40 protein-coding genes and 1 tRNA gene are annotated in these 46350 nt (G+C 34.0%); 19 read left to right on the forward strand and 22 right to left on the reverse strand.

The window, feature by feature from the left end:
• Nucleotides 1–110: 110 nt before the first annotated feature.
• Both AC9UEH_RS04290 and mce read right to left on the reverse strand, forming a co-directional pair.
• Nucleotides 111–184, reverse strand: a tRNA-Ile gene (locus AC9UEH_RS04290).
• Nucleotides 185–259: 75 nt separating this feature from the next.
• Nucleotides 260–664, reverse strand: a complete 405-nt coding sequence (gene mce, locus AC9UEH_RS04295) for a methylmalonyl-CoA epimerase (protein ID WP_509528784.1) — start codon at nucleotides 662–664, stop codon at nucleotides 260–262.
• A 142-nt stretch (nucleotides 665–806) separates the two neighbouring features.
• On the opposite strand from mce, the gene rbfA reads away from it, so the two are divergent.
• Both rbfA and AC9UEH_RS04305 read left to right on the forward strand, forming a co-directional pair.
• Nucleotides 807–1199 (forward strand): 30S ribosome-binding factor RbfA, encoded by a 393-nt coding sequence (gene rbfA, locus AC9UEH_RS04300; RefSeq protein WP_509528786.1) that lies wholly within the window; start codon nucleotides 807–809, stop codon nucleotides 1197–1199.
• A gap of 1 nt (nucleotide 1200) precedes the next feature.
• Complete coding sequence (locus AC9UEH_RS04305; RefSeq protein WP_509528788.1) at nucleotides 1201–2400, forward strand: ABC transporter permease; 1200 nt, start codon at nucleotides 1201–1203, stop codon at nucleotides 2398–2400.
• Nucleotides 2401–2697: 297 nt separating this feature from the next.
• Here the strand turns inward: AC9UEH_RS04305 and dusB are convergent, their stop codons facing one another.
• The 3 genes from dusB to AC9UEH_RS04320 are packed head-to-tail and all read right to left on the reverse strand — an operon-like array spanning nucleotide 2698 to nucleotide 4300.
• Complete coding sequence (dusB, locus tag AC9UEH_RS04310; protein ID WP_509528790.1) at nucleotides 2698–3690, reverse strand: tRNA dihydrouridine synthase DusB; 993 nt, start codon at nucleotides 3688–3690, stop codon at nucleotides 2698–2700.
• Nucleotides 3691–3725: 35 nt separating this feature from the next.
• Nucleotides 3726–4070 carry a DUF5615 family PIN-like protein gene (locus AC9UEH_RS04315; protein WP_509528793.1) on the reverse strand — a complete coding sequence of 115 codons (345 nt, stop codon included), beginning with the start codon at nucleotides 4068–4070 and terminating at the stop codon, nucleotides 3726–3728.
• Entirely contained in the window at nucleotides 4070–4300 is a 231-nt protein-coding gene (locus tag AC9UEH_RS04320) for a DUF433 domain-containing protein (RefSeq protein WP_509528795.1), read from the reverse strand. The genes AC9UEH_RS04315 and AC9UEH_RS04320 overlap by 1 nt, the downstream gene beginning before the upstream one ends.
• Before the next feature lie 536 nt (nucleotides 4301–4836).
• On the opposite strand from AC9UEH_RS04320, the gene lepA reads away from it, so the two are divergent.
• Both lepA and AC9UEH_RS04330 read left to right on the forward strand, forming a co-directional pair.
• Entirely contained in the window at nucleotides 4837–6633 is a 1797-nt protein-coding gene (lepA, locus tag AC9UEH_RS04325; RefSeq protein ID WP_509528798.1) for a translation elongation factor 4, read from the forward strand.
• A 159-nt stretch (nucleotides 6634–6792) separates the two neighbouring features.
• Nucleotides 6793–10854 (forward strand): T9SS type B sorting domain-containing protein, encoded by a 4062-nt coding sequence (locus tag AC9UEH_RS04330; protein ID WP_509528800.1) that lies wholly within the window; start codon nucleotides 6793–6795, stop codon nucleotides 10852–10854.
• 1 nt (nucleotide 10855) lies between these two features.
• Here the strand turns inward: AC9UEH_RS04330 and AC9UEH_RS04335 are convergent, their stop codons facing one another.
• The 6 genes from AC9UEH_RS04335 to AC9UEH_RS04360 all read right to left on the reverse strand — a co-directional run bounded on the left by AC9UEH_RS04335 (nucleotide 10856) and on the right by AC9UEH_RS04360 (nucleotide 15928).
• Nucleotides 10856–11296 carry a LexA family protein gene (locus tag AC9UEH_RS04335; RefSeq protein WP_509528803.1) on the reverse strand — a complete coding sequence of 147 codons (441 nt, stop codon included), beginning with the start codon at nucleotides 11294–11296 and terminating at the stop codon, nucleotides 10856–10858.
• Entirely contained in the window at nucleotides 11287–12561 is a 1275-nt protein-coding gene (locus AC9UEH_RS04340; protein ID WP_509528805.1) for a Y-family DNA polymerase, read from the reverse strand. Before AC9UEH_RS04340 ends, AC9UEH_RS04335 begins: the two co-directional genes overlap by 10 nt.
• A gap of 97 nt (nucleotides 12562–12658) precedes the next feature.
• Nucleotides 12659–12781, reverse strand: coding sequence for a FeoB-associated Cys-rich membrane protein (locus AC9UEH_RS04345; protein WP_509528808.1), 123 nt, complete (start codon nucleotides 12779–12781; stop codon nucleotides 12659–12661).
• Between the two features lie 6 nt (nucleotides 12782–12787).
• Complete coding sequence (gene feoB, locus AC9UEH_RS04350; RefSeq protein WP_509528810.1) at nucleotides 12788–14887, reverse strand: ferrous iron transport protein B; 2100 nt, start codon at nucleotides 14885–14887, stop codon at nucleotides 12788–12790.
• Nucleotides 14884–15126, reverse strand: coding sequence for a FeoA family protein (locus tag AC9UEH_RS04355; RefSeq protein WP_509528812.1), 243 nt, complete (start codon nucleotides 15124–15126; stop codon nucleotides 14884–14886). The genes feoB and AC9UEH_RS04355 overlap by 4 nt, the downstream gene beginning before the upstream one ends.
• A gap of 136 nt (nucleotides 15127–15262) precedes the next feature.
• A complete protein-coding gene (locus AC9UEH_RS04360) occupies nucleotides 15263–15928 on the reverse strand; it encodes an SCO family protein (RefSeq protein ID WP_509528814.1) in 666 nt (221 codons plus the stop codon).
• 162 nt (nucleotides 15929–16090) lie between these two features.
• Here AC9UEH_RS04360 and AC9UEH_RS04365 point away from each other — a divergent pair, with 162 nt between their 5' ends.
• Nucleotides 16091–18157 (forward strand): M13 family metallopeptidase, encoded by a 2067-nt coding sequence (locus AC9UEH_RS04365; RefSeq protein WP_509528816.1) that lies wholly within the window; start codon nucleotides 16091–16093, stop codon nucleotides 18155–18157.
• A 63-nt stretch (nucleotides 18158–18220) separates the two neighbouring features.
• Here AC9UEH_RS04365 and AC9UEH_RS04370 read toward each other — a convergent pair whose 3' ends face one another.
• From AC9UEH_RS04370 to AC9UEH_RS04390, 5 genes are all read right to left on the reverse strand, one after another.
• Nucleotides 18221–19144, reverse strand: coding sequence for a DMT family transporter (locus AC9UEH_RS04370; protein ID WP_509528818.1), 924 nt, complete (start codon nucleotides 19142–19144; stop codon nucleotides 18221–18223).
• A gap of 2 nt (nucleotides 19145–19146) precedes the next feature.
• Nucleotides 19147–19950, reverse strand: a complete 804-nt coding sequence (locus AC9UEH_RS04375) for an SDR family oxidoreductase (protein ID WP_509528820.1) — start codon at nucleotides 19948–19950, stop codon at nucleotides 19147–19149.
• Between the two features lie 327 nt (nucleotides 19951–20277).
• On the reverse strand, nucleotides 20278–22668 hold the full coding sequence (locus tag AC9UEH_RS04380) for a M28 family peptidase (RefSeq protein ID WP_509528822.1): 2391 nt from the start codon (nucleotides 22666–22668) through the stop codon (nucleotides 20278–20280).
• Between the two features lie 17 nt (nucleotides 22669–22685).
• A complete protein-coding gene (locus AC9UEH_RS04385) occupies nucleotides 22686–23036 on the reverse strand; it encodes a hypothetical protein (protein ID WP_509528825.1) in 351 nt (116 codons plus the stop codon).
• A 167-nt stretch (nucleotides 23037–23203) separates the two neighbouring features.
• Entirely contained in the window at nucleotides 23204–23920 is a 717-nt protein-coding gene (locus tag AC9UEH_RS04390; protein WP_509528827.1) for a carboxypeptidase-like regulatory domain-containing protein, read from the reverse strand.
• Nucleotides 23921–24135: 215 nt separating this feature from the next.
• Between AC9UEH_RS04390 and AC9UEH_RS04395 the strand changes: the two genes are divergently transcribed.
• On the forward strand, nucleotides 24136–24468 hold the full coding sequence (locus AC9UEH_RS04395; protein WP_509528830.1) for a single-stranded DNA-binding protein: 333 nt from the start codon (nucleotides 24136–24138) through the stop codon (nucleotides 24466–24468).
• Between the two features lie 141 nt (nucleotides 24469–24609).
• Here the strand turns inward: AC9UEH_RS04395 and AC9UEH_RS04400 are convergent, their stop codons facing one another.
• Complete coding sequence (locus AC9UEH_RS04400; RefSeq protein WP_509528832.1) at nucleotides 24610–25296, reverse strand: HAD family hydrolase; 687 nt, start codon at nucleotides 25294–25296, stop codon at nucleotides 24610–24612.
• Nucleotides 25297–25379: 83 nt separating this feature from the next.
• A complete protein-coding gene (gene metG / locus AC9UEH_RS04405) occupies nucleotides 25380–27479 on the reverse strand; it encodes a methionine--tRNA ligase (RefSeq protein ID WP_509528835.1) in 2100 nt (699 codons plus the stop codon).
• A gap of 187 nt (nucleotides 27480–27666) precedes the next feature.
• Between metG and dgt the strand changes: the two genes are divergently transcribed.
• Nucleotides 27667–29010, forward strand: a complete 1344-nt coding sequence (gene dgt / locus AC9UEH_RS04410; protein ID WP_509528837.1) for a dGTP triphosphohydrolase — start codon at nucleotides 27667–27669, stop codon at nucleotides 29008–29010.
• A gap of 83 nt (nucleotides 29011–29093) precedes the next feature.
• Nucleotides 29094–32393: a PA domain-containing protein gene (locus AC9UEH_RS04415; RefSeq protein ID WP_509528840.1), complete on the forward strand. Its 3300-nt coding sequence runs from the start codon at nucleotides 29094–29096 to the stop codon at nucleotides 32391–32393.
• A 55-nt stretch (nucleotides 32394–32448) separates the two neighbouring features.
• On the opposite strand, the gene AC9UEH_RS04420 is transcribed toward AC9UEH_RS04415, so the two are convergent.
• Nucleotides 32449–34212 (reverse strand): 1-deoxy-D-xylulose-5-phosphate synthase, encoded by a 1764-nt coding sequence (locus tag AC9UEH_RS04420; RefSeq protein ID WP_509528843.1) that lies wholly within the window; start codon nucleotides 34210–34212, stop codon nucleotides 32449–32451.
• A 74-nt stretch (nucleotides 34213–34286) separates the two neighbouring features.
• Between AC9UEH_RS04420 and AC9UEH_RS04425 the strand changes: the two genes are divergently transcribed.
• Complete coding sequence (locus AC9UEH_RS04425; protein WP_509528845.1) at nucleotides 34287–34730, forward strand: nucleoside deaminase; 444 nt, start codon at nucleotides 34287–34289, stop codon at nucleotides 34728–34730.
• Between the two features lie 176 nt (nucleotides 34731–34906).
• Here the strand turns inward: AC9UEH_RS04425 and AC9UEH_RS04430 are convergent, their stop codons facing one another.
• Nucleotides 34907–36451 (reverse strand): Rne/Rng family ribonuclease, encoded by a 1545-nt coding sequence (locus tag AC9UEH_RS04430; protein WP_509528848.1) that lies wholly within the window; start codon nucleotides 36449–36451, stop codon nucleotides 34907–34909.
• A gap of 390 nt (nucleotides 36452–36841) precedes the next feature.
• Entirely contained in the window at nucleotides 36842–37132 is a 291-nt protein-coding gene (locus AC9UEH_RS04435; RefSeq protein WP_509528851.1) for an HU family DNA-binding protein, read from the reverse strand.
• A gap of 132 nt (nucleotides 37133–37264) precedes the next feature.
• Here AC9UEH_RS04435 and mutY point away from each other — a divergent pair, with 132 nt between their 5' ends.
• From mutY to gldD, 4 genes are read left to right on the forward strand one after another with little or no spacing between them, the layout of a single operon-like run.
• The gene (mutY, locus tag AC9UEH_RS04440; RefSeq protein WP_509528854.1) at nucleotides 37265–38314 is read left to right on the forward strand and encodes an A/G-specific adenine glycosylase; all 1050 of its coding nucleotides are present in this window, start codon (nucleotides 37265–37267) and stop codon (nucleotides 38312–38314) included.
• A 41-nt stretch (nucleotides 38315–38355) separates the two neighbouring features.
• A complete protein-coding gene (locus AC9UEH_RS04445) occupies nucleotides 38356–38766 on the forward strand; it encodes a single-stranded DNA-binding protein (protein WP_509528856.1) in 411 nt (136 codons plus the stop codon).
• A gap of 23 nt (nucleotides 38767–38789) precedes the next feature.
• Nucleotides 38790–40091, forward strand: a complete 1302-nt coding sequence (locus tag AC9UEH_RS04450) for a gliding motility-associated protein GldE (protein WP_509528858.1) — start codon at nucleotides 38790–38792, stop codon at nucleotides 40089–40091.
• A gap of 6 nt (nucleotides 40092–40097) precedes the next feature.
• On the forward strand, nucleotides 40098–40664 hold the full coding sequence (gene gldD / locus AC9UEH_RS04455; RefSeq protein ID WP_509528860.1) for a gliding motility lipoprotein GldD: 567 nt from the start codon (nucleotides 40098–40100) through the stop codon (nucleotides 40662–40664).
• Nucleotides 40665–40672: 8 nt separating this feature from the next.
• On the opposite strand, the gene AC9UEH_RS04460 is transcribed toward gldD, so the two are convergent.
• Nucleotides 40673–41260 (reverse strand): riboflavin synthase, encoded by a 588-nt coding sequence (locus AC9UEH_RS04460; protein ID WP_509528862.1) that lies wholly within the window; start codon nucleotides 41258–41260, stop codon nucleotides 40673–40675.
• Nucleotides 41261–41318: 58 nt separating this feature from the next.
• On the opposite strand from AC9UEH_RS04460, the gene pdxA reads away from it, so the two are divergent.
• The 6 genes from pdxA (at nucleotide 41319) to accC (ending at nucleotide 46288) form a co-directional block, all read left to right on the forward strand.
• Nucleotides 41319–42362, forward strand: coding sequence for a 4-hydroxythreonine-4-phosphate dehydrogenase PdxA (pdxA, locus tag AC9UEH_RS04465; protein WP_509528865.1), 1044 nt, complete (start codon nucleotides 41319–41321; stop codon nucleotides 42360–42362).
• 90 nt (nucleotides 42363–42452) lie between these two features.
• Nucleotides 42453–42998 (forward strand): YceD family protein, encoded by a 546-nt coding sequence (locus AC9UEH_RS04470; protein WP_509528867.1) that lies wholly within the window; start codon nucleotides 42453–42455, stop codon nucleotides 42996–42998.
• A gap of 9 nt (nucleotides 42999–43007) precedes the next feature.
• The gene (gene rpmF / locus AC9UEH_RS04475) at nucleotides 43008–43202 is read left to right on the forward strand and encodes a 50S ribosomal protein L32 (RefSeq protein ID WP_324216800.1); all 195 of its coding nucleotides are present in this window, start codon (nucleotides 43008–43010) and stop codon (nucleotides 43200–43202) included.
• Between the two features lie 161 nt (nucleotides 43203–43363).
• Nucleotides 43364–44362 carry a beta-ketoacyl-ACP synthase III gene (locus AC9UEH_RS04480; protein ID WP_509528870.1) on the forward strand — a complete coding sequence of 333 codons (999 nt, stop codon included), beginning with the start codon at nucleotides 43364–43366 and terminating at the stop codon, nucleotides 44360–44362.
• A gap of 22 nt (nucleotides 44363–44384) precedes the next feature.
• Entirely contained in the window at nucleotides 44385–44852 is a 468-nt protein-coding gene (gene accB, locus AC9UEH_RS04485) for an acetyl-CoA carboxylase biotin carboxyl carrier protein (RefSeq protein WP_509528873.1), read from the forward strand.
• A gap of 89 nt (nucleotides 44853–44941) precedes the next feature.
• On the forward strand, nucleotides 44942–46288 hold the full coding sequence (accC, locus tag AC9UEH_RS04490; protein ID WP_509528875.1) for an acetyl-CoA carboxylase biotin carboxylase subunit: 1347 nt from the start codon (nucleotides 44942–44944) through the stop codon (nucleotides 46286–46288).
• Nucleotides 46289–46350 lie beyond the last annotated feature (62 nt).

Genomic DNA, 46350 nt, shown 5'->3' on the forward strand with positions numbered 1-46350 from the left:
CTTCATTTTCCAAAAAATTTGTGGTCCCACTTGGAATCGAACCAAGCACCTACTGTCCCGAAAGCTTTCGGGAGAGTCAGATGCTCAACCTTCATTTTCCAAAAAATTTGTGGTCCCACTTGGAATCGAACCAAGCACCTACTGATTATGAGTCAGTTGCTCTAACCGAATGAGCTATAGGACCTTTAATAATTTAAACAAAGCAACTATTCAAATTTTAGAACTGCAAAACTACTGTATTTATTTCCAATTATCAAAATTAATCCTTGATTTCTTGACACAATTCTATCAAAACACCATTGGTACTTTTAGGATGCAAAAAAGCAACTAATTTATTGTCAGCACCTTTTTTAGGAACTTCATTCAAAACGATGAATCCTTCTGCTTTTAATCGGGCAATTTCCGAAACGATGTCTTCAACATCAAAGGCAATGTGGTGAATTCCCTCGCCCTTTTTTTCGATGAATTTCGCAATAGGACTTTCTGGATTTGTCGCTTCTAAAAGCTCGATTTTGTTTGGTCCATTCATAAAAAAGGAAGTATTTACTCCCTCACTCGCCACTACTTCTGATTTATACGCTGGAGCGCCAAAAAGTTTCTCAAACACTAAATTTGAAACTTCAAGACTTTTAACAGCAATTCCTATATGTTCTATTTTTCTCATTTTATAGTTGATTTTTAATCGATTTTAGATGAATCGAAAATAAATAGTAAAATTAGTGCTTTTATTGCCAAACAAAGATAAAAAATTGTATCGCTTTGCGACTTTGAAACGTTGGAACTCAAAAAAATTGTATTTTTGCAGCATGGAAACAAATAGACAGAAAAAAATAGGCGGTGTAATCCAAAAAGACTTGGTAGATATTTTGCAAGGTGAAATACGAAAAAATGGAATTTCTAATTTAATTATTTCCGTTTCCAAAGTAATTGTAACAACAGATTTATCCGTCGCAACGGTGCATCTAAGTATTTTCCCTCAAGAAAAAGCAGCAGAAACATTGGTGGCTATTCGGTCCAATACCAAATTAATCAAACACGATTTATCGCAAAGAGTAAAACTTCAATTGCGAAAAGTGCCAAATTTGACTTTCTTTATCGACGATTCTTTGGATTATATTGAGAAAATTGACAATGCATTGGCATCAAAAGAAAATCCAATTGAAAATCGGGAACTTTTAGAAAAACGAAGAAAAACATAATTTGAACTTCCCTTTTTACATAGCCAAACGCTACCTGAAAAGTGCCAATAAAAACAATGCAATTAACATTATTAATGGCATTGCTTCCCTTGGGATTATTGTTAGTTCGATGGTTTTGTTTGTGGTTTTATCTATTTTTAGTGGCTTGGTAAATTTTAGTTTATCATTTAGCAACGACTTTGACCCCGACTTAAAAATCAGTAGCACTTTAGGTAAATCCTATACTATTTCCCCGCAACAAGAAAAAGAAATCAAGACTATTGATGGCGTTGCCTCTTTTAGTAAAATAGTTGAGGAGCGGGTGCTTTTTATGTTTGACGGAAAAGAACAATTTACCTATTTGAAAGGCGTCGACGCTTCTTTTACGAATGTCAGTAATGTCAAGAAAAGTCTTTTTAACGGACAATGGCTAAGTCCAAAAACATCGCAAGTTGTAGTAGGTTATGGCATTTCCCAAAAATTATCTTTAGGGATATTTGATTTCAATAACGCATTTGAAGTATTTGCGCCAAAACCTGGCAAAGGAAACATCGAAAATCCAGAAGATGCTTTTACTAAAATAGGATTAATTCCTGTTGGTATTTATGCCGTTAGCGAAGAATTGGACTCTAAATATGTATTTTCAGATATTGAAGTGGCAAGAGAATTACTCGGTTTTCAGCCCAATCAAATTACTACTTTAGAACTAAAACTGAACCCCAATGCTGACGAAAATCGAGTCAAGGAACAACTACAAACACTATTTAACCATAAAATTACCATTAAAAATAGAACGCAATTAAATGATGCGTTGTATAAAATGTTGAACACCGAAAATACCGCCATTTATTTGTTATTTACACTCGTAATAATTCTGACATTATTCACACTTGCGGGCGCTATTATCATGATGATTTTAGACAAACGAGGAAATCTTAAAACGCTTTACAATCTGGGAACAGAAGTAAAAGATTTAAGAAAAATATTCTTGCTTCAAGGAACTTTGTTAAGTGTTTTGGGAGGCGTTTTGGGACTTGTTTTAGGGATTATAATTGTTTTAATCCAGCAACAATTTGAAGTAATTATGATTACGCCTTCCCTTGCTTATCCTGTGGCGTTCCTATTTAAAAATGTATTAATTGTATTGACAACTATTGTTTCATTAGGGTTTATAGCTTCGTTGATTGCGAGTAGTCGGGTGAGTAAGAAATTATTGGAATAAAATATCGCCACGAATTCACGAATTTTATAAAGTTAAAATTCGTGAATTCGTGGCGAAAAAGTTTAAAATTTATTGTTGTCCGCTTAAAAAATGTATAGTCCCTACGGGACAAAAATTCAACTTCATAACTACTTATTTACCAACATATAATCTCTACGAGATATACTCCGATAGGAGTTAAATATTGGTAGAAAAAAATAGTTGTTATTCTTGAAGATGTCCCGTAGGGACTATACTTGTTGAGATTATCTGATTGTGTATCGTTTATATCGGACAAATATGTTTTAAATTATAGTTTTACACAAACTGATAATCCGAATAAGCTTCTTCAATTTCATTTAAAGTGGCAAATAATTCTTCGGGAGTACTGAGAGTAACCAGCTTTTGTCGGTGTTCTTTAAAGGATTGAATTCCTTTGAAATAATTTGAATAATGAGGACGCGTTTCTACAATTCCCAATCGCTCGCCTTTCCATTCCATTGCCCATGTAAGGTGATTACGCACTGCTTCTACCCGATTAACAACGGTTGGTTTTGCTAAATGTTCCCCTGTTTTGAAGTAATGTTTTATTTCATTGAAAATCCAAGGATACCCAATAGCGGCTCGACCAATCATAATTCCGTCGATGCCATATTCGTTTTTATATTTTAATGCTTTTTCTGGCGAATCAACATCACCGTTTCCGAAAATTGGCATGGTGATTCTTGGATTGTTTTTTACTCGAGCAATGTGCGACCAATCGGCTTGTCCCTTATACATTTGAGCGCGTGTTCTAGCATGAATAGATAAAGCTTGAACACCAATATCTTGCAAACGTTCGGCAACCTCATCAATATTAATAGAAGTATCATCCCAACCCAAACGCGTTTTTACGGTTACAGGAAGATTGGTGCTATCTATAACGGCTTTTGTCAAGCGAATCATTAAATCTACATCTTTTAAAACTCCGGCACCAGCGCCTTTGCAAACGACTTTCTTAACGGGACAACCAAAATTAATATCAATTATATCTGGATTTACGGTGGTTACAATTTTGGAGGACATCGCCATAGCTTCTTCATCGCCACCAAAAATCTGGATTCCAACGGGGCGTTCATAATCGAAAATATCAAGTTTCATTCGGCTTTTTATGGCATCGCGAATTAATCCTTCGGAAGATATGAATTCCGAATACATCAAATCGGCTCCGTGTTGTTTGCACAATCTGCGAAATGGTGGGTCGCTCACATCTTCCATTGGTGCGAGAAGTAAAGGGAAATCTGGTAATATTATGTTGCCAATTTTTATCAAAAGAGATTCTTTATAAAGTTTAAAGAAATTATAGGTTAAAATTTTCTAATTCTAATGTTTTTGGTGGTAATTACTATAAAAGAATGTTCTTCAACATGGTGATTTCGTAAAAAATTAATTAGAATTGATTCTATTTTTTCAAGTTCTAGATAATGATACCGCAATAAAATTACTGAAACTTTTTTTTGATTATATGCAAAAACTAAATCTCCAAAATCCTTATCTTCTGTTAAAATTATTTTTGGTGGATTTTGAGCAAATTCAATTATTTCTTTGTCAAAAATACCTCGAAGGTTATCGAAAACTGAAAAGGTTTCAATGTTTGCCAATCGCAACTTCTCAATAATAAGAACAGGAATGTTTTCGTCAGCAATAATCATTAGGAAACTTCTAAAAGGTCTTCGTTTGCAATAATATTAGAAGCATATTCCAAACTTGCAAATATTTGACTATTTGTTAAGTGTGGGTATATTTTTAACAAACTTTCTGTAGAAATACCTTCGGACAATTTTTTTAGAATTATTTCAACGGTAATTCGAGTCCCTTTAATAATAGGCTTTCCTGCCATTATTTCTGGATTTCTAATGATTACGTTTTGAAAATTGTTCATGCTTATACTTATTAAAAAAAACAAAAGTACGAATTTATTTTTAATGATTTTGAATTATAGACGCGTGCGACGCTTTGAAAGTATTTTAATTTCTACATATTTATCAACTTTCCTAAAGTTGTCAAATCTAATAAAATCAAAAAAACTATCTTTGCATATTAATTGCGTACGCGTGAGATTTGAGATTAAGAGGAGGACAGCAAGTGGCTGTCAGGTACTTTATAAACAAAAGCTAGTCGAGTGAGGGCAATGTCATTAAGTTAAGGGATTTTTTGTCATTTCGACCAACGGGAGAAATCACATAAGTTGCTCTCGCTATGTGATTTCTCCTTTGTCGAAATGACAAAATTATAGGGTATTTATTCTTAACTTAATGACATTGCGCGTGAGGGATAGCAGCGGCATCCCACGCTTTTTAGCGTGGATAAAGCGGATAGCCCGACCCGTAGTTGCGAGGAGGAACGACTAAGCAATCTTAAGGGTCACGCCCTAAAACAAATTCGGGTTAACCTAAATAAAATTGATACCAACAAAGAATGAAACATATTAGAAATTTTTGCATTATTGCACACATTGACCACGGAAAAAGCACGCTTGCGGATCGATTATTGGGGGCGACTCAAACGGTTACAGCTCGGGAAGAAAAGGCACAATTGCTAGACAATATGGACTTGGAACGCGAACGTGGGATTACGATTAAGAGTCACGCGATTCAGATGGAATATACCTATAAAGGGCAGGAATATATCCTGAATTTGATTGATACTCCGGGACATGTGGATTTTTCTTATGAGGTTTCTCGGTCGATTGCGGCTTGTGAAGGGGCGCTTTTGATTGTGGATGCAGCGCAAAGTATTCAGGCACAAACAATTTCGAATTTGTATTTGGCGCTGGAGAATGACTTGGAAATTATTCCAATTTTGAACAAAGTGGATTTACCAAGTGCAAGTCCTGAAGAAGTTAGCGATGATATTGTGGATTTATTAGGATGCAAATTAGAAGAAATTATTCATGCTTCGGGTAAAACTGGTTTGGGTGTCGAAAATATTTTGGCGGCTATTATCGAGAGAATTCCTCCCCCAAAAGGAAATGTTGATGAGCCGTTACAAGCCTTGATTTTTGATTCGCATTACAATCCGTTTCGTGGAATTGAGGTTATTTTTCGTGTGAAAAACGGACAAATCAAAAAAGGTCAGAAAATTAAATTTATGGCTACTGGAAATGAATATTTTGCGGACGAAATTGGTACTTTAAAATTAAATCAAGTGCCAAAATCGGTTATTTCTGCTGGTGATGTTGGGTATTTGATTTCGGGAATTAAAGAAGCAAAAGAAGTAAAAGTAGGAGATACGTTGACGGATGCAAAAAACCCAACAACGAATAGCATTAAGGGTTTTGAAGATGTGAAACCAATGGTTTTTGCTGGAATTTATCCTGTGGACACCGAAGATTATGAAGAGCTGAGAAACTCGATGGAAAAATTACAATTGAACGATGCTTCTTTAGTGTTTTTACCTGAAAGTTCGGCAGCTTTAGGATTTGGTTTCCGTTGCGGATTCTTGGGAATGTTGCACATGGAAATTATCCAAGAACGTTTGGAAAGAGAGTTTAATATGACGGTGATTACAACGGTTCCAAACGTTTCGTATTTGGCTTATACCAAGAAAAATCCAGAAACGCCACTTATTGTAAATAACCCTTCCGACTTGCCGGAACCTTCTCGTTTAGAGAGAGTTGAGGAGCCTTTTATTAAAGCGACCATTATTACAAAATCGGATTTTGTGGGCAATGTAATGAGTTTGTGTATTGAAAAACGTGGGTTGATTACGAACCAAACCTATCTTACAACGGAACGTGTTGAATTGACATTTGACATGCCATTGGCAGAAATTGTTTTCGATTTTTATGACCGTTTGAAAACCGTTTCTAAAGGATATGCCTCGTTTGATTATTCCCCAATTGGATTGCGGACTTCGAATTTGGTTAAAGTTGATATTTTGTTGAATGCCACCATTGTGGATGCTTTGTCCTCGTTAATGCATGTTGATAATGCCTATTCAATTGGTAAAAAAATGTGTGAAAAACTGAAAGAATTAATTCCACGTCAGCAATTTGACATTCCTGTTCAGGCAGCGATTGGGGTAAAAGTTATTTCACGTGAGACGATAAAAGCGTTGCGAAAAGATGTAACTGCCAAATGTTATGGTGGTGATATTTCGCGTAAACGTAAATTATTGGAAAAACAGAAAAAAGGTAAAAAACGAATGCGTTTGGTTGGAAATGTAGAAATTCCTCAAGAAGCATTTATGGCGGTTTTGAAATTGAATGATTAATCCCATCCTAAATCCTTCCCAAAGGGAAGGACTTTGTTGAAATAAATAGAAAACCCGATGATGAAAGTTATCGGGTTTTTCGTTTTTAAGCACATATAAATAAATTTTCTGACTTTTTATTTAATAAATTTTAGTACTTTTATGTAAAGAAACTCCCCAATGAAAATTAAGTTTTTTTTGTTGTCCTTTATTATTCACTCGTTTGTGTTTTCACAAGGAATTGTTATTGATACAACTGCATTAAGTGTTCCGAATTTGGTTCATACCGTTTTGATGCAAAACTCGTGCTCGAACGAAAATAACTTTATTTATTCGTCACATCGAGGAATCGGTAATTTCACCAATACAAATCCGTCTTTCCCATTTACAAATGGAATAATAATCAGAAATGGAATTGCAAAATATACCCAAGGTACGTATACAGGATTAAATTTAAGTAGCCAATTAAACACTTTTAGCGATCCCAATTTACAGCTAATTAGCAATGCTGGTTTGCAAACTGGCAGAATTACAGATGTAGGATTTATTCAATTTGATTTTACCCCGCTATCGAGTAGCTTTAATTTTGATTTTGTATTTGCCTCCAATGAATATGGCCAATATCAATGCGGATTTAGCGATGTTTTTGCTTTTTTATTGACTGACTTAACCACTAATGTTCAAACCAATTTGGCTGTAATTCCAAGCACAACAACACCAATATCTGTAAAAACCATTCGCAATAGCGCCTTTAACAGCTCCTGCTTGTCTAATAATGCCAATTTATTTTCTCGTTACAACGTTGCAAATCCCGCTACTTCTGCAATAAATATGCGGGGAGAAACTGTCCTCTTAACAGCGTCGTCACCTGTTATTCCAAACAGAACATATCGCATAAAATTAGCCATTGGAGATTATTACGACAGTAATTATGATTCTGCAGTTTTTATCAAAGGAGGCAGTTTTACAACCTCTGCGAATTTAGGTCCCGATAAAACAATTTGCCAAGGTGAAAGGGTGCTTATAAATAGTGGAATCAACCCCCCATTTATCATTTCTTGGACACGCAATGGCGTCATAATTCCTGGTCAAAATAGCGGAAATTTATTGGTAACCCAACCCGGCACTTACGGAGTGATTGGAAGTCTTCCATCTTCCGGTTGCAGTATTACAGATGAAATTATTATTACAGATCTTTCTATTCAATCCCTAAATAATTTATCCGTTTGTAATTCCGGAGCAATGACTTATCAGTACGATTTAACACAAAACAATATAGCAACTTTAGGTTTAAACCCAACAGATTATTCTATTTTGTACTTTGACTCTTTGGCTAATGCAAATGCTAATACGCCTCAAATTCCCTTAAATCAATTGACATCCTATTCAAGTGCTGCTGGACAAACTATTTATGTGAAAGTTATGCATCTTACCAATGGAAATTCTATTTGTGATACTATACTTACTTTTGATTTGTTAGTTAACACACCCGTTATAGCGGCAACTCCAATTAATTTGCCTTTGTGTGCCGATGCATCAGGAAATAATACCTTTGATTTAACGAGTCAAACCGCTTTAATTTTGAACGGGCAACTTGCTGCAAATTATACCGTTACCTTTTTTAGCTCACAAATAGACGCCCAAAACAATACAAATCCAATTTTAAACCCAACTTCCTATTTAACAACACTTGCACAATCGCCACAAACCGTTTGGGTTCGGATGAATTCTGTCTTGAATACAAATTGTATTGATGTAACAAGTTTTACAATAACCGTTTATCCTAAGCCCATAGTTGATATGCTGCCAAATGTAATTGAATGTCACAGTTATTTTCTCCCAATTATAACAAATGGAAACTACTATACTGGTGCAAATGGAACTGGAACAATGCTTCACGCAGGCGATGAAATTCTCATCAATGGTACCTATTATATTTTTAATGGTCCCGATGTAAATGGATGTTCAAATGAAAGTTCCTTCACAATTACTTTGATAGACCAGCTCGTTTTCCCATTAACCGCATGTGGAAGTTATTTTGTTCCTGGACCACCTGTTGGAAACTTTTATACAGGAATTAGTGGAACTGGAACACAATTAGTGGCAGGCGCAGCATTAACGAGTAGCCAAACTATTTATTATTATGCTGTTATCAATGGGATAGTATGTAGAGACGATACGTTAAATATTTCTGTTTTCCCCTTGCCTCTTGTTGATACTGTTCAAGATGTAACAACTTGTACCTCATATATTTTGCCCATACTTCTAAATGGAAATTATTTTACAGCTCCGGGCGGTCTCGGAACTCCTTTATTTGCGGGAAATGCTATTGGTTACAGTCAAACATTATATGTTTATGCTTTTAATGGTCAATGCTCAAATGAAAAAACATTTACAGTTACTATTGTAAACACCTCGATATATACCCCAATAACTCGTTGTGGTGGATTTATACTTCCTGCAATTTCAATTGGAAATTATTATGATAGCCCTTTGGGAGCAGGCACAATTATTCCTGCTGGAACACTAATCACTACTTCGCAAACGGTATATTATTATGTGGCCACAACTTCATTTCCAAATTGTACCGATTTCTTAAATTATGCAATAACAATTATCTCTTTACCGCCTGTGGATTCTCCGGTAAACCGTTTAGAATGTACAAATTATACGTTGCCCGCTTTAATTAATGGTAATTATTTTACTACAACTGGCGGAATTGGTCCTTTGAATGCAGGCAATGTTATTCCAACAACACAAACACTTTATGTTTATGCCGTTTCATCGCTTGGATGTACTAATGAAAAGTCGTTTACAATAACTATTAGACAAAAACCATCAATAGATTTACTCACTGATGTATTTTCTTGTACCTCCTTTGTACTTCCTGCTTTAACAAATGGAACTTATTATACCGCAACAAATGGTCCAAACGGTGCAGGAACCATAATTCCAGTTGGAACGGTCATCAACTCAAGTCAAAGAATTTTTATTTATAATTCTTGGCCGGATTTTTTAAGTTGTAGTAATGAAAGTTTTTTTAATGTAGATTACAGCGGGATTGATGTGGGCACTTTTGCAGATGTAAATGTTTGTGATAGTTATACATTACCAGCCCTTACCATTGGTGACTACTATTCTCAGCCTGACGGGGTAAATCCAATTCTGCCAGGAACTGTTTTAACCACTTCTCAAAGAATTTATGTATACAAAAGTGTTGGAACTCGTTTGACTTGCTCAGATCAGGATGATTTTTTAGTAACCATCACTAGGACACCTGTTTTGCCAAATTATCCAAATGTTGATGGTTGCGGAAACTACATTTTGGGGGCTTTGCCATCAGGTGCAAATTATTTTTCTGGAATTAATGGCACCGGAACTCCTTATATAGCAGGGCAAAGCATTACTGCTTCTCAACAAATTTACGTTTATGAAACAGCTGTTACAAATGCCACTTGTTTCAATCAAAAAACTTTTGCAATTGCTGTGTATCCTTTTAAAAACTTAGTTATTAGGGGCGGAACAATTTGTGTAGATAATGTAACCGGGTTATTAGTTCGGCCGTATTTATTAATTTCGGGTTTAAACCCAAGTATTTACACTGTTAAATGGTATTTAAATGGCGTATTAATGGGAACTGGGGCAAATTATAATGCGTTACAAGAAGGAACTTACGATGTGGTTATTGTGAAAAATACACCAAATATCGGAAATGATTGTGGTTATAATCCAACTACGGTCGTTGTAGATAAATCAAGTGCTCCAATTGCAACAGTTGCCGTTTCTGGAGCTTTTGAAGATAGTATTGATGTAATTGTAACTGTCACAGGAGGCATTGGAACATATGAATTCCAAATTGATGGCGGTTCATTTCAAACGGATACTGTTTTCCATGATGTTGCTTCTGGAACACACACAATAAATATCAAAGATACGAAAGGAAATTGTGGTGCCATTTCTTTACTTGCTCATGTAATAAAATACCCTAATTACTTCACACCCAACGGCGACAGTTATCATGACACATGGAATATTGTTGATTTGGCTTTTCAACCTGATGCTGTACTTTATATCTTTGATCGCTATGGAAAATTCATAAAAGAACTCAAAACAAACGGTCCAGGATGGGACGGAAATTATAACGGGAACCCACTTCCGTCAACCGATTATTGGTTTCAGATTTTTTATAAACTAAATGGAACTAGTCAAGAATTCAGGTCTCATTTTAGTATGAAGCGATAATTTAAACTTTTTTTATCACGTAAGTCACTATTCCCCATATAATCAATTCATTTTCTTCTGTAATTTTTATAGGAGAATAATTGGGGTTTTCGGGCATGAGATACAGACATTCTTTTTCTACGAGAATACGTTTTACTGTAAATTCCCCATCAATAAAACAAATTGCAATTTTATTGTTTTGAGGTTCTAAACTTCTGTCAACAACCAAAACATCTTTGTCGTTTATGCCCGCATCAATCATAGAATTACCTTTAACCTTTATATAAAAAGTAGCCAATTGATTTTCGCTTAATTCTTTATTTAAGTCAATGTTTGTTTCCATAAAATCGGCTGCTGGAGATGGAAATCCTGCCGAAACGCCCTCTTTAATGAAAGGAATTATTAGTTCACTATCAAAATCAGGCAATAAAAAAGTAAGTTTTATGTTTTTGTTTATTGACATTTTATCTCAAGAATATCTTTAAAATTAGTAGTAAATTTTGGTGACAAATGGTTTTGGTTCATGTTCCAAGTAAGGTTTAAATTTTGCGAAGCCAACTTCACTTTTTTGTCCCCTAACTTTTTATTTAAAAAATCAATCGATTTCATTAATGCCAAATGTTTTGGATTTTCCTCTTCAAATAATTGAAATTGTTTTTGGTCTTCTGGTATAAATTCAGTGACAATTACACCCGCTTTTTTAAACTTTATATTTTCATTTCCAACATATAATTTTTTCAATATTGCAATGGCGGTATTGGAAATAGTTATCGTAGAATTTGTAGCAAAAGGTAGCGTAACAGCCATATTAAAATAATATTTAGATGTTTTAATGGTATGTCTATCAATCACCAACATTACTATTATTGTATGGCAACATGAATTTTGTTTTCGTAATTTTTCTGCGCAAATTGAAGCAAAAGTAGCAACCCGTTCCCTTAATAAATCAAAATCAGATATTTGTTTCGGAAAACTTCTTGTGGTGGCGATACTTTTTTTCTGATTTGGAATAGGTTCCAAATCTAAGACAGACTTTCCTTCCAATTCGTATTTTAGTCGAAGTCCTACAACACCCAATTCTTTTTTAATCCAATTTTCATGCTGCGGTTGAATAAAATCGAAAGCCGTGTTAATGTTTCGAAGTTTTACTTTCTTGGTAGTCCTATTTCCAATGCCCCAAACATCTTCAATTTTAGTCCATTTTAAAGCTTTAATACGTTTTTCATCGGTATCAATCGTATAGACTCCAGAGGTTCTAGTTTGAAATTTTTTTGCAATTTTATTGGCCACTTTTGCCAATGCTTTCGTGGGTGCAAAACCAACACAAACTGGGATTCCAACCCATTTTAGAATCCTGTTTTTCATTAGAATTCCATAAGAATCAAAATCTAAAACTGACATTCCATCAAAATTTAGGAACGCTTCATCAATACTATAAATTTCTAAATTTGGTGAAAATTGACCTAAAATTGACATTACGCGATTGCTTAAATCACCATAAAGAGCATAATTAGAAGAAAACACAGAGATATTTTTTTCCTTAATTAGCTCTTTGATTTTGAATAACGGAATGCCCATCGGAATGCCAACTGCTTTGGCTTCATTGCTTCTGGAAATTACACAACCGTCATTATTGGATAATATGACGACTGGTTTCCCATTGAGTTTCGGTTGAAAAACACGTTCGCAGGAAGCATAAAAATTATTACAATCAACTAAAGCATACATAGTACAAAACTAATAAATAAGCAAGAATTAGGACGCTAGACTCTCGTTAATTTTTTAGAATTGTTAATAAAAAAAGATAGGGGAAATGACTTCAAAACTAATGACAACCACAATCATCAGGACCGCAGTTTTTTGAGTTTTTTTTCTTGAAAAAGAATTTTTTAATCAAAAAAGCAATTGCGGTTCCCAGTGCGATAAAAGCGATTATTTCTTGAGCCATCAGTAACTATTTTAATATTTGAAAAGCAATTAAGGCAACAATATATGCCAATCCACTCATGAAAATAAGTTGTCCCAAAGGCCATTTCCACGAATTCGTTTCTTTCTTGGTAATTGCCAAAGTACTTGCGCACTGCATTGCAAAAGCATAGAACAATAACAAGGAAATTCCAGATGCAAAATTGAATATTTTAGTGCCTGTTTCTGGATTAATTTCAGCCCCCATTTTATTTTTTATAGTATCTTCATTTTCATTGCCTCCAACACTATAAATGGTTGCTAAAGTTCCAACAAAAACTTCTCTTGCGGCAAATGAACTGATGATTGCAATTCCTATTTTCCAATCGTAACCCAATGGAGAAATAGCGGGTTCAATAGCTTTTCCCATAATTCCGATGTAAGAATTTTCTAATTTATAAGCCGCTACTTTATTCTTAAATTCTAATTTTGAAAGACCTATATTTTCATTTTTTGCGGTTAAAATAACTTCCGCATTATTGAATTTTTTGCCAGGACCATAAGACGCCATAAACCATAATACGATTGAAATGGCAAGGATTATTTTTCCGGCTCCAAAAATAAACGCTCTTGTTTTTTCAACTACATTAATGGCAACATTTTTAAACATTGGTAATTTATAGTTTGGCATTTCAACCACAAAAAAGGTTTTGCCTTTAATTTTCAAAATCTTATTTAAAATGTAAGCGGAAAAAATAGCCATTCCAAAACCTATAAGATACAACAACATTAAAGTCAATCCTTGCAAATTTAGAAAGCCAAATATTCTAGTATCTGGGATTACCAACGCAATGATAATGGCATAAACAGGCAATCTTGCAGAACATGTTGTGAAGGGCGTAACCAAAATTGTTATCAATCTTTCTTTCCAGTTTTCTATATTTCTGGTTGCCATTATTGCTGGAATTGCACAGGCTGTTCCTGAAATTAAGGGCACGACGCTTTTCCCAGAAAGTCCAAATTTTCGCATTATTTTATCCATCAAGAACACTACCCGACTCATGTAACCGCTTTCTTCGAGAATAGAAATAAACAGAAACAAAAAGGCTATTTGTGGAATAAAAATTAAAATTCCGCCAATTCCCGGTATTATTCCTTGAGAGATTAAATTTGTTAAAACTCCCTCAGGCATGGATTCATTTGCAAAGGTACTTAATGTTGCGAAAGTAGTATCTATAAATTCCATTGGCACTTTTGACCATTCAAAAATAGATTGAAAAATAACAAATAAGATGATGAAAAAGATAAAATAGCCCCAAAATTTATGAGTTAAAACACGATCTAATTTGCTTCGGAAATCTTTAGCAATTGAAGTATCAATTTTATGTCCAACTTTCAGGACATCATTTATAAATTGGTACCTTTTAATAGTTTCTTTTTGTTGCAAACGCTTCAAATCAGAATGTGATTTGGTATAGGAATTTCGGATTTCATTACGTTCCAAATTCATAAAATTCACGTCTTGCGTAATGACCAACCACAATTTATAAAGTAGTTGATTTGGGAATGTTTTTCGTAGCATTTCAAAGTATTCCGTGTCAATGCTTGACGCGTTCAAACAAGGTTCGCTTGAAAGGAAATTATAATTTATTATTAAATTTTTTAATTCCTCAATTCCATACCCTTTTCTTGAACTAATTAATACAATCCTGGTTTTTAATTGTGATTCTAAGTAGGGAATATCAAGAGAAATGCCTTTAAATTTCATCCTATCCGCCATATTTATGACTAAAATAGTTGGAATTTCAAGGTCTTTTATTTGCGTGAAAAGCAATAAGTTCCGTTTCAAATTTTCTACATCGGTAATAACAAGAGCAACATCAGGATATAATTTATCGTTTTTATTTAACAACAATTCAATGACAACATTCTCATCAATAGAACTCGCATTTAAGCTATAGGTTCCTGGCAAATCTAGAATATTTGCTTTTATTTTTGACGTCAATTTGCAAAAACCAATCTTTTTTTCGACCGTAATTCCTGGGTAATTTCCAACTTGTTGGTTCAAACCAGTCAATTGATTGAAAACCGAGGTTTTCCCCGTATTTGGATTTCCAATTAAGGCAACATTTATGTTTTTGCTACTCATTTTGAGTTGGATTTTAAAATTTCAACTTCAATTTCTTTAGCAGTTTCAATCCGAATGGCAAGATGCGAGCCATTAATATTTAAATATAAAGGATCTCCAAAAGGGGCAATTTGAAGTAATTCAACCACATTTCCTGGCAAACAACCCATTTCCAATAATTTTAATGGAATAGTATCGATGTCGAAATCTTTGATGATTGCTTTTTCACCTTTTTTAAGAGAATTTATCGTAGTTCGCAAACCTTATTTAGATTGAATTTAGATTACAAAAGTAAATATAATAATATTCAATCGAATGATAATTATCAGTTTTATGACATTTTTAAGCAAATGTTGTTTTGAATTTATTAGAAAGGAAATCTATCTATTGACTAGATTACTCGGAACACAAAAAATTAATATCTTCAATTAAGCGCTGAATATCTTCTTTTTTGGTACCATCGTAAAATCCACGCACACGTCTTTTTGAATCAACTAAAACAAAATTTTCAGTATGAACCATATCGTATAATTCATTTGGCTTGCCTAATTTTACTGCTAAATAGGACTTTCTTGCCATGGTATATATTTGTTTTTTATCACCCGTAACCAAGTTCCATTTACTATCAATAACTCCGTTTTTTATAGCGTACTTTTTCAGAACAGAAACGCTATCTGTTTCAGGGAAAACCGTGTGAGAAAGCAACATTACTTTTGGATTATTGATAAATGCTTTTTGAATTTCAACTAAATTAGTAGTCATTTTTGGGCAAATAGAACCACAGGTTGTAAAGAAAAAATCAGCAACATAAATCTTGCCTTCATAGTCCTTTTGAGTAATTATTTTACCGTTTTGATTTGTAAATGAGAAATCAGCAATCGCGTGGTATTTACTAATATATTGAACCGTAGAATCTACCAATTCAGGGTTTACCATTGAAGGATTATAAATTGGAAGCATCTTTTTTGGCTTTAAAGCCGAATAAAAAAGGGCTAATATAATAGCCGAAAGCACAATCACAACACTTAGAAACAATTTGTATTTTCTTAGAATAGAAAGCATTTTTAATTTTTCACAAATTTACGAAAGTAAAATAGCCGAAAATAATTTTTTCCCCCATTATTTTAAATTAATCATTTTAAATGAGGTGTAAATTTAAATTTTATCAATTTAACATAAATTAAAAATAAAATTAATATTTTTGATATCTAAATAATTTAAAACATGAAAATACAATTGTACAAAAAAATGATGTTCGTAATTCCAGCTTTAATTGGATTTGCAAATAGTAATGCTCAAAAAGCGGTTACCCAAAAAGAGCCAGGAATAAATGTTTCTTTTATGGATAAATCGGTTAAGCCAAACCAGGATTTCTTTAAATTTGTAAATGGAACGTGGCTTAAAAACACTGAAATCCCTGCCGATAAAACGCGATGGGGAAGTTTTGATGAATTGCGTCAAAACACCGATAAAGATGCCTTGGCGATTTTGAAAGAAGCAGCAACAAATCCTAAATACAAATCCAACACGGATCAAGGAAAAGCCATCAACATGTACAAAGCCGCAATGGATACTGTGGCAAGAAACAAACAAGGAATTGCTCCATTAGCTCCTTATTTGGCTAAAATTAATGCAGTGAAAAACATTAAGGATTTGCAAAAATTAATGATGGAAACCGAAGCACAAGGCGGTGGAGTTGGATTTTTTGGTGTTGGTGTTGGTGCCGACGAAAAAAATAGTACTAGAAATGTAGTAAGCGTCGGTCCTGGAGGATTAGGTTTGCCAGATCGTGATTATTATGTTTCTGACGAAAAAGATTCAAAAGAAAAAAGAGAAAAATATGCACTTCATGTTGCAAAAATGTTATTGTTTTTAGGTGAAAAACCAGAACAAGCAAAAAGCGACGCGGATAAAATTCTTGCATTAGAAATCCAAATGTCAAAACCAAGATTAGACAGAGTGGAACGTCGTGACAGCAAAAAACAATACAACCCAACTGCAATTGCAGATTTGCAAAAAATGCTGCCAGCAGTAGATTGGAATACTTATATTAAAGGAATTGGCTTAGCTAAAGTCGATACAATTATCGTTTCACAACCGAGATATATGAATGCGTTGCAAACTATTTTTACCGAAAATAAAGTAGAAGATTGGAAAGCTTACATGCGTTGGATGTTATTGAGAGGGGCTTCGGGTCAATTATCAACTGCTATTGAAACTGCCAATTGGGATTTTTACGGAAAAACTTTAACGGGTGCTTTAAAACAAAGACCTCGCCATGAAAAAGCACTTCAAGTCGTAAACGGAACCGTTGGTGAAGCTTTAGGAAAATTATATGTAGAAAAAATGTTCCCTGCAGAAGCAAAAATCAAAGCCTCAAAAATGATTAAAAACGTTATGAAAGCGTATGAAATCAGAATTAATAATTTGACTTGGATGTCGGCAGAAACAAAATTGAAAGCTATTGAGAAGTTAAATAAATTGACAATTAAAATTGGTTACCCAGACAAATGGGAAGATTATTCTGCTTTAATTGTAAATAGTCCAGAAGAAGGTGGAAGCTATTTTGAAAATTTGAGAAATGTCTCAAAATGGGGTTGGAAAAAAGATTTAGACAAAATGGGCAAGCCTGTTGACAAAACAGAATGGGGAATGTCGCCTCAAACTGTAAATGCCTATTACAATCCTTCGTATAACGAAATTGTATTCCCAGCAGCCATTTTACAACCACCTTTTTATAATTACCAAGCAGATGAAGCGGTTAATTATGGTGGAATTGGCGCTGTTATTGGACATGAAATTTCTCATGGATTTGATGACCAAGGGGCGACTTATAACGCCGATGGAAACCTAATTGATTGGTGGACAGCAGAAGATTTAACTAAATTTACGGCACTTGGAGGATCACTTGCAGATCAATATTCTGCATTGGAACCATTGCCAGGAACTCACGTTGATGGTAAATTTACATTGGGGGAAAACATTGGGGATTTAGGCGGAGTAAATGCTGCTTACGATGGGTTATTATTGGATTTAAAAGAAAATGGAAATCCAGGTTTAATTGATGGTTATACTCCTGAACAACGATTCTTTATTTCTTGGTCAACAATTTGGCGTTCAAAAATGAGAGATGAAGCTTTGAAAAATCAAGTAAAAACAGACCCACATTCTCCAGGAATGTACCGTGCGTATGTGCCAATTCAAAATGTAGATGCGTTCTATTCTGCCTTTGATATTAAAGTGGGCGACGGAATGTATGTAACTCCTGAAAAGCGTGTGAAAATTTGGTAAAACCTATTTTTATTAACTATAAAATCCCATTTTGTTTCAAAGCAAAATGGGATTTTTTTATAGCTATTTTTTAGAATTCCGAATGGATTGATTCACCAAGTACAATCCGAAAAGTGTTATTATTCCGCCTATGGCAATTGAAAAAGTAAGCGGTTCGCCAAAAACATAAGCCCCTAAAAGCACCGCAATAATCGGATTGATATAGGCATAAATACTATTAATTTCTGCCGGCAAATGTTGCAAAGCATAGATAAATGCAATGAACGTTAGCACCGAACCAAAAAGGACTAAATAGCCAATTGAAATCCAAGAAATCATCGGAATTGAACTCAAACTAACCGCAGAACCAGTTGCGCCCAAGTAGGCAAAAAGTAAAATACTAGAAATAAACATCTGAATTCCTAAACTAAAATAAGGATTAAAACTTGCCGCTTTTTTCTTGGTGTATAAAGTCGCAAAAGCCCAAGTTAAAGTAGATATTATCGAAATTATGATGCCAAATCGGAAATCAAAAATCAAGAAATCACTTAAATGTTCGTAAAAAATTACACAAACACCACCAAATCCCACAATCAAACCCACAATGGCTAATTTTAATAATTTTTCACCTCTAAAAAGACTGATAATTACAACCCAAAGTGGAACCAAAGCGCCAATAATTGCACCCAATCCACTACTGATATATTTAACGCCCCAAGTACTCAAACCGTTACTTAAAACAAAATTCAAAATACTCAAAATAAAAATTGTTTTCCATTGTTTTCCTTTTGGCCAGGTTGTTTTTTTGAAAAGAAAATAAGAAAGATATAAAGTTGCACCGAGAAATTGACGAATTGCTGCAAGTTGCAAAGCGGGCATATATTTCACGCCTTCTTTAGAAGCAATCCAAGTTGTTCCCCAAAAGAAACTCACCCAACAAAGTGCCAAAATTGGCAATCCAACGGAACTTATTTTAGATTGAATTTCGCTTTTAATTTTTTGTATCAATTTTACAAAGTGTCTTTAATGAATTGGTAATTCAAAACTTTTTCCAATTTATCGGATAAAATTGTTTTCCCAATTGAAGGTTTTGAAGCCGCAAAGATAGGAAGTTCCAAGTTATATTCTTTAGCTTTTTGAGTATAATAAGCCTCCCGACTCGGATGAAAAGAGGCAACAGCATTGAAGGTTTCGCCCCAACAATTGGATTCAATAATTTTCAGAATTATCCCGATGCAATCTTCTTGATGAATCAAATTTATCGGTGCATTTGGATTTTCAATGTTAGTTCTACCCGCCAAAAAACGAATTGGATTTCGGTCATCGCCAATTAATCCTCCAAATCGCAAAACCGTAGTTTCAAAATGAGAATTGTTTTGTAAAAGCTGCTCGCAGGCTACTAATTGTTTGCCGCTTTCGGTATCAGGATTTGCAATTGTATCTTCTGTAACCAATTTATTATCATCAGAATAAACCGAAGTAGAACTCACAAAAACCACTTTTTTAATTCCTGATTTTTCAATAAAAAGGATTAAATTTTTAATTTTTGCAACAAAATTTTCATTTGCAGTTCTTCTTAATTTTGGTGGAATATCTATAATTAATACCTGACTTTCTTCCAAAAATTCGGATACATTTCCATTAATAGCAACTTCCCCTATTTCAATTAAAAAAGTGGATATTCCAGCATTTTTCAGCGTTGAAATCTTTTCCGTAGAAGTCGTCGAACCATTAACAGAAAATCCGTTTTCTAATAAGGCTTTCGCCAATGGAAATCCCAACCATCCACAACCAAGAATGCTAATTTTTGTCATTATCATTTTTTGTAACCAATTTGTTTTCGTTCTTTTTGGATGGATTCGTTATTTATTTATTTCTTTTTTCTTTAAGGTCACAAATTGTGACCTTAAAGAAAAGGAAGAGCAATTTATGGTCTTTTTCAAGGGTTATGTCGTCACAAATTGTGATGACCTGTTTTCCGATTCAAAGTTCGCTAAAACATAATATCTAAGTTTTTATTTTACGGATAAATAATTTACTTTAAAATCTATTCATAATACACCCATTTAATCTGTGAAAATCTGTGAAATCTGTGTTTGTGTTTAATTTTGCAATACCTCTTGAATTCGCCAACAAATACTTTATTTCGTTTTTAATGTATCAATTTCAACCGTCAAACTATCTTTTGTAATGAAACTATTTAATCTATAATTCTTAGTTTTAGGAATAACAATCGAAGGAACAATCTTCTTTTGAATCACAACCGCATCATTCAATACAAACGGCATCTGCATCATCCAAGGCAATCTTTTGGCAATTCTGAATTTTGGATTTGTCAATAAATCAAAAGAACTTTCCATCAAATCCATATCAAAAGTAGTATTCACGGGAATAGAAAACTGCAATTCCAACGGATCATTATCAACAACATAATAACTAATTAATCGCTTTCCTTTTCGCAAATACAAACTCCATTTTTGCCCCAAAGCAGTTGCTCCATTTGCTTTCAAATTAAAGAAAATCATTTTTTGATTGGCAAAAATATCATAGCGATTTACATTTCTATTCGGAGAAATCCTCATTTTAATATACCGCTGTGAACCGCCAATACTATCCTGAAAAAATTCAATTGTGGGTTCGCTAATTTCTTTTACAACGGCTTCAGCTGAAAACGTAAACCCAGATTTATATTTGCTAAACAAAGGATTGTCGTTTAAAATTCGTGCGTTTTTTGGATTATCGCCTAAATACGTTTTTGTCCATTCGTCTAAATTCAAGTCATACGTTACCCAAAAAGCTTGGTCCGAATCCGCATTATAAATATAAAGTAAGCTGTTTGGTTTTGCCGTTCCTTTCGCATAATTGGAATTGAAATGTGCTTTCGCAAAAAACCCAATCGAAATTAAAAACAGTACAAATGCCCAAACTCCCTTTTTAGGAAATGCACCAAATATTGGCAATAACAGTCCAAAAACTAAAACCGTCAAAACAGCACTTCCAGCTAAAATTTTTAATCCCAAACCAATCGGAAACATAATTATAAAAGGCACAAAAATGATTAGCGATGGAATACTCAAAATTAAATTCAGCGTGCGATTTGATTTTTGTGTGATAACAAAATAAGCCAACATCAATAAACTAAAAAACAATGGAATCACAAAAAATCCTGCTCCAGGTAAATAAAAAGCAATCGCAAAATTGATAAGAATCCAAATAAATAATGGCGCTACAGCATAGTTTTCGCTTTTGTTTTCCGAATCCGCTTTTATGTAAAAAAAGAAGCAAATCGCCAAACTAAAAGATATAAAAGCACCAATATAATCGTGCCCGTTATACGTAAATCCTTGAAGAATATCGTTGTATTGTGGGTAGATATTCAAAAGTAATTTCCAACCAAAAAAGGTCATAATTCCTGAAACCAGCAACGAACCAAACAGATTCAAAAACCCTTTTCCAATTTCTGAAAACACCAAAACCCGCTTTCCAAGACCAATAAAAACTAAAAATAAAAAGAATAAAACCGCAACAATTAACATTGGAAAAATCCAAGAAAACGGATAACTTACAAATGAAAATGGTGTATTAAAATAAACGTAATCTTCCGAAGATTGCAGAGAACTCAAATCTGAATTTGAAAAATAATTCAATAATGGCATCAAATAAGTTCCTTGATGCGCCAGTGTTTTCAGGCTCAAATGGTCAATATCATCTTGCGCTGTGTGGTAATTGAAGTGATTGTCAATGAACGCAAAATTAAATCCCTGAATGTTTGCTTGTTCTCTAAAAACAGTCAAATCCGTATCGTTGGGCAACATTTTATAAATGCTATACATCAACGAATTGGAAACTGGAAAACTTGGATTTGCAGCCGTAAATTCCTTCACCAAACTCGCATTTCCATGATTAACTTCCATCAACATATAACTCGGTCCTGCACTTCCACGCGCTTCAAAATTCAAAACCAATCCCACTTCTTTCGCCCATTTGCTTTTGGTTACAAAAAGTGCCGCGCCATTCAAACCCAATTCTTCGGCATCCGAAAACAGAATAATAATATCGTTTTTATGAGGCGTTTTAGTGTATAAAAAGGTACGTAACCCTTCTAAAATTGTCGCAATTCCAGACGCATCGTCACTCGCTCCGTGAGAATACGAATGAGGTGCGCTATCATAATGCGACAGCAACAACAACACTTTCGAGCTGTTAGAACCTTTAATTCTCGCTAAAATATTTTTAGATTTCGTCAAATTTCCCCAATCAGAAAGCGTCGTTCCTTCCTGAATTTGAACTTCCAAACCCAAACTTTGTAATTCTTGAACCAAATAATCACCAACAATTTTATGATTTTCCGAACCTATATAATGTGGATTTTCCGAAATTATTTTCACTTTCCCCAAAGCCCGCTGCGTCGAAAATTCCGAAAGCGAACCTTCGTCCTTTGAAACCCATTGCGGCATCATAAAATAGTAAAGCAACCCAATAATTCCAGCAATAAATACAATCGATAAAAGTGGTGTAAATTTGTTTTTCATTTGAAATAAATTTGGAGTTAAATATCTTTTTTAACCAACATAAAATAGTCGTTTTCCAAAGCCAAATACCCTTGGTCGTACAGAAAATAGTACGTATTTCCAGTTTTAGTATTCAAAATATTCGTAAAAAACTCAAAATCAAATCCCTTACTCAATAATTTTGTCCGCGTCGTTTTCGACTTCCCATCTACATTTAAAGCACTCAAAATCCGATAATTTTTCCGTAATTTGTTGTTCACATTGCGCATAAAATTCGTGCTATCCTTATTAATTTTGTTGTTATACGAGTTCCTACAACCGTCGCTGCAAAACTTTTTGTCCTCGCGACCCACAATTTTATCGGAGCATTCTAGGCAGGTTTTGTTCATAATTCCTGAATTTTAAATTAAAATTGTAGTCGTAAAAAGCATTATTTTTTGAAGCGAATTAACAGTCTATTTTTACCAATCCTATTCCCGCTGTTCGTTTCAATCCACGCAAAAGCGTGGGATTTTCACTGCCATCGGGGCTAAAGGAGTAATGCCTTTTGTGTTTTTTAATATCTTTTAAAAAGATTTCTTATTTTCCTAAAAATATTATTTTTCCTTTTTACAATGATAACTTCACCCATCAAAACTTGGGATTCCTGAATCATTTCTATTTTTAAATTTCTATTTGTTGGAAATATTTCAATCTCCTTATTTTCCATTCCAATAAAAGAAAAAATTAAAATCACATTATTCTCGAAATCTTTAACCGGAATGTTAATTTTAAATTCTCCTTCTAAATTATTCTGCACTCCATTTTTAGTGTTTTTTTGAATTACATTTACTCCCGGAATTGGAATTGAATCAAATTTCTGTTGGGCATTCAGCGTTTTTTCATAAATCGTTCCAGAAAATTCTATATTCCCATTTAATTCATCCTCTTTTTTTAATTCTGTTTCTTTTTTATCATTAATTTCAACCTTTGGTTTTTGAGTTTGCGAAAAAATGGGTGTTGAAAGTAATAATGAAGTGAATCCAAACGCTAATCCAATTCGTTGAAAATAATTTTTTTTATTAAACTCTAATTCACAATCTAATTGTTCATTTGTAAATCTTCCGCAAATTCCTTCATTAATTCTGATTGTTTTTGCAAGTTGAAATTTGGAATAATGTTCATAATTTATTACTTCTTTCTTGCAGTTTGAACAGAACATACCTTTTTGAGTTGGCGTCATTTCGTTCCAATTTTCGTTACATGGGTCAGGAATTTGAATTATATATTTCATTTTTCAAATTATTTTATCAATTGGAATTAGTTGATAATAAACCAAATATACTGATAATTTTCCAATTACAAACGCTTACAAACAACTACAACCGAAAGTAAGCAGTTAACAACCGAATAAATTTTGGAAGTCGCCACATCTTTGCAATGTCGAAATCAAACAAGTATCGGCAAAACAAAAATTATTTTATAAAAACCATTTAAATTTTAAACGCCATGAGCACATTAAAAAACAAAGTTCAATTAATCGGTCACGTTGGTAATGATCCAGAAATCAAAACATTCGACGGAGGAAAAAAATTAGCAAAATTGAACGTCGCCACAAACGAAAGTTACAAAAACGACAAAGGAGAAAAAGTTGAAGAAACCCAATGGCACAATCTTATTGCTTGGGGAAAAACCGCCGACATCATTGAAAAATATGTGGTAAAAGGCAAAGAAATCGCCATCGAAGGCAAACTAACCCACAAAAGTTACGAAGACAAAAGCGGAGAAAAACGCTACGTCACCGAAATCGTAATCGATGAATTATTGATGTTAGGAAAGTAAAGCCCCCTAACCCCAAAGGGGAAATAAGAAATTAAGGTCGCAGTTTTCAGATTTTCTGTCAACTGCGACTTTTTTTATGTCTAATCGGCACGAATAACAATTGATTTTTCTGGTCACGAATTGCACGAATTATCACGAATTTTATTTTAGAAGCGGTAAGACTTCCGTAATTTTTAAAAAAGAATAAAAATTTTCGTGTTCAATTTCAAAATCAATTTTTTCGTATTCCCAAGTAGTGTGATACGGAATGTGAACTCCAAAACCACCAATATTCAAAATTGGCAAAACATCCGATTTAAGTGAATTTCCAATCATTAAAAAATCGGTTGGTTTACAATCCAATCGTCCTAACATCTTTATATAATCCAATTCGGTTTTGTCGCTCATAACTTCTATATGATGAAAAAAAGAGCCAATTCCTGAATCGTGAAGTTTTCTGTGTTGGTCTTTTAAATCGCCTTTGGTGGCAACAACCAATTTATATTTCCCTTGCAATTCTTGTAAAACCGTTTCGACTTCTGGTAATAATTCTACTGGTTTTTGCAATAAATCTTTGCCAATCGCAATAATTTTTTCAATTCCTTTTCCCGAAATTGTATGATTAGTTAATTCCAAAGCGGTTTCTATCATCGACAAGGTAAATGCCTTAATTCCAAAACCATAAAGAGGCAAATTAGTAATTTGATGATTTAATATCAATCCCAATATCTCTTGACTTGAAGCAAAATCTTGAAACAATACACAAAAACGTGCCTGAGCTTCATCAAAATAAGGTTCGTTGTGCCACAAAGTGTCATCGGCGTCGAATGAAATGATTTTTGGATTCATTTTAATATTTTCTAAACATATATTTCACATATTTTCACAAATTAAATCTGTGAAAATTTGTGAAATTTGTGTTATATTTTTTTTTAATTTATTGTCTCTCCATTTGCAACCCCATCAACATCCGGATTCACGAAAACCAATTTTCCTTCCGCATTTGTGGTCATCAAAATCATCCCTTGGCTTTCTACGCCACGAAGATTTCTTGGAGCCAAATTCACTAAAACAGTAACGCGTTTTCCAATAATTTCTTCTGGCGAAAAGCTCTCGGCAATTCCCGAAACAATCGTCCGAACATCAATTCCCGTGTCAATTTTAAGAATCAAAAGTTTGTTTGCTTTCGGCATTTTCTCCGCTTCTAAAATCGTTCCTACCCGCAAATCCATTTTAGCGAAATCTTCATATTGAATTGTTTCTTTCTGAGGTTCCGTCTTTGCGAGGGACGAAGCAATCTCTTCTTTATTCGCCACTTTCGTAGCTTCCAATTTATCCATTTGTTTTTGAATTTCTTCATCTTCAATTTTAGCAAAAAGCAATTCTGCTTCGCCAATTTTGTGCCCCGAAGAAATCAATTCAGAAGTTTCGGAAACTGTTTTCCAATCAATTTTACTTTCAATTTTCAGAATTCTTGAAAGTTTAGTGGCTGTAAATGGCAAAAATGGCTCGCAAAGAGAACTCAATGCTGCTGCAATTTGCAAGGCTACATACATCTGTGTTTGCACGCGTTCTGGATTGTCTTTTATTACTTTCCAAGGTTCTTCATCGGCAAGATATTTATTTCCCAAACGGGCAACATTCATCAATTCGCCCAAAGCTTCTCTAAATCGGTAGCGTTCAATTGAACTTGAAATAACGGCTGGATAGGCTTTTAATTCTGTTAATACTTCATTATCATAATCCGTAAAGTTGAGAGTTCCCCCTTCGGGGGTTAGGGGGCTTGGATTTGGAACAATTCCCTCGTAATATTTATTGGTTAAAACCACCACACGATTTATAAAATTACCAAAAATAGCTACTAATTCATTATTGTTTCTCGCTTGAAAATCTTTCCAAGTAAAATCATTATCCTTAGTTTCTGGTGCATTTGATGTCAACGCATAACGCAAAACATCTTGCTGATTTGGAAAATCTTCCAAATATTCGTGCAACCAAACCGCCCAATTTTTTGAAGTTGATAATTTGTTTCCTTCCAAATTCAAAAATTCATTTGCAGGAACATTATCGGGTAAAATATAACTGCCTTCAGCCTTCAACATGGCAGGAAAAATAATACAATGAAAAACAATATTGTCTTTCCCAATAAAGTGAACCAATTTTGTGTCTTCATTTTTCCAATATGGTTCCCATTCTTTTCCTTCGCGCAACGCCCATTCTTTGGTTGCTGAAATATAGCCAATTGGAGCATCAAACCAAACATATAATTTTTTTCCTTCGGCACCTTCAATTGGGACATCAATTCCCCAATCTAAATCTCTGGTTACCGCTCGGGGCTCTAAACCACCGTCAATCCAAGACTTTACTTGTCCGTAAACATTGGGTTTCCAATCGTTTTTATGTCCAACTAAAATCCATTCTCTCAAAAATTCATCATAACGATCTAAAGGTAAAAACCAATGTTTTGTTGATTTCATTACTGGAATTTCTCCCGTAATAGTTGATTTTGGATTGATTAAATCGGTGGCATTTAGTGTAGAACCACATTTTTCACATTGATCTCCATAGGCTTCTTCATGTCCGCATTTTGGGCAAGTTCCAATTACAAATCGATCTGCCAAAAATTGATTTGCTTTTGCGTCATATAATTGCTCGGTGACTTGCTCTATAAAATCCCCTTTATCATATAATTTTTTGAAAAATTCTGATGCTGTATCATGATGGATTTTAGATGAAGTTCTGGAATAATTATCAAAAGAAATTCCAAAATCTAGAAATGATTTTCGAATAATTCCGTCATATTTATCAATGATTTCTTGTGGTGAAACCCCTTCTTTCTTAGCTTTCATTGAGATTGCTACTCCGTGTTCATCGCTTCCGCAAACAAACAAAACGTCTCTGCCTTGCAATCTTAAATAGCGAGAATAAATATCTGACGGCACATAAACGCCCGCCAAATGACCAATATGAATTGGGCCATTCGTGTAAGGTAATGCTGCGGTAATTGTATATCTTTTAGGTATTTGTATCATAATTGTTTTTTAGAAATTCTTGAAACTAATCAAGAATAGATGCAAAAATAAGATATTTTACAATAGGGACAAGTAGCTAAATTGAACGTATTACATAATTTAATTATTTATTAAAAATTTCTAGTGATGAAGTAACTTCTGTCTTATTTTGTATATTCGTGAACTGAACATCTGAAATCTATTAATAATGAAGTGGGAACAATTACTATCACTAAAACGACAAGGCGATACTTTTAAGCGGTTGCGCAAAGAACAAGACGACACCAGATTGGGGTTTGAGGTAGATTATGACCGAATTATATTTTCTGCTGCTTTCCGAAGTTTGCAGGATAAAACGCAGGTTATTCCAATGTCCAAGACTGATTTTGTCCATACTCGATTGACACACAGTTTGGAAGTTTCGGTGGTTGGGCGTTCTATTGGACGATTAGTTGGAAAGAAAATTATTGAAAAATATCCTTATTTGCAAGAAATTCATGGGTTTCAAATGAATGATTTTGGGGCAATTGTTGCAGCGGCTTCATTGGCTCATGATATTGGAAATCCTCCTTTTGGTCATTCTGGGGAAAAGGCAATTGGCGAATATTTTTCTAATGGAAACGGACAAAAATACAAAGCAAATTTATCGAATAAAGAATGGCAAGATTTGATTGATTTTGAAGGAAATGCCAATGGTTTTTCGGTTTTAACGAGTTCAAGACCAGGAAATGAAGGAGGATTGCGGATTTCTTTTGCCACGCTTGGCGCATATATGAAATATCCGAAAGAGAGTTTGCCGAAAAAACCAACTTCGGATATTGCTGATAAAAAGTATGGTTTTTTTCAATCGGATGTGTATTTTTTTAAAGATGTAGCGTCAGAATTGGGAATGATTTCTAACAAAACTGGAAATGATATTGGTTTTGAAAGACATCCTTTGGCCTATTTGGTGGAAGCCGCAGATGATATTTGTTACACAATTATTGATTTTGAAGATGGGATGAATCTTGGATTGGTTTCGGAAGATTATGCTTTGGAATATTTAATAAAATTAGTAAAAGACAGCATTGACACTAATAAATACAATACTTTAACTACAAAAGAAGATCGAATTAGTTATTTGCGCGCTTTAGCAATTGGAAGTTTAATTAATGATGCTGTGAAAGTTTTTATCGAAAATGAAGAGTTGATTTTAGAAGGGAAATTTCCGTATGCATTGACCGATAAAAGCAAATACAAGGCGCAAATGGACGATATTATTAAATTGAGTGTGAAAAATATTTATCAAAGTCGGGAAGTAATCGAAAAGGAATTGACGGGTTATCAAATCATAAATACGTTATTGGATAAATTTACAACCGCTTTTAATAATGATTTTGATGGGAAAGCTTCCAATTTTGATAAGTTAGTATTGCAATTACTTCCTGAAAAATTTAAAGTGGAAAAAGAAAATTTATACGATAGATTGCTTCATATTTGTCACTTTATTTCCTTGTTAACAGATGGAAATGCTTACATATTATTTAATACGATAAATGCATCAAAAAGTTAAATAATAATCGATTATGATTATATTTTTTGTTAGAATAAATGATATTCCTATATTTACAATCTTAAAAATTTCAAACTAATATTATGAAAAAGAAACTACTTATTTCAATTTTCTCCATTTTGTTTATTTTGTCCGGGTTTTCTCAGACAAAAACAGAAAAAGAATCTAAAGCAATATCTGCTACAATTGAAAAAAATAAAAAAGCTAAACCAAGTAAAAAAACACTTGAATTAAGAAAAAAATTGGCTTATTATCAAAGTCATAGCCCATTTTCAAAAAACGCAAACCTTTCTGAAGATGAAGGTGGAAAAAATGGGGTGCCGCCAAACAAATATTATGAAAGTGAGTGGGAACTTACTATGAATCCAGTTTTAGGAAGACCAACTCCTGAAAATCTAGAAGTTATTAGAAAAGAACTTTTAACAGAAAGACAGCGTATTCTAGCTTCAGGAAGAGTTCCTGGTGATGAAGTTGATAACAGTTGGGTAGAAAGAGGTCCAACAAATGTTGGAGGAAGAACAAGAGCAATTATGTTTGACCCAAACGATACAACTCGTGAAACTGTTTTTGCTGGTGGTATAACCGGTGGTTTATGGAAAAATACTGCTATTTCAAATTCTGGATCTGCGTGGACTAGGGTAAATATTTCAGATAATTTAAATGTTTCTTGCCTTGCTTATGATCCAAATAATACTAATATTTTTTATGTTGGTACAGGAGAATCTTGGACTGGCGGAGACGCAGGTGGAGATGGCGTTTGGAAATCAATTAACGGAGGAGTAACTTGGACTAAGATTTTTGGAGGTATCTCGGGTCCTACAACATTCCAAACTGCATCAAATTTAACCATTAATAGTCCTGGTAGCATTGCTGGTGTATATCCATGTATTCCAAATACTTCTTTTGGAGCGACGGTAACCACGCCAATTACAGGAAATATTGTTCTAGTTAATGATGGCGTTTCTGCCCCTACCTCTCTTGGCTGTAGTACAATTACAAATGCGAGCGCGCTTAGCGGAAAAATAGCATTAATTAGAAGAGGTGGCTGTACATTTGCAATTAAAGTAAAATTTGCTCAAGATGCTGGTGCAATCGCAGTAATTATGATGAATAATATTGCTGGACCTCCAATTTCAATGGGAGGAACTGATACTACAATTACCATTCCTTCAATTATGATTTCATCAAGCGATGGCTATCTTTTAGAAAATGCATTAGCTAATGGTCCTATTGTTGGAACCTTAAATCCTAGTATTCCTGGAGCACTTTCAGGGAATATTGTTCCTGGAGCTCAACATATAAACAAGATAGCTATTAGAAATAACGCTGGTGTTTCTGAAGTTTTTGTAGCTGTAGCAGATTCTTACTATGGAGATGCTAATACCACAACATATTTGGGTTCGGACGCTTATGGAGTATATAAAACTAATAATGGAGGTGCCTCTTGGAATTTATTAAACCTGCCGCTTACTACAAATGGTAATAAACATTGTCCTAATGATATAGAAATTGGTAGCGATAATAAAATATGGGTAGCAACTAAACTAAGTTTTGGTCATAATGATGGCGGGGGAAAAATATTTTGTTCTTCTGATGGTGGTACTACTTTTACCGATAAATATACCGTTACAGCAAACGGAGGCGGCGGAAGAACAGAAATTGAAATTTCTGCAACTAACCCAAACCTAATTTATGTATTAGCACAACTAAAACAAGCAACTACTACCGATGGAGTTGAAGTTCAAATAATTAAAACAACTGATGGTTTTGCTACAACTACAACTCCGGCATTGCCCGTAGTCTCTTTAAATCCTGCAACTAGAACGGACACTTACGGATTCACAGGTGCTCAAGCTTGGTATGATTTAGTAATTGAAGCCGACCCTAGTAACGATCAAATTTTATATGTTGGGGGAATTGACTTATTCAGATCTAATGATGGAGCAGCTACATGGTCGCAAATTTCAACTTGGAATTCGGGTTCTTCGGTACACTCTGACCAACATGCAATTACATTCAAACCAGGAAGTACAAACGCTGCGACGTTTGGAAATGATGGTGGGGTGTATTATTGTGGAAGTTTATCTACTGCTTCAAATTCTTCTGGAATTATTTCCAGAAATACTGGATTTAACGTTACTCAATTTTATAGTGTTGGTGTTGCACCAACCTCTACCGTTAGCGGTTTAACAAACGATAATTTTGTCGCTGGTGCTCAAGACAACGGTTCGCAATATTTCAATGGGGTAACTGGAACTACAAATAGCAGTTCTCAAGTACAAGGCGGAGATGGAGGTATCAGTCTATTTGATCAGGGTGCTGATAAATATATGATTACTAATTATGTTTACAATCAAAGTATTTATTCTAGACTTACTACCGGTACTTCAAAATTATTAAATAGTGAATCTACAAGCAATGGCGCTTTCATTTCTCAAATGGCATTAGATTCTAGTAAAGACATATTGTATTCTGATTATTCTGTAGCGGGAACAACAACTACCTATGGAATTAGACGTTATACAAATACTAATCCAGCTACTTCAACTTTACCTGTTAAATCTACAATTACAAATGCATTAATTACAAGTACAGTAACAGCATTAAATGTTTCTAAATACACTACTTCCGCTACTACTTTATTAGCAGGATTTAAAAATGGTAAATTATTAAGATCCGTAAATGCAAACACAACTACAGTTGCTAGCGTAGCCTGGACTGATATTACAGGACCAGAATTTTTAGGTAGTATCTCAGATGTAGAATTAGGAGCTTCAAATAATGATATTTTTGTGACTTTCCATAACTACAACGTAATAAATGTTTGGTACAGTTCTGATGGAGGAACGACATGGGAAAACAAAGAAGGGAACTTGCCCGATATGCCTGTAAAATGTATCTTGCAAAACCCATTAAAACTAAACGAAGTAATCATAGGAACAGAATTGGGCGTTTGGTTTACTAGTACTTTTGATACTGCGTCACCCGTTTGGTATCAGTCTTTCAATGGTATGAGTAATGTAAAAGTTACTGATATGGATTTAAGAAATGATAATGCCGTTTATGCAGCTACTTACGGAAGAGGGATTTTTTCTGGAATGTTTACATCTGCAACATTAGCAAACGAAGACTTTTTAAATAAAAAAGGAGTTTCTATCTCTCCAAATCCTTCGAATGGACAGTTTAATATTAACATCAATCAATATAGCGGAAAAGTGACTATTCAGGTTATTGATTTAAACGGAAGAGAAGTATACGCAGCTAAAAATGAGCTATTTAATACAGAAAAAACAATTGATTTAAAATCTGTTGAATCAGGAATATATGTCCTTAGAATTTCAGGAGATGATTTAAATTACTCTCAAAAAATTATTAAAAACTAATTATTTATTAGAATAGTAACAAAAAAATCCAATCGTTTCGGTGATTGGATTTTTTTTATGATAAAATTGAAATTAAACTTTTAACGTCTATTTTACACTGTTTTTGCAATTCTTCAACTGTTCCGTGTTCGATAAATTCATCGGGAATTCCCAAATTTAGTATTGTGTTTGGATAGTTATTTTGAGAGGCAAATTCAAGAATGGCGCTTCCAAAACCACCTTTGATTACGCCGTCTTCAATGGTAATTATTTTTTCAAATGCATTGAAAATAGTATGCAACGTCATTTCATCTAATGGTTTTACAAAAGCAAAGTCATAATGCGCAATTGTTTCAGAGTTATTTATTTTGGCTAATGCCAATGTAACTTTGTTTCCAATTGTACCATTTGATAAAACTGCAGTAATTGTTCCTTCTTTTAAATAATTGGCTTTCCCAATTTCAATTTTTTTAAAGGGCTTTTGCCAATCTACAATTTCCCCACGACCTCTTGGATAACGAATAGCAATAGGATTATTCAATCCCAATTGAGCGGTATATAAAATATTTCGAAGCGCAATTTCATTCATTGGAGCATAAACAATTATATTTGGAATACAACGCAAATACGCCAAATCAAAAACCCCGTGATGCGTTGCGCCATCTTCGCCAACCAATCCTGCTCTGTCCAAACAGAAAATTACGGGGAGGTTTTGCAAAGCTACATCGTGAATCACTTGGTCATACGCTCGTTGTAAAAAGGTGGAATAAATATTGCAAAAAACAATCATTCCTTGTGTAGCCATTCCAGCAGCTAATGTCACGGCGTGTTGCTCGGCAATTCCAACGTCGAAAGCACGTGTTGGAAATACATCCATCATAAATTTCAAGGAACTTCCTGACGGCATTGCGGGTGTAATTCCAATTATTTTTTCATTGGATTTCGCCAAATCTAAAACCGTTAATCCAAAAACATCTTGGTATTTTGGAGGCAAATGCTGTTCCGATTTAGGTATGATATCTCCTGTAATTTTATCAAATTTTCCGGGTGCGTGGTATTGCACTTGATTTTCCTCGGCTTGTTGAAGTCCTTTTCCTTTTGTGGTAATGATGTGAAGGAATTTCGGGCCTTTTATTCTTTGTAAACGTTTCAATTCTTTGAGAACCGCAAAAATATCGTGCCCATCAATTGGTCCAGAATAATCAAAATTCAAGGACTTAATCATATTGTTTTGCCTTGGGTTTTTACCTTCTTTTACTGAAGTTAAATAGTTTTTCAAAGCACCAACACTTGGATCAATTCCAATGGCGTTGTCGTTCAGAATTACCAATAAATTTGCATCGGTAACTCCTGCGTGATTCAATCCTTCAAATGCCATTCCAGATGCAATCGATGCGTCGCCAATTACCGCAATGTGATGTTTGTTGAAATCACCTTTCAAATTGGAGGCAATTGCCATTCCTAAAGCTGCCGATATTGAAGTAGAAGAATGTCCAACGCCAAAAGTATCGAAATTGCTTTCGCTTCGTTTTGGGAATCCTGAAATTCCGTTTCGTTGTCGGTTGGTATGAAAATTCTCTCGTCTTCCTGTGAGGATTTTATGTCCATAAGCTTGGTGTCCAACATCCCAAACCAATAAATCATTTGGAGTGTCAAAGACATAATGCAAGGCAATTGTGAGTTCTATAACACCTAAACTTGCTCCCAAATGCCCTTCTTTTACGGCTACAATATCAATAATAAAATCTCGTAATTCTTGTGCCAATTGAGGAAGTTGCCCTTCGTCAAGAAGCCGTAAATCGGTTGGAGAATTGATATTTAAAAGTAAATTGTTTGACATAATGCAAATGTACGATTTGAAATTGTATTTTTGTTCTTAACTTAAAAATTCCCCCTTTTGGGGTTAGTGCGCTTATGGAAAATCCTTTCAACGACGAATATTTTATGAAAAGAGCTTTGCAGGAAGCAGCATTTGCTTTTGAAAAAGGCGAAATTCCTGTGGGTGCTTTAATTGTAATTGACAATAAAATCATTGCAAGAACGCATAATCTCACCGAATTATTGATTGATGTAACTGCCCACGCAGAAATGCAAGCCATTACTTCGGCGGCGAATTTCCTTGGCGGAAAATACTTAACGGGTTGCACGTTGTACGTTACTTTAGAGCCTTGCCAAATGTGTGCTGGTGCTTTGTATTGGAGTCAGATTTCAAAAATTGTTTTTGGAGCAAGCGATGAACATCGTGGTTTCGAGAAAATGGGAACCCAATTGCACCCTAAAACTACAGTTGTTCGGGGCGTTTTGGCGGAAGAAGCTTCGGAATTAATGAAGCGATTTTTTTCTGATAAAAGGAAATAATCTTGAAATATCAAATCCCATAGCCCAGATAGCAACGGAAATCCCACGCTTTTTCGCGTGGATTGAAGTGAATAGCTGGAAATAGCTCCAAGAAAAAGATTGCTTCGTTCCCCGCAATGTGACCTATGGACATAAAAAAAACCGTCTCGTTAATAAAAACGAGACGGTTTTTGAAATTAGTCTTTAATAGCATTTCCTTTTTTATCGAAGAAGTGATATTCAAAGTACGTGTAAGCGTCACGCGGTATTATTTTTACCCATTTTTTATATTCAAAAAACCATTTTGAACGAATGGATGGGAGTCCTTTTGTAAGGTATGCGCCTACGAATGGGTGTACATTAAGTACTACATTTGCTTGCGTTTTTACGATTCTATCAAGGTCAGAAATAATTCTGTCGATAATTAAAATTGGAGCTTCAATATCCCCTTTGTCATTGTTGGGATCTTCTTCTCTGGTTTCAATATTTACTTCTGGCCGTACTCTTTGTCTTGTTATTTGGACTAATCCAAATTTACTCGGAGGTAATATTTTATGTTTTGCTTTGTCATCACTCATTTCTTCTCTCAAGAAATCGTACAACACTTTTCTGTTTTCTGGATTAGACAAGTCGATAAAATCTACTACGATAATTCCACCCATATCACGAAGACGTAATTGTCTGGCGATTTCTGCGGCTGCTATCATATTGACCTCCATGGCTGTGTCTTCTTGATTAGAAGCTTTATTAGAACGGTTTCCGCTGTTCACATCAATGACGTGAAGTGCTTCTGTGTGTTCAATAATAAGATAAGCTCCTTTGCTCATCGATACATTTTTACCAAATGAAGTTTTGATTTGTCTCTCTATGTTGTATTTCTCGAAAATAGGAGTATCATTAGATTGATAAAACTTAACAATTGATGTTTTTGAAGGCGCTATTTCTTGTAAATAGTCCTTGGTTTCGTTATACAACTCTTCATCATCTATATGAATTCCACTGAAGGAATCATTGAAAACGTCTCTTAAAATTGAAGAAGCTCTGTTGAGCTCTCCTAAAATTTTGGACGGATGATGCGCGGTTGGTAATTTTTTACACATTGCAGTCCATCTGCCTAGCAGGTTCTGCAAATCTTTTTCTAATTCGGCTGTATTTTTGCCTTCGGCTACTGTTCTCACAATAACGCCAAATCCTTTTGGTTTGATGGATTGTACCAATCGTTTTAGACGCTCTTTTTCTCCTTTTATTTCTATTTTTTGAGAAACAGAAACTCGGTCAGAGAAAGGAACGAGAACAATAAATCTACCGGCAAGAGAAAGCTCTGAGCTAATTCTTGGTCCTTTTGTAGAGATAGGTTCTTTAACGACTTGTACTAAAATTGACTGGTTTGGACTTAAAATATTTAAGACCGTTCCATGTTTATCAATTTCTTTTTCAAACTGAAAGTTTTTAAGGTTGAAATCCTTTATTTTACCTGCGCTTACAAGCTTTATGAATTTCAGTTGGGAAGCAAGATTAGGTCCCAAATCGTGATAATGTAAAAAGGCGTCCTTGTCGTGGCCTACATTTACAAAAGCAGCGTTGAGTCCGGCAACTGGTTTTCTTATTTTGGCAATAAAAATATCGCCAACTTGGAAGTTGCTTTTTTCCTCTTCTTTGTGCAATTCAATTAGTTTTCCATCTTTTAATAAGGCAAAATCTACTGCTTCGGAACTAGATCTGATGATTAATTCTTTATTCATTTGTAAATTTTTATCCCAACATTAGAGTTGTCGGTTGTTGGTTGTCGGTTGTTGGAAAATCTATCAACTAGCAACTATCAACCATTAACTTTTCAGTAAGGATGGATTAAACAATATTTTAACAGGTATTGAACCCGGTGAGAAAAGTTTTATATAATAGATTAAAGATAATAGACCGAAGTCTTTTATCTATTTGTCTTTCATCTTTTGTCTTTTTCTCGATTTCAATGAACTTGGGTATTCTAAAATAGAAAAAGTAGTCTTAAACTACTTTTTCTTCTTATGACGGTTAGCTCTCGCTCTTTTTTTACGTTTGTGCGTTGCTACCTTATGTCTTTTTCTTTTTTTACCGCTTGGCATATCTTTAAGATTTTATTGATTAATAAATTATTATTTTGGTTCGTTATTTATTTTAACCCCTTCTACAAAAACTTTCGCTGGTTTAAATGCAGGAATGTTATGTGCAGGAATTTTAATAGTGGTGTTTTTTGAAATATTACGACCCGTTTTTTCGGCTCTAGTTTTAATAATAAAACTTCCAAATCCTCTTAAGTAAACATTGTCACCAGTTTCTAAAGAGTTTTTTACCTCTTCCATAAATGTTTCAACTGTTGCTTGAACATCTCCTTTTTCTAGACCCAGTCTATCTGAAATCTTTGCTACGATATCTGCTTTCGTCATTTTCTTTCTAATTAATAAAGTTGTACTGTTTTTTTAAGGTTGCAAATATAGGAATTAAAAAAACAATTATTCAAGCATAAACAATTTAATTTAATAACATAAAAAATTACTTTTGCAGTTAAATAACACAACATGATTTTTTGTAACTCATTAATTCAATGGTATTTAAATAACAAACGTGATTTGCCTTGGCGAAATACTCAAAATCCATATTTAATATGGTTGTCAGAAATCATGCTTCAACAAACAAGAGTTGCTCAAGGATTGCCGTATTATTTGGCTTTTACCAATGCTTTCCCAACGGTTTTTGACTTGGCAAATGCTTCCGAAGAACAAGTTTTAAAACTATGGCAAGGATTAGGATATTACTCAAGGGCACGAAATTTGCATAAAACTGCACAATTTGTAGTTTCAGAATTTAAAGGAGAATTCCCTAACAACAATAAAGATTTATTGAAATTAAAAGGAATTGGAGATTATACGGCCGCCGCAATTGCCTCTTTTGCCTATAATGAAGTGGTTCCTGTTGTTGATGGAAATGTATTTCGAGTGCTTTCCCGCTATTTTGATATTGAAACCGATATATCATTGGCTACAGCCAAAAAAGAATTTGCCGCTTTAGCATTTGAATTAATGCCAAAAAACGACCCGGCCAATTTCAATCAAGCCATCATGGAATTTGGTGCTTTGCAATGCGTTCCAAAGAATCCGAATTGCGAAATTTGTGTTTTTAATTCAAGTTGCGCTGCCTTACAAAAGAAAAAAGTGCATTTATTGCCTTTTAAATCGAAAAAAATTAAAGTTAGTTACCGATTTTTTAATTATTTGGTCTTTAAAGATGAAGATTTGAATACCATAATTCAAAAAAGAGATCAAAAAGGGATCTGGCATAATTTATACGAATTCCCATTGATAGAAACAGAAACCGAAGTTAATTTTGATGAAATTTCAGGTTTGATTTCAGATAAATATAGCGAAAAATATTCCATCACTTCTATTTATGATTGGAATTCCAAGGGACAAATTCACAAACTTTCGCACCAACACTTAAACATTAAATTTTGGAAAATAAAAATAAAAGAAAAGATTAATGAAGGAATTACTGCTCAAAAATTAAAAACTTTTCCGTTTCCGATAGTAATTTTTAATTTTATAGAAAAGGAATATAGTGTATTAAATTAAAATAGCTTACATTTGACTTTATTAAAATTTTCAATATTAAGATGAACGGAACAATAAACAAAGTTATGCTAATTGGCTACCTTGGTGATGATGTAAAAATGCATTACTTCGATGGAGGCAATTGTATTGGTAGATTTCCATTGGCGACAAACGAAACCTATATCAATAAAACGACTAATGAAAAAATTAATACTACCGAATGGCATAACTTAGTTGTGCGAAATAAGGCAGCAGAAATCTGCGAAAAGTATTTATCAAAAGGAGATAAAATCTATGTTGAAGGCAGAATAAAATCGCGCCAATGGCAAACAGAAGAGGGATCTACGAAATACACAACTGAAATTCAAGTAACAGAATTTACTTTTTTAACTACTAAAAAAGAGTCGGAGCCTTTTAAACCGACAAGTTCTGAAGCAGCAGCAGGTCTTTCTGAAAACGATATGCCGTTTTAATTGTTTAACTAATTTATTTTAATTTGGACCCGGAACCTCCCAGTTTCATTGCTATTTTTCAAAATTTAGACACTAATTTGCTGTTTGGCTTTGTTGTAATTCTCGTTTTGCTTTTTATATCAGCGTTGCTTTCAGGTGCTGAAGTCGCATTTTTCTCTCTCTCAACTAAAGATTTAGATGAGGTTTCAAAAGAAGATTTGTCCAAAGGGAATTTAATATTTTCATTATTACAAAAACCTAAAAAATTGTTAGCCACATTACTTGTGGCTAACAATTTTATAAATATCGGAGTCGTAATATTGTTCTCTTATATAGGTAACGATTTATTTTCGTTTGTTTCCTCTCCATTATTAAAATTTATTTTAGAAGTAATCGTGGTTACTTTCTTAATATTGTTGTTTGGCGAAGTGTTGCCCAAAGTATATGCCAACAGAAATAATCTGAAATTTGCTAAATTCATTGCACAACCTCTTTATATTTTAGACAAATTGCTTTCGCCAGTTAGTTTGCCAATGCGAGCAATTACCATTTATTTGCACGAAAAATTAGGAAAGCAAAAATCGAATTTCTCTGTTGACCAACTTTCTCAAGCTTTAGAATTAACATCTTCTGAAGGAACTTCTCACGGCGAACAGAAAATATTAGAAGGCATTGTCTCTTTTGGAAATACAGATACAAAACAAGTAATGAGCCCCAGAATTGATATTTTTGCAATTGAAATCAATGAAACTTTTGAAAAATTATTGCCAAAAATTATTGAAAAAGGGTACTCAAGAATTCCAGTTTATAATGACAGTATTGACCATATTGAAGGCGTTTTGTTTGTCAAAGATTTAATTCCGCACATAGACAATAAAAATTTTGATTGGAAAACATTGCTTCGAGCGCCATTTTTTGTTCCCGAAAATAAGAAGTTAGATGATTTATTGAAGGATTTTCAAAGTATGAAAAACCATTTAGCCATTGTTGTTGATGAATATGGCGGTACTTCTGGATTGGTTTCTCTTGAAGATGTAATCGAAGAAATTGTTGGCGATATTAGCGATGAATTTGACGATGACGATTTGAGTTTTTCTCAAATTGACGCTAAAAATTATCTGTTTGAAGGAAAAATAAACCTGAAAGATTTTTATAGAATCATTGATGTTGACGAAACGCTTTTTGAAGATAGAAAAGGGGAAGCCGAAACATTAGCAGGTTTTTTATTAGAAATTCACGGAAATTTTCCTAAAAAAGGACACAAATTAACTTTTGGAAACTGTAGTTTTGTGATTGAAACCGTTGACAAAAAAAGAATCAAACAAATTAAGGTAACCATAGAATAACTATAAATGCTCAAAAAAAACATTGTCTCCGCACTTCTTATAACTGTAACATTAGTATTTATTAGTTGCAAAAACGAATCGATTCCGAAGCCTTCAAGTTATTTGCGTTTGGATTATCCAGTTGCGGAATATTCTCATTTTGAAAACGATTGCCATTATACTTTTGATATAAATTCAAATGCAATTATCACTGAAAAAGGCGATTGTAACTTTGAAATTGCCTATCCAAAAATGAAAGCCACAATTTATTTAACTTATAAACCCGTGAACAATAATATCAATTTATTGCTGCGTGACGCTCAGAAATTGACGTATGAACACGTGATTAAAGCAGATGATATATTGGAGCAGCCGTATTTAAACCCAACAAACAAGGTGTTTGGAATGTTTTATCAAGTGGATGGTAATGCGGCTACAAACACACAGTTTTACGTCACCGATAGCACCAAGAACTTCGTTGCTGGATCGGTATATTTTTACGCAAAACCCAACTTTGATTCGATAATGCCAGCGGCAAGTTACATTAAAAACGATGTTCAAAATTTGATGGAAAGTTTACGTTGGAAGAAATAAACAAGCTTCTATTTCAAAGAATATAATTTAGAAACATACTTCCCTATTACATCAAATTCAAGATTAATTTTTGTTCCTATCTTAAAATTTTTGAAATTTGTATGCTCATAAGTATAAGGAATAATTGCAACACTAAATTCACTTTTCAAAGAATTTACAACCGTTAAACTCACTCCATTTAACGTAATCGAACCTTTTTCTATGGTTAGATTATTTAAAATCGGGTCGTAATCAAAAGTAAAATACCAACTTCCATTCGCTTCTTCAATAGATTTGCAAATACCAGTTTGATCGACATGCCCTTGAACAATATGTCCGTCAAGACGGTCGCCCAATTTCATGGCGCGTTCTAGATTTACAAAATCGCCTGTTTTCCAGTCCGAAAGATTTGTTTTATCAATAGTTTCTTGAATTGCAGTTACGGTATATTCGTTTTTATTAATGGCAATTACGGTTAAACACACTCCATTATGAGCTACGCTTTGGTCAATTTTTAATTCATCTGTAACGGACGACGCTATTGTTATATGAACGTTTCCGCCATCTTTATGAAGTGCTTTAATCTCGCCAAGGGTTTCTATTATTCCTGTAAACATTTCTTATTTTATTTTACTAAATTTGCACTTCAAAATTAGCAATAAATAACGTGTAGTCATGATAAAAAAAGCAGAAAATATAATCGTTGGAATTTCAATAGGAGATTTAAACGGTATTGGAAGCGAAGTGGTGCTAAAAACATTTGAAGATTCTCGAATGTTAGAATTCTGCACGCCCGTTATTTTTGCCAATGTGAAAATAATTTCTTTCGTCAAAAAAACCTTTGAATCTACTTCGGCAATTCATGGAATTGATACATTGGAACAAATTGTTATTGGAAAAATCAATGTTTTAAATGTTTGGAGAGAAAATGTAGATTTGAATTTTGGTGTTAATGACGATGCTATGGGAAAATATGCTATAAAATCATTTGTGACAGCAACTAAAGCTTTAAAAGAAGGCAAAATTGATGTTTTAGTTACAGCGCCAATAAATAAATATAACATTCAATCAGACGAATTTAAATTTCCTGGACATACTGATTATTTAAACCAAGAATTAGAAGGAAATGCATTGATGTTTATGGTTCAAGATACGCTTAAAGTTGGGCTTTTAACCGATCATATTCCTGTGAACGATGTAGCCTCTCATCTTACAGAAGATTTGATTAAGCAAAAAATAGAAACTATAAAACAGTCTTTGATTCAAGATTTCAGCATCAACAAACCAAAAATTGCGGTTTTAGGGTTGAATCCTCATGCAGGCGATGGCGGCGTTATTGGAAAAGAAGACGACACAATTCTAAAACCAGTAATAAAAAAATTATTTGAGAAAGGAACTATGGTTTTTGGACCCTATCCAGCAGATGGTTTTTTTGGAAACAGTCAATATGAAAAATTTGATGCCGTAATTGCTACTTATCATGATCAGGGGTTAATTCCTTTTAAAACATTATCGTTTGGAAATGGAGTGAATTATACTGCTGGTTTAAACAAAATTAGAACGTCGCCAGATCACGGAACGGCTTATGATATTGCTGGAAAAGGAATTGCAAATCACAATTCATTTAAAGAAGCTGTTTTTTTGGCAATTGACATCTATAATTCTAGAAATGAGTATGCAGAAATCAGCAAAAAGCCACTAAAAACAAAAGAAAAGTAGTTGTAAACAAAAAAATGTTGATAACGCTTTCGATATTACTATAATTTTATATCTTTGCACCCCGAAGATTTGGGAAAAATTGTTGTTGGCATGAAAAAGTTAAATGAATTTTTAATTCCTTTTATAGGATTAAAGTTAGGAAAACATCAATTTGAATATCAAATAAATAAAGCGTTCTTTGAAAGCTTTGATTATGATGAGTTTGAAAGCGCAGACATCAAAGTAAGTGTTGTTTTTGACAAAAAAAGCACCCTATTAGAATTAAATTTTAAACACAAAGGAACGATTCATGTGCCTTGTGATTTGACAAATGAAATGTTTGATTTCCCAATTAAAGGAAAGCTTAAAGTAATAGTTCAATTTGGCGAAGAATATAATGATGATAATGACGAGTTATTAATTTTACCTCACGGGGAACATGAAATTAATATTTCTCAAATTATATATGAAATGATTGCTTTGTCAATCCCGTTTAGAAAAGTTCATCCGGGAGTTAAAGACGGAACATTGGATTCAGAAGCCTTAAGAAAGCTAAATGAATTGAGAGTTGAAGAATTAAAAGTAGAAAATAAGAATACAGAAGACAATATTGACCCGCGTTGGGACAAATTAAAACAACTATTAACGGATAAATAATATAGTAAAATGGCGCATCCTAAGAGAAAAATCTCCAAAACGAGAAGAGACAAGAGAAGAACACATTATAAAGCAACTGTTGCTCAAATTGCAACATGTCCTATTACAGGAGAAGCGCATTTATACCACAGAGCTTACTGGCATGAAGGTAAAATGTACTACAGAGGACAAGTTGTTATCGACAAGCAAGTTGCTGTTGCATAATACGTTTTAACAAATGAAAGATAAACTCTCACCACGTGAGAGTTTTTTTTGTTGGATTAAACTTTAGAATCAAATTAACCACTCTAAATCAATTAGTTTAGAAAATATTTTGTAATTTCAACCCTTTTTAGGAAGATAATACAAGAAGAAAAAAAATTCTTATGAATAAAATTACAGCCGCAATTACTGCTGTCGGTGGATATGTACCTGATTTTGTACTCTCCAACAAAGTCCTAGAAACAATGGTTGACACCAATGATGAATGGATTACTTCAAGAACTGGAATCAAAGAAAGAAGGATTTTAAAAGGCGAAGGACTTGGAACTTCGTATCTTGCAATCAAAGCTGCTGAAGATTTATTGCAAAAAGGAAAAATAAATCCTTTAGATATAGATTTAGTGATTGTTGCTTCTGCCACTCCAGATTTATTAGTTGCTGCAACTGCGGTTTATGTAGCTACAGAAATTGGCGCAACCAATGCTTTTGCTTATGATTTACAAGCTGCTTGCTCAGGATTTCTTTTTGGAATGTCAACTGCAGCTGCTTATATAGAATCTGGCAGGTATAAAAAAGTGCTTTTGATTGGGGCTGATAAAATGTCTTCAATTATTGATTATACCGACCGTGCGACTTGCATTATTTTTGGTGACGGAGCGGGTGCTGTTTTATTTGAACCTAATTTTGAAGGCTTAGGAATGCAAGATGAATATTTGAGAAGTGACGGAGTTGGAAGAGAATTTCTAAAAATAGATGCTGGTGGTTCTATATTACCTGCTTCAATTGAAACTTTAGAAAACAAGCAACACACTGTAATTCAAGATGGTAAAACGGTTTTCAAATGGGCGGTTACCAATATGGCAGACGTGAGTGAATTGATTATGAAGAGAAATGATTTGACCAATGACGATGTAGATTGGTTGATAGCGCACCAGGCAAATAAAAGAATTATTGATGCCACTTCAAGCCGAATGAAACTTGAGGAAGAAAAAGTATTAATCAATATTGAAAAATATGGAAATACAACTTCGGCAACATTGCCATTATTATTGTTTGATTTTGAGAAAAAATTTAAAAAAGGAGATAATTTAATATTTGCTGCTTTCGGTGGTGGATTCACATGGGGATCTATCTATTTGAAATGGGCATACAACAGAGAATAAAACTAACCTAAAAATTAATATTATGGATTTAAAAGAAATTCAAAACCTAATCAAGTTTGTTGCAAATTCGGGAGTTGCAGAAGTAAAATTAGAAATGGATGATGTAAAAATCACCATCAGAACAACATTAGAAGGGAATTCTCAAGAAATTACATATTTGCAACAAGCACCTGTTGCTCAGGCAATTCCTCAAGCAGCACCAGTTCAAGCTGCTGTTCCAGTTGCTGCTGTAGCAGATGAAAATTCAAAATACATTATTGTGAAATCTCCAATTATTGGTACTTTTTACAGAAAACCATCTCCAGACAAACCAATGTTTGTTGAAGTTGGAACTACAATTGGAAAAGGAGATGTTTTATGCGTAATTGAAGCTATGAAATTATTTAACGAAATTGAATCTGAAGTTTCAGGGAAAATTGTTAAAATTTTAGTGGATGATATGTCGCCAGTAGAATACGACCAACCCTTGTTTTTAGTAGATCCATCATAAGAAATTATAAATTATGAATTTTAAATTATGAACTGTCAAAACCTTTCATAACTTATAACTTATAACTCATAACTCATAATTCAAAGAAAATGTTTAAAAAAATATTAATTGCAAATAGAGGTGAAATAGCCCTTCGTGTTATTAGAACCTGTCGAGAAATGGGAATCAAAACAGTAGCGGTTTATTCCACTGCTGACGCAGAAAGTCTTCACGTGAAATTTGCTGATGAAGCAGTTTGCATTGGGCCTCCGCCAAGTAATCTTTCTTATTTAAAGATGTCGAATATTATTGCAGCAGCAGAAATTACGAATGCTGATGCCATTCATCCTGGTTACGGATTTCTTTCTGAAAATTCTAAATTTTCAAAAATTTGTCAAGAACACGGAATCAAATTTATTGGTGCTTCACCAGAAATGATTGATAGAATGGGAGATAAAGCTTCGGCTAAATCAACTATGATTGAAGCTGGAGTACCATGCGTTCCAGGATCTGTTGGGATTTTAGAATCTTTTGAACAAGCGCAAAAATTATCTTTAGAAATGGGCTATCCTGTAATGCTTAAAGCAACAGCCGGTGGTGGTGGAAAAGGAATGCGTGCCGTTTGGAAACCCGAAGATTTGTTGAAAGCTTGGGAAGGCGCTCGTCAAGAGTCGGCTGCGGCTTTCGGAAATGACGGAATGTACCTTGAAAAATTAATCGAAGAACCTAGACATATTGAAATTCAGGTTGTAGGTGATGCGTATGGAAAAGCATGTCATTTATCAGAAAGAGATTGTTCGGTTCAACGCCGTCATCAAAAATTGACTGAAGAAACTCCGTCGCCATTTATGACCGATGAATTGAGAACTAGAATGGGTGAAGCGGCGGTTAAAGCTGCCGAGTACATTAAATATGAAGGTGCTGGAACAGTTGAGTTTTTGGTTGACAAACATAGAAATTTCTATTTCATGGAAATGAATACGAGAATTCAAGTGGAACATCCAATTACAGAACAGGTTGTGGATTATGACTTAATTCGGGAGCAAATAATGGTAGCAGCAGGAATTCCAATTTCTGGAAAAAACTATTTACCACAATTGCATGCTATTGAATGCAGAATAAATGCGGAAGATCCGTACAATGATTTTCGTCCTTCACCAGGAAAAATCACTACACTTCATGCTCCAGGAGGTCACGGAGTTCGTTTAGACACGCACGTTTATGCAGGTTACACGATTCCGCCCAATTACGACTCCATGATTGCGAAGTTGATTACAACAGCACAAACGCGTCAAGAAGCTATCAATAAAATGAAACGTGCCTTAGATGAATTTGTAATTGAAGGGGTAAAAACGACGATTCCGTTTCACAGACAATTAATGGATGAAGAGCAATATGTAGCTGGAAATTATACAACTGCTTTTATGGATACATTCAAAATGAATGATCCTGAATAAACGAAACTAATGACTAGTCCTAAATAATCGATACAGATTATTAGACAAAAATAGATAAATTA

Origin of the sequence: Flavobacterium sp., assembly GCF_040402835.1 — a bacterium.
GTDB lineage: Bacteria > Bacteroidota > Bacteroidia > Flavobacteriales > Flavobacteriaceae > Flavobacterium.

Bases quoted from the DNA above. Each gene is read 5' to 3' on its own strand.
- AC9UEH_RS04380 (WP_509528822.1), bottom strand. From the start codon at position 22,668: ATGAAAAACAAATTTACACCACTTTTATCGATTGTATTTATTGCTGGA.
- AC9UEH_RS04445 (WP_509528856.1), top strand. From the start codon at position 38,356: ATGAACGGAACAATAAACAAAGTTATGCTAATTGGCTACCTTGGTGAT.
- AC9UEH_RS04415 (WP_509528840.1), top strand. From the start codon at position 29,094: ATGAAAAAGAAACTACTTATTTCAATTTTCTCCATTTTGTTTATTTTG.
- lepA (WP_509528798.1), top strand. From the start codon at position 4,837: ATGAAACATATTAGAAATTTTTGCATTATTGCACACATTGACCACGGA.
- AC9UEH_RS04340 (WP_509528805.1), bottom strand. From the start codon at position 12,561: ATGTATGCTTTAGTTGATTGTAATAATTTTTATGCTTCCTGCGAACGT.
- AC9UEH_RS04330 (WP_509528800.1), top strand. From the start codon at position 6,793: ATGAAAATTAAGTTTTTTTTGTTGTCCTTTATTATTCACTCGTTTGTG.
- AC9UEH_RS04385 (WP_509528825.1), bottom strand. From the start codon at position 23,036: ATGAACAAAACCTGCCTAGAATGCTCCGATAAAATTGTGGGTCGCGAG.
- AC9UEH_RS04395 (WP_509528830.1), top strand. From the start codon at position 24,136: ATGAGCACATTAAAAAACAAAGTTCAATTAATCGGTCACGTTGGTAAT.
- AC9UEH_RS04480 (WP_509528870.1), top strand. From the start codon at position 43,364: ATGAATAAAATTACAGCCGCAATTACTGCTGTCGGTGGATATGTACCT.
- AC9UEH_RS04400 (WP_509528832.1), bottom strand. From the start codon at position 25,296: ATGAATCCAAAAATCATTTCATTCGACGCCGATGACACTTTGTGGCAC.
- accC (WP_509528875.1), top strand. From the start codon at position 44,942: ATGTTTAAAAAAATATTAATTGCAAATAGAGGTGAAATAGCCCTTCGT.
- AC9UEH_RS04375 (WP_509528820.1), bottom strand. From the start codon at position 19,950: ATGACAAAAATTAGCATTCTTGGTTGTGGATGGTTGGGATTTCCATTG.
- pdxA (WP_509528865.1), top strand. From the start codon at position 41,319: ATGATAAAAAAAGCAGAAAATATAATCGTTGGAATTTCAATAGGAGAT.
- gldD (WP_509528860.1), top strand. From the start codon at position 40,098: ATGCTCAAAAAAAACATTGTCTCCGCACTTCTTATAACTGTAACATTA.
- AC9UEH_RS04425 (WP_509528845.1), top strand. From the start codon at position 34,287: ATGGAAAATCCTTTCAACGACGAATATTTTATGAAAAGAGCTTTGCAG.
- AC9UEH_RS04360 (WP_509528814.1), bottom strand. From the start codon at position 15,928: ATGCTTTCTATTCTAAGAAAATACAAATTGTTTCTAAGTGTTGTGATT.
- rbfA (WP_509528786.1), top strand. From the start codon at position 807: ATGGAAACAAATAGACAGAAAAAAATAGGCGGTGTAATCCAAAAAGAC.
- mutY (WP_509528854.1), top strand. From the start codon at position 37,265: ATGATTTTTTGTAACTCATTAATTCAATGGTATTTAAATAACAAACGT.
- AC9UEH_RS04320 (WP_509528795.1), bottom strand. From the start codon at position 4,300: ATGAACAATTTTCAAAACGTAATCATTAGAAATCCAGAAATAATGGCA.
- dgt (WP_509528837.1), top strand. From the start codon at position 27,667: ATGAAGTGGGAACAATTACTATCACTAAAACGACAAGGCGATACTTTT.
- AC9UEH_RS04365 (WP_509528816.1), top strand. From the start codon at position 16,091: ATGAAAATACAATTGTACAAAAAAATGATGTTCGTAATTCCAGCTTTA.
- AC9UEH_RS04390 (WP_509528827.1), bottom strand. From the start codon at position 23,920: ATGAAATATATAATTCAAATTCCTGACCCATGTAACGAAAATTGGAAC.
- AC9UEH_RS04420 (WP_509528843.1), bottom strand. From the start codon at position 34,212: ATGTCAAACAATTTACTTTTAAATATCAATTCTCCAACCGATTTACGG.
- metG (WP_509528835.1), bottom strand. From the start codon at position 27,479: ATGATACAAATACCTAAAAGATATACAATTACCGCAGCATTACCTTAC.
- AC9UEH_RS04345 (WP_509528808.1), bottom strand. From the start codon at position 12,781: ATGGCTCAAGAAATAATCGCTTTTATCGCACTGGGAACCGCAATTGCT.
- accB (WP_509528873.1), top strand. From the start codon at position 44,385: ATGGATTTAAAAGAAATTCAAAACCTAATCAAGTTTGTTGCAAATTCG.
- feoB (WP_509528810.1), bottom strand. From the start codon at position 14,887: ATGAGTAGCAAAAACATAAATGTTGCCTTAATTGGAAATCCAAATACG.
- AC9UEH_RS04335 (WP_509528803.1), bottom strand. From the start codon at position 11,296: ATGTCAATAAACAAAAACATAAAACTTACTTTTTTATTGCCTGATTTT.
- AC9UEH_RS04430 (WP_509528848.1), bottom strand. From the start codon at position 36,451: ATGAATAAAGAATTAATCATCAGATCTAGTTCCGAAGCAGTAGATTTT.
- AC9UEH_RS04460 (WP_509528862.1), bottom strand. From the start codon at position 41,260: ATGTTTACAGGAATAATAGAAACCCTTGGCGAGATTAAAGCACTTCAT.
- rpmF (WP_324216800.1), top strand. From the start codon at position 43,008: ATGGCGCATCCTAAGAGAAAAATCTCCAAAACGAGAAGAGACAAGAGA.
- AC9UEH_RS04315 (WP_509528793.1), bottom strand. From the start codon at position 4,070: ATGATTATTGCTGACGAAAACATTCCTGTTCTTATTATTGAGAAGTTG.
- AC9UEH_RS04435 (WP_509528851.1), bottom strand. From the start codon at position 37,132: ATGACGAAAGCAGATATCGTAGCAAAGATTTCAGATAGACTGGGTCTA.
- AC9UEH_RS04470 (WP_509528867.1), top strand. From the start codon at position 42,453: ATGAAAAAGTTAAATGAATTTTTAATTCCTTTTATAGGATTAAAGTTA.
- mce (WP_509528784.1), bottom strand. From the start codon at position 664: ATGAGAAAAATAGAACATATAGGAATTGCTGTTAAAAGTCTTGAAGTT.